Origin of the sequence: Terribacillus halophilus (genome assembly GCF_900101385.1) — a bacterium.
Classification (GTDB): Bacteria; Bacillota; Bacilli; order Bacillales; family Amphibacillaceae; genus Terribacillus; species Terribacillus halophilus.
Genome location: NZ_FMZB01000010.1, coordinates 57,672 through 115,342, shown reverse-complemented (window position 1 = coordinate 115,342; position 57,671 = coordinate 57,672). Strand labels below are relative to the sequence as shown.

The following is a 57,671-nucleotide window of genomic DNA, read 5'->3' as shown; positions in this document are numbered from 1 at the left end:
ATATAAAGTCTTCCGAATGAACACTTGATATCGCCATTACATTCTCGTTTGTTTCAGAAGTAAGCTTTAATCCCTGCTTCGTCTCTTCAAATGTACCTGCACCACGGACTTCCCAATTAGTTAAGTTTGTTTTGGCGTTAATCTCTGAAACCTCCCCACCTTTTTTTGGTAATTGCTACTTGTTCTGTTGCCAGTTATTTATCACTTCCATATTACAGTAAGCGCTTCCATATATCAACCGGTTGACATATGCTTGACGTGAAAGTCTTTAACTACGAATTTCTTGTAGCTAAACTAGGTGTTTGCCTTTTTTTGGTATGGAACTTAAAACGTATCAGTGACTTATGGTAAAAAACCAAGAGTGGCTGATTTGTTAAAGATGAAGAAGATACAAAAAGCTGACCAATAGTGATAACATGAACATAGTGAGAAAAATATCCAAGTGAAATGCTGAAATCCATACTGATTGGCATGGACATACTGATTTCTGTAACGCAGTCCATAAGGATTTCAACCTGGCTGAAGAAGATTTTAATTTGCTGGACTATAATGTTATATCTTATTAGAATCGGTGAATCTTATTCAATCTCGAGATACGATTGAGCCTTTGCGAAGGCCTTTTAGCGTAGCTGAATAATTTATACTTAGCATGGAGAAAGAGGATGAGGAAAATTGAAGCCCAAAATTGAGGATGTTGCTAGATTAGCCGGTGTATCGCCTACAACAGTTTCTCGTGTATTAAATGATCGTGGGTACATAAGCAATCAGACGAGAGATAAAGTGCACGATGCAATGACCAAACTGAATTACTTTCCAAATGATGTTGCCCGTTCACTGTTTACGAAACGTTCCAACTTGATAGGTATCATTATGCCAACAACAACCAATCCATTCTTCGGTGAGCTTACATTTCATTTGGAGAACATCTGCGCTTCTTTAGGTTATAAAGTGCTGCTTTGTAATAGTCTTAATCAAAAAGATAAAGAAAAAAAGTACTTAGATATGCTGATGCGCAATCAAGTTGATGGGATTATTGTAGGCACCCATAACCTAGGCATATTGAATTATCAGAAGCAAAATCTAGCTGTTGTATCAATAGACCGCTACTTATCTGAAACAATCCCTGTTGTAAGTTCAGATAATTACGAAGGAGGCAAGCTAGCAACAGAACTATTAATCAGAAAAGGTTGTAAACAAATAGTTCTGATTGACGGCGTGAAAGAGCTAGAAAAATCGTACAAAAGAAGAGAAGCATATATAGATACACTAGTAAGAGAAGTTAAAGTACCGATAATATATGAAATACCAGAAGTATTTAATGTACAGAAACAGCAAGAAATCATAGAAAACATATTTAGTGAACATCCTGAAGCAGATGGGATATTTGCAACAAATGATATATTTGCAGCTTCCTACATAACCGCTGCCAAGCGTCATGGCAAGAAGATCCCTGAAGATGTTAAAATTGTAGGGTATGATGGTACAGAAACGGTACGGACAGTTTTGCCGGAACTTACGACAATAAGACAGCCTATTGAATTGATTGCTAAGGAGGCAATTAATATTTTGCTAAGGGAGATCGAAGGAGAATTCACAGATTTTCCGCATGAAACAAAGCTTCCAATTAGTCTATTAGAGGGGTCCACAACATAAATTCAACGATAACTCGGCTAATATTTTTCATATTATGACAGGACGTGATTCGTTGAAGCCAATGATGACTAGAATGTCTTTAAATTTGTTCAGGTATGTTTTTATTTCTCTTCAATAACCAGTTTAAGTTTCCGCAACATTTTTTAAAGCAAAGGATTTCCATCGACGTATTTACACGAGAGTTGGTTAGCTTAAAGTATTAAAAAGACATTTTACTAATTTGAACTACACCCCAAAGTTATAGTAACACTTTAACTTTGGGGTGCTATTTATGGTGAAATGTAAATACAATCTTTTAAAATGTAATGAATAATTCTCGGATTCTTACTTCTGACTGCAGCATACGGTACGATGCAACTAACATCTTGTTTTACAATTCCTTCAATGGCTATATGGGTATATCACCAACTATATTTAGTAGGATATGCCGTCTTAAAAGTTCGCTTCACTTCTTCAATTGAAAGTGCATGAAATCCCCTTCCATTCACGAACGATGTTACAATCTATCAAAAACCTAGCATTACCTGCATTTCTTTGATGTAAACCGCCTTCCCAGTTATAGCGATATCAAACGAATCACTGTCTTTTGAAACCAGCACTGCAACCCGACCATCTTTTCCTATTTCGTGCCCCTGCTCTACTATCAGGTTAAGAGGTTCTATAACATCATTAGTTATGTATGTTGCATAATAAGCTCCCATTACCCCTGATGCAGTACCAGTCACTGCATCTTCAATGGTCCCTGAATAAGGCGAGGAGAAATGTCTGGCGTGCATATCGGCATTGGGATCATAGGTTTCCAGACAGAATGGATGTACAGAAGATGCAGGCATGTCTATCAAAATTTCCGGAAAGAGCTTATTATTTGGTCTCATTTTTTGAAAGGCTTTAAGGTGTTTTATCGGGATCAGCAAAGTCCAAGTACCAGTACTGCCATAAAGGATGGGTAAATCAGCGTGAAGATCGGTTTCTTTTAATCCTATTGCGTTCGTTAAATTTTCCTTTGACCCTGTAAATTGCTTGAATATCGGAGAAGCCTGTTTCATGGTCATGGATATTTCACCGTCAGTAGATGCGTTTATAGTAAACGGCAGAATACCAGCATTTGTTTCGATAGTGAATGTTGATTTATCTTCCAATAACCCTTTATCCTTCAAAGCGTAAATAGTTGCCATTGTTGCATGACCGCATAAATTCATTTCATGACCCGGGGTGAAAAATCGTATTCTAAGGTCAGCTACATCCGATGCAATAGGGAAAGCAGTCTCATTAAAACCGACTTTTGAAGCGACTTCTTGCATTTCCGCATCTGTCAATGCACCTCCATGCAACACTACTCCCGCAGGATTTCCCTTATTAGGTTCTTTACTAAATGCATCATAATGATAAACCGTCACCGATTTCATAGCTCTCCTTCTTTCTGATTCTCGAATATATTATTGGTAATCTACTTCTAACAAAATAAATCAACAAAGTGATAATTATTTGAATATATTTAATATTACTGTAAATATTGATTGAATAAAAGTTGGGTAAACATTTATATGCTACAGAACATTAAACATTGCAGCCATAGAATGGACTTCCATCCCCTATTAAGCTCAGCGTATAAACCTGCATCACATCTCCTTATTTTAGCAAAAATGGTTGCACACCTCTCCTCCTTCGTATATATTGTATACATAGAATATATACACTGTTATGATCTGCGTATAGAACAGAACATAAAAAGGAGAGCAATTTAGGATGAATGGCGCAGAAAAAGTCCCCAATTTTAAGCTAACAAGGTACTGGATAATTGCACTAGGTATTTTTCTTCTTGTACAAGTAATCTTCTTTCTGATCGATGGCACTTCCCTGGAACCGAGAATAAATGATAGCGACAGCTTCCTCCCCAGGATACTTAGAAGTATTTTAGATTTAAGACTATTCACGGAATGGATTACACCTTATTCGTATCCATATTTCAATCTGGCCATTACTGTTCACATTCTGGCATTACTAATTGCGGCGATCAGAGATGTTATCGCAATACTTATCTCCAAAAAATAGAATAAGAGGGATCTGCATGCAAATCATTATTTCCAACAATTCGAAGGAGCCGATTTATGAACAGATTACAAACCAAATTAAATCGTCCATTTTATCGGGTGAACTGCCGGAAGGTGCTGCCATTCCTTCCATGCGCAAACTTGCACAGGATTTACAAATCAGCGTTATCACAACGAAACGGGCTTATGAAGAATTGGAAAAGGCAGGGTTTATTTACTCCATTGTCGGCAAAGGCTCATTTGTTGCTGAACAAGATCTAGAGTTCATCAAAGAGAAAAAACTGAAAGTGATCGAAGAGCAGCTAAATGCCGTCATTACAAACAGCCGGGAAATCGGCTTATCCCTTGATGATCTGCAGCAATTAGTAAGGATTTTATATGAGGAGTGAAGCAAAAATGGAAAACGTAGTCGAATTGACTAATGTGACGAAAGAATTCAAAGATTTTTCCGTTAAAAATATTGATCTTCAAGTAAAGCGTGGCTTTGTACATGGCTTTATCGGTGCTAATGGCGCTGGTAAGTCGACGACGATAAAAATGATGATGAATCTGTTACAGCCGGATGCTGGTGAAGTGAAAGTGTTTGGCATGGACTACAAGACGCATGAGAAAGCAATCAAGGAACGAATCGGGTTTGTTTATGATGGCAATGTATTCTATGAAGGTCTTCATTTAAAGGATATAAAACGCATTGTCGCACCAGCTTATAAACATTGGGATAATGCACTATTCTCTCAATATGTGGAGCAGTTTGAACTTCCGCTTAATAAAGCGATCAAAAATTTCTCAAAAGGCATGCAAATGAAGGCATCCCTGGCGATTGCATTGTCCCATCATGCAGAATTGATCATCATGGATGAGCCGACTGCAGGTTTGGACCCTATTTTCAGACGGGAGCTGCTCGGGCTCCTGCAGGAAATCATGCTGGACGGCAGCCGCACCATCTTCTTCTCAACCCATATCACAACAGATTTGAATCGCATCGCAGATTATATAGCGTTCATTAATCGCGGGAAGTTAGTTTTTAATAATTCCATTCATGACATAACGGAAAATTATGCACTCGTTAAAGGAAGAACAGAGCTTCTGGATAGAGATACAGAGAAGGCTTTCGTGCATATAAACCGCTTATCAACAGGTTTTGAAGCTTTAACGGAAAATGTTACTGCGGTGGAAAATACTTTTGGAGACAGCGTTGTTATTGAACAGGCCACACTTGAAGATATTATGTTTCATATGAAAGGCGGTATGCAGCATGTTTAATTTAATAAGACGAGACTTTATTTTGCAAAAATGGCAACTGTTGTTATTAATATTTATCGTATTATTCTTTGTCTTAATTGACAGACAGCACCCAGCTTTCATCTTTCTGCTAGCAAGCGTTATAATTCCAATTAATACGCTTGCTAATGACGAAAAAGCAGAAACTAACATACTATTGAATTCGCTGCCATATACACGCACGGAAATTATTGCTTCCCGCTACCTAGGGTCAATCGTTTTTATAATTTTAGCAACTGGAGTGACAAGTATTTTATTGTATGTTTTCAATAAACCTTTTTCAATCACAGACATTGCAATAAGCAGCAGTTTAGCCTTATTACTATTATCTTTTTACTTACCTATGTCTTATATCATAAAACCAGGTTATAATTTCCCAGTTGCATTAATCAGCTTCTTGATATTATCCGGCATAGTTCCTCCGATGGTATCTTATTTAAGTGAAAAATTTACATCATTCACAGATTTCATTTTAAAGCTATCTGTGCCCACCTTGTATACAAGCGCCTTACTACTTGGCTTAGCTTTCTACGGAACTTCTTGGTGTATCTCTAGCCTCATTTATCGACGGAAAGCTTTTTAATCTGTATTCATGTAAACCTACTCTTTTAAAAAATAAACGTATTCAAGTCATTACTTGGATGCGTTTATTTTATCAATTACTTTTTTCCAGTTGATGTGGATCATCCATAAAAATAAAATTTAACAACCCCTCGCCAAATAACTCGTTTACTTTGACAAATCACCCTTCCATTGTCCAGACTTGTAACATAACGGTAAATACACATGCTAATTCCTAATATAATTTAGAAAAGCAGTATTTGCTATACCGCATTTAGCTTCCATTCCGATTTCTCATGGATTATCATGAAGGTAGCATATTAAAAGGGGACATCAAAATGAAAGACGAATTGAGATATATAGGGGAGAAGATACAGAAGAATAAGGACATTATAGCCGATTCTGTCCTTCTAAACCTCGATTCGAAATTGAACCAGGAACTTCTTATTTTATCTCTTCCGAAAGAACAGTTATCCGAATTCAATGCGGAGCTTGTGTTCAATATCGGTGCCATTCTTTTCGCAGAAGATAATGAAGAAGAAGTAAAGCAAAATTTTCTTTGCTGGGGAGCAAGGGCTGGAAAGACTGCTACCGAAATGAATACTTCTTTGACAGCCACTTTACAGTATGTATCCAGTTTCCGGAGTGTCATATGGGACATTTTCATGGAGGAGCTGGAGGAACGTCATTTTGCTCCTATAACGATGCTGGATGTGTCGAAAATCATCGATCCGATGCTGGAGTTAGTCAGCTTCGAGATTGGCAAGCAGTTTGAGAATCATAACACGAAGATGATGAATATCGCATACAGCGCACTGGAAGAGCTCTCTGTTCCGGTCGTTCCAATTTTTGAAGGACTGGCCGTGATACCCATTGTTGGCGATATCGATACACATCGTGCCCAGCTGATCATGGATACTGCATTATCGCAAGGAAATGCTTTGGAGCTGAATCATCTTGTGTTGGATGTTTCTGGTGTCGTGATGATTGATACGATGGTGGCGGATCAAATATACCAAATTGTTCAATCGCTTAAAATCAGCGGTATCGAAACGATCATCACTGGAATACGGCCAGAGATTGCACAGACGATGGTGTCGCTCGGCTTGGATTTTAAATCACTCTTGACTTTATCCACCTTAAAGAATGCGCTGGATTATTTAGGGTTTGGCGAATTGAATAAGACTAGCAAAAAGAGCTGATCGTTTTTCGATCAGCTCTTTTTATCATCTTTCACTAGGATTACGCAGGTATACGATCCTCTGTCTCTTCTAACAAAAAATCTGTTTTCCATCCCATTAATTTTTCCAAATAGGATACTATCGACTCTGTTTTGGGTAGATTAAAAATGACAATTAATCTGAACGGAGTGATACTTCATGCCAATCGAACCAATCGTTATCGATGCCATCATCAATGGTAAAAAACACAAAGCAGAGAAACAAGCGCCACGTGAGAATCCTGCCAACCCGGATGAAACCGTCGGATATGCGCCGCTGAATACGAGGGCAGAAACAATCCAAGCGATCGACGCAGCAGATGCGGCCTTTACAATGTGGCGGGAGACCTCCTTTGATGAGCGAATCGCCCGCATGAGGCGTGCTATCCAGAAAATCAAAGAGAAGACTCCGGAAATAGCAGTACTACTCGCCCGCGAACATGGGAAAGCTCTATATGATGCCGAAGGTGAAATTGCTGTATCAATGATGTGGATGGAATTTGCTTGCGATAATATTGCCGATGTTCTGCAAAATGAGGTCGAGGAGCATAACGGCGGCAAAACGATCATCGCCCGGGATGCAGTTGGTGTCGTCACTGCCATTTCCCCTTGGAACTACCCTATTTCCCTCTCTACTATCAAAATCGCTCCAGCACTGCTTGCGGGCAATACGATGGTACTGAAACCAAGTCCGCTTGCACCGCTTGCCGTCAGCAAGGTAACCGAGCTGATTGCCAATGAATTTCCGCCTGGTGTATTGAATTTGGTGCATGGTGAAGCCGAGGTTGGCGTGGAGCTCACCTCTAATTCAAAAGTCGCGAAGATCGCTTTTACCGGTGGGACGGAAACGGCTAAGCATATCATGAAAGCGGCAGCAGATACGATCAAGCATATGACACTGGAGCTTGGCGGTAATGATGCAGCCGTCGTGCTTGATGATTTTGATGTGAATGATGACAAGGCGATGCGTCGGATTGTTATTTCGAATTTCCTGACAGCCGGTCAGATTTGTATGATTGCCAAACGGGTCTATGTACATGAAAAGATTTTCGATAAGTTTATTGAAAAGTACCGGGAAGCTGCCGATAAATGGATCCGCGTTGGAGATCCATTCGATAAAAACGTCACGGTGGGTCCTCTCAACAATAAAAAGCAAGTGGAATTTGTGCAGCGTTTGATTGATGATAGCAAACAAAAAGGTGCTGAAGTCATCAAACTTGGAAAAGTATTGGATGAAGAATTATATCAGCGGGGTTACTTTATGCAGCCTACCCTAGTGCTCGGTGCAGATTATGATGATCCGATCGTGGAACAGGAGCAGTTCGGTCCGACAGTGCCGATTCTCCCATTCAAAGACGACAAACATGCTATCCGGCTTGCCAATAACAGCATTTATGGACTGACAAGCTCGGTATGGGGCAAGGAAGAGCATGCTCTGGAAGTGGCTAAGCATATCCAAGCGGGTACGACGATGATCAATACAGCTGCCATCCAAGGGTTGGATGTCCGTTTCCCTTTCGGCGGCGTGAAGCAATCCGGAATCGGCCGTGAATATGGAAAAGAAGGTCTTCTCTCATATGCAGAAACCCATGTCATCAATATACCGAAGACACTGGATCTGCCATATATACCTGAATGAAATAAAAGCAGTGCATCAAATGCCAGATGCACTGCTTTTTGCTCTTGTAAGCTGCAATTTTCCTTCGTATGATAAGGTTAGTTACAGCTAGAAGGAGCTTTTCACAACATGAAGAACACGATACATAAAACGATTTGGCTGGTTATTTTCCTGTTTTTGATCAGTGCATGCGGGACAGTCAGTACTGCAAATGAGCAGTCAGATTCGAACAAACAGGCAACGACAACATCCGGAACAACCGACAAAGTAGAAGTTTCCCTAATCAGGATCGTTGATGGAGACACGATTAAAGTAAACTACAATGGGCAAGAAGAAACAGTTCGCTATTTACTTGTCGATACGCCCGAGACGAAAGCACCCAATAAATGTGTCCAGCCATATGGAAAAGATGCTTCCAAACGGAATGAAGGATTGGTGACGAATGCAGATAAACTGGAACTGGAGTTCGATGTCGGGGATAGAATGGACAAGTACGGACGGCTGCTTGCTTATGTTTACGCAGATGGTGTAAGTGTCCAGCAGACATTGCTCGATGAAGGGCTGGCTCGGGTAGCTTATGTGTATCCGCCCAATACAAGATATCTGGATACTTTCGAAAAAGCAGAAGCATCAGCTAAAAATGCAGGTATTGCAGTGTGGCAGCAAGATGGATATGCAACAGAACGCGGCTTTAACGGCTGTGCCACCAGCCAAGAAACGTCAGTCGACACACCGACTGAGAGCCAAACAAATGAATCTACGAACTTTGCCAATTGCACCGAATTGAGAAAAACATATCCTGACGGTGTACCAAGCTCTCACCCAGCTTACCAACGCAAGTTTGACCGGGATAAGGATGACTATGCTTGTGAATAGGAAAGGAGCTTTCGCTTGGAAGGAACGAAACATGTACAGGTTTATGCGCAGCACCGGCATCATGATCCGGCATTTATCATCGGCAATGCAGAAGGGCTTCGTGCATTAATCCGTGCCCTGGAAACTGCCCTGGAAACAGGTTGTGGCCATGCTACTGTTTTCCCTTCGGACGGGGAAGGCTATGATGTCCTTATAAAGAAACTGGAACCATTGGAAGAAAAGCTGTTTGAAAGCTTGGAAATGCCATACACTGAACAGTATGGACCCCAAAATTCACATTGTTATTATGAACATAGATCGGATGATCCAGCTGCACCTCATCCGATTCACTCCGTTTTCCACAGATGACATACCTGTTTATTTCGTTTATAGTGGAACTCGAATAATCTAAAAGGAGAGTATATATGAGCAAAACAGCATATTGGAAAGATAACTGGTTGCACCACCGCAACGTATTGATCAACTTACTGGACCATATCGAAGATGAACATCTGGACTTTAAACCATGGGAAGATGCGATGACACTGCGGGACCTAGTACTTCACATAGCCGGATCGAATGACATGTTTGTGAACATGGTAAAAACAGAAACAATGTCGGCTCCGGATCTCCCTGAAGTACATACAATGGGCGATCTGAAGAAAGCGGTCCAGCATTTCACGGAGCAGACAATCCAAGCTTTTGATACAATCACGGATGAAGAACTGGCATTGCAAAATGAAGCAAAAATACCTGGCATGCAAGGCAAAAAAGAACTTTACCTTCAAGCCATGTATGATCATGAACTGCATCATAAAGGACAGTTATTCCTTTACGCTCGCCTAGTCGGAGCAACCGACCTGCCTTTCTTCCGCTAAAAGAACCCTTGCAGTTAATCGCTGCAAGGGTTCTTTTTAGTTTTTACAAAAAACGACATACAACTTAACACATCTTAGAAAATATGAATTAATGATTGTTATGGTGTATGTGATCATGCGTGAAGAAAAAGATAGTGTCCGCTGCCTGACAGAAGCTAACAGCACCGTATGTAAATGGTTTGATATAAAGGCAGATGCCGATTTGTTGAAAAAACAGCTGGTTGTTGAAACCGCTCCGCATATCCACTCGTTTATTATTGAAATGTAAACGTCAAAATTCAATTCAGGTAAGCAGCTGAAATGCGCTCTTCGATGGGGCCGGCTCCTTGCCTGTTTATTTTATGCGCAGCCGCTTCCTTCCGTGAACAGACAACATGCATCAATTGTTCATCCACGAAGTGTAAAGCTGCACTATCATCGACCCCGTACCCTTCCATTATCCTCCCTTGCTCGATGGCCGCCAAGTAAGCCGGCCTCCGCTTTATCTCACCATTGAAATGTGGACATATACTGCCTGATAAAATACCAAGCCCCTTAGCCGCGTACAACGATCCGTTCAATGGATCTGTAAGCCCTTCTTCAAACCAGCAGTTAGCTCCTGCGCTTAGCCCTGTTAGGATAATGCCATTTTGGTAGGCTAGAGCTATGATTGTATCCAGCTTCCATTCCTGCCATAATGCCAGCAAATTCCGCGTGCTGCCTCCTCCGACATAAAGAATATCCTGTTCCAGCACTAAAGCATGCAAATGCTGGAATGACGGCTCAAGCAAAGACAGATGACTCGGTTTGCACGAAAGCCGATGAAAAGCCTCATAAAAACGTCGGATATAATCTGGCTTATCCCACTTGCTGTTGGAATAAAACAAATGCGAGGTTCTTGTTTGCCACTTTGCGAAAGGATATATCGATCAAGTGCCAAGTTGTCCGGTTCCATTGAAAATCCTCCGCCTCCAAGTGCGATAACCTGTCTTTTCATCATTGGACTCTACTCCTTCATATGCAATAAATACAACTGGCAGCAAGGTAAAGAAAACGCCTCATTTCCTCCTATCAAAGCTCCCATTCCCCAAATGTTTGATTAATATAATCACCTGAAGTACGAGACCAGTTATCAGCAAGATAGGATCCGCCAAGACTGCCCCAATATCATCGATAAGGCGGCCAGAACCTGTGAGCCTCCTCCCCATATTTTAAAATTTAAAGCAACACATTCTCTCCCTCCTTGGTACCTGGTTTACTTCCCCGTATCCTATATCCAATGAGATGGAAAATAAAACCTTGCCTAACTAATGGTATTAGTTTATAGTGTAACTAATACCATTAGTTTGGAGTGGATCATATGCGTATTCGAAATCAAAAAAGTCTGTACCAGCTCACATTCATGCCACGTTTGTTTCCGGTGAATTGTTATTTAATTGAAGAAGAAAGCGAATTGACATTGGTGGATGCAGCGCTCCCTTCCCGAGCATCATCCATTCTTTCTGCTGCCCGTACCATCGGCAAACAGATTACCAGAATCGTGTTGACACATGCACATTCGGACCATATCGGAGCTCTGGACGGCTTAAAAGCTGCTTTACCTGATGCAAAGGTCATGCTATCAGAGATGGAGTGGGATATACTTCAACATAAAACGAAAACAGCTGATGGCCTTCCTATCAAGGGTGATTATCCAAAAAATATCAAGACGAAAGCCGATGAATTTTTGAGCGAAGGAGATCGAGTCGGTTCACTTGAAGTGATTTCATCACCAGGGCACTCACCAGGTATGCTGGCATTTTTCGATCATCGGAATGGTGCGCTCATTGCCGGAGATGCCTTTCAGCTTCGTGGTGGAATAGCAGTATCGGGGGATGTAAGATGGCAGTTCCCGTTTCCTGGCTGGGCAACATGGAATAAGGAATGCGCCATCCAATCCGCCAGAAAGCTAGCAGACTTAGAGCCCAATGTCCTTGCGATTGGACATGGTGATCTGCTGCACACGCCGACTGCGAAAATGAACCAGGCAATTTTACGTGCTGAAAAAGGAGTCGAACAACATGCCTAGAATGCAGCTCACCAAAACAGCCATTACCGATACCGCTCTTTCTTTAGCAGATCAGCATGGCTATGAAGCTGTCACCATGGCGAATATCGCCCGTTCCCTGACAATCAAGCCGCCATCCCTGTACAACCATTTCAAAAACTTGGAGGAGATCAAACAGGCAATGGCTGAAGCTGCCCAAAAGCAGCTATACGATACTTTGAAGGGAACAGAACAAACTTCACAGCCAATGCTTTCACTTGCCAAGGCATATGTGAACTTTGCAAGTTCCAACCCCGGGTTATACGCTTCTTCTCTGCCAGGCGGTAACGGAGAATATGCAAATGCCCTCGTTCGACTCGTTGCGGATGCCCTCCAAGCTTACAAGCTAGAGAATGAAAAAATGATCCATGCCATTCGCGGGTTCAGAAGCATGCTGCATGGATTTGTAGATTTAAATACTCATGCAGGATTTAAGCTTGAAGTTGACTTGGAAGCATCGCTTGAAGAAGTGGTTGGTATATTTGAACGTGGTTTGCAATCATAATAGCTAGTATATGGAGCAGTTGCATTGGCAGAGGTGCAAGTTGACGGGACACTCGCAACGGGGTTATAAAAGAGAATGGAAATATTAAATTAACATTGAAGAAAAAATGCTAGTTCGATAAGTCCGTCGTATCGTTCTTCTGTTTATTCTTTAATAAGCGCTCTGTGACGAACCCTGCTATAACACCAATAAATACTGGAATAAGAGAGCCGCCAGCTTCAAACACGACGCCTTCCGATGCATTTTCTTCATAGAAAGTCCAGCTCAGCAAAGAAATATCAAATGTGTTGCCAATTGTATATAAAAGGACCATTGCTAATAAAGAGGCGAGCAAAGGAAACCAGAATAGCTTTTTCTGCATCGTAATATCTCCTTTTATTAGTATCTTATTATCAACATTATAACAGTAAAAATAATCCAGCTCAAAGTAAAAACGGAACTCTGTATGAGAGTTCCGTTTTTACTTCTAACTGCCTTAATAATTCGAATCGCTTCCAAAGAAGTTCTTGAACGACTGGATATTCGTTGCACGGTTCATCTCAGCGATGGATGTTGTCAACGGAATACCTTTCGGGCAAACCTGCACACAGTTCTGTGAGTTACCGCAGCTGCCGATACCGCCTTCACCCATCAATGCTTCCAGGCGTTCGCCTTTATTCATCGAACCAGTTGGGTGGGCGTTGAACAAACGAACTTGGGAAATCGGTGCTGGGCCGATGAAATCAGATTTATCGTTCACATTCGGGCATGCTTCCAAGCACACGCCGCAAGTCATGCATTTGGAAAGCTCGTAAGCCCACTGTCGCTTCTTCTCCGGCATACGTGGACCAGGTCCGAGATCATACGTACCGTCAATTGGTACCCAAGCTTTTACTTTTTTGAGGCTGTCGAACATCTGGGAACGGTCGACCGCCAAGTCACGGATGATCGGGAACGTGGACATTGGCTCAAGCCGGATCGGCTGCTCCAATTTATCGATCAGTGCTGCACAGGATTGTCTTGGTGTGCCATTGATGACCATGGAGCATGCTCCGCAAACTTCTTCCAGACAGTTCATATCCCAATAGATGGGTGTCGTGTCCTTACCATCTGCATTCACCGGGTTTCTCCGTATCTCCATCAAAGCGGAGATGACGTTCATGTTCTCCCGGTATGGTACCTTAAACGTTTCTTCATAAGGAGCGCTGCTCGGATCATCCTGACGCGTCACAATCAGTGTAATCGTCTCTTGTTTCGGTTTCGTCGCTTCCATTATGCTTTTGCCTCCTTCGCTTTCGCCTGGCTGTAGTCACGTTTTCTCGGCTCGATATAGGAAGTGTCGACTTCTTCGTAATAGATATCTGGTGAGTTGGAGGATTCATCATATCTAGCCATCGTCGTTTTCAGGAATTCCTCGTCATTCCGTTCTGGGAATTCCGGTTTATAATGTGCGCCGCGGCTTTCATTACGCTGATAAGCTCCGATTGTCATCACGCGGGCCAGATGCAGCATATTCTTCAGCTGGCGTGTGAACATGACGCCTTGATTGCTCCAAAGCGATGTGTCATGGATATTGATATTGTTCCAGCGCTCTTGAAGCTCCTGGAGTTTATCATCCGTTTTCAGCAGTCTGCTGTTTTCGCGAACAACCGTCACATTATCCGTCATCCATTCGCCTAGCTCGCGGTGCAGCTTGTACGCGTTTTCCTTGCCGTCCATTTTCGTCATCTTATCGAAAGCAGCCTGCTCTTTGGCAAGCGCATCATCGAATAGCTTGCTGGAAAGATCATCTGCATGCTTGTCGAGTCCGTCGATATATTTGATTGCATTCGGCCCGGCTACCATTCCGCCGTAGATCGCCGACAGAAGGGAGTTCGCACCAAGGCGATTGGCACCGTGCTGGGAGTAATCACATTCCCCGGCAGCAAAGATGCCCGGGATGTTCGTCATCTGATCATCGCTGATCCAAAGGCCGCCCATGCTGTAATGGACTGCCGGGAAGATTTTCATTGGTACCTTGCGTGGGTCGTCACCTGCGAATTTCTCATAAATCTCAATGATTCCGCCCAGTTTGACATCTAGCTCTTTTGGATCCTTGTGAGACAGATCAAGATAGACCATGTTCTCGCCATTGATACCGAGCTTCTGGTTAACACACACATCGAAGATTTCACGCGTCGCGATATCACGCGGTACCAAGTTTCCATACGCCGGGTATTTCTCTTCCAGGAAGTACCAAGGCTCCCCATCCTTATAAGTCCAAACGCGCCCGCCTTCCCCGCGAGCGGATTCACTCATCAAGCGGAGCTTATCATCACCAGGAATGGCTGTAGGGTGGATCTGGATGAACTCCCCATTCGCATAAATTGCACCTTGCTCATATAAAGCACCGGCAGCAGAACCTGTGTTGATGATCGAGTTTGTCGACTTACCAAAGATGATACCAGGGCCTCCTGTCGCCATGATGACGGCATCTGCCCTGATGGCGCGCAATTCATGGGATTGGATGTTCTGCGTCAGGATACCGCGTCCCACGCCTTCTTCATCGATGATGGCGTGGACAAATTCCCAGCCTTCATATTTCGTCACAAGACCGGCTGTCTCATAACGCCGAACCTGCTCATCAAGCGCATACAATAGCTGCTGACCCGTTGTCGCACCAGCATAAGCTGTCCGGTGATATTGCGTACCTCCGAAACGACGGAAATCAAGCAGCCCTTCCGGTGTCCGGTTGAACATGACCCCCATCCGGTCGAGCATATGGATGATGCTTGGTGCAGCATCACACATCCCTTTGACCGGCCCTTGATTGGCAAGGAAGTCCCCGCCATAAACCGTATCGTCGAAATGCTCCCAAGTGGAGTCTCCTTCCCCCTTTGTATTGACAGCTCCATTGATGCCCCCCTGGGCACAAACGGAGTGCGAGCGTTTGACCGGAACAATCGATAACAAATCTACATGAACGCCGGCTTCTGCTGCTTTGATGGTCGCCATCAAACCTGCAAGACCCCCGCCGACAACAACTATATTTCGTTTACTCATAATCTTTAAGTCCCCTCTCTTAAAGCAGCTGTCTTATACACCCATGCCGAATGCCAGCAATGAGCGTACCCCCAAATACGTTACGCCAAGGAACACTAGCAGCGTCGCATATGTCGCGATTCGCTGGGAACGAGGTGACACGGTGATGCCCCAGGTAACCAGGAAGCTCCATAAGCCGTTCGCAAAATGGAACGTTGTGGAAATGACGCCGATCAAGTAGAACCAGAAGAAGAATGGCTGCGTCAGAATGGCCTCCATAAAATCAAAATCAATTGTTTCTTGGGTGAAGATCGTGGCGACGCGCGTCTGATAAACATGCCATGCGATGAAAATCAACGTCACGATACCTGTGATCCGCTGCAACAGGAACATCAGGTTACGGAAATATCCGTATCTCCTTGTATTGTTCTTGCCTGTCAGTACGATGTACACACCGAGAATGGCATGATACAGGATCGGTATGTAGATGACTACCCATTCAAGCACGAACCGGAATGGCAGGTTATGCATGAAACTGGCAGCCGTATTGAAGCTGCCGCTTCCGTATGCAGCGAAGTGGTTGATCACCAAGTGCTGGATAAGGAAGATTCCGATTGGAAGCACTCCCAACAACGAATGAAGCCTGCGGTAGAAAAACTCTCGATTCTCGTTCATACGTACCCCCTCAGTAGCTCTCTGAATTAACAGAATGATTGCGTTTTCATAACCGATTAAAAATAAAATCGATTGAAAACTAAATACGTTATTAACAATATTATTGTATAACTATCAAATTTAGGCGTCAAGAAAACGCTTTAAAAAATTTACTAATCTATTTTTTTATTTATTATAATCCGCACGATTCCCGGCGAATCTTGTCAGTTTCGTAAACATTGTCAATTCAGCCAAAAGACATTGGCAGTTTACCTGGTTTTCGTGTTAAAGTGAATAAAGATACTTTGTAATTGCAACAAGGCGGGAAAGGAAGACATGCATGCAAAAGAAATTGCAACAATTCGACAAGGATTATATGGAACAGCTCATCACCCATGGAGCCGGCCATGATATATTGCGTTTTGTCAGTATACCAGACTTATTAGGTGAGGATGCATCCTCCATCCTTTATGTCATGGGCAAGAAATTGGCACGGCAAGTAAACCCGTCTTCGATGGAACATATCGAGGACTTTTTCATCCAAATGGGATGGGGGAACCTGAACCTTGTCAAACAGAAACGGCATGAAATGACATTTGAACTCTCTGGAGCACCAGTCGTACATAGATGGAAAGTCGGACTCGGTCAGGAATATCGCATGGAGGCGGGTTTCCTCGCTGCAAGCATCGAACAGATCAAGGAACTTGCTTGTGAATGCGTCGATGAGAATGTGCCGAAGAAAGAATATGTCCAATTCAATATTTATTTCGCCAAGGAAGATTAAAACAGAGGCACCTACTTTAGCAGGTGCCTTTTTTACGTTGCTGTTAAGTTAGTCCAAGTGATTGGGCCGCTTCTGGACAGCTGCTCCGTTCTTCCCATACAAGTGAAACCTTTGCGAGGAGAAATGATATGTACTAGGTATAAATCCCACATCAAGTCCTCCTTATTCAAAAGAAACTAGACCCTGCTTCCAAGGTCTAGTCTTATTCTTCCTGTTCTCCTTCCGTTTCGGCAGGATTATTCAAATGATTCAAAATGACTTGTGCTGTAGGTGCCGGGATTCCAAGCTTGGCAATCTCCTCCACAGAAGCTTCCTGGATTGCTGGCACGGATTTGAAGTGACGCATGAGCAGTCGTCTGCGCTTCTCTCCCACACCTGGGATATCATCCAATTTTGATTTGATTGCGCTTTTTCCGCGCAGCTGGCGGTGGAAGCTGATCGCAAAGCGGTGGACTTCATCCTGGATACGCTGCACCAGGTAAAAGTCCTGGGCGTTTCGATCGAAATCGACTATTTCCGGCGGTGTGCCGTACAGCAATTCGCTGGTCCGGTGCTTGTCGTCTTTGGCTAGACCGCAAACCGGTATGTCCAGTCCGAGTTCGTCTTCCAGCACTTCAATGGCAGCGCTCATCTGCCCTTTCCCCCCATCAATGACAATCAAATCAGGCAGCGGCAGGTTGTCCTGCAACACCCGCTTATATCGTCTGCGAATGACTTCTCGCATTGTATCATAGTCATCAGGCCCTTTTACATCACGTATCTTGTATTTGCGATACTCTTTCTTGTCCGGACGGCCGTCTGTGAAAACGATCATCGCCGAAACCGGATCGGTACCTTGGATGTTGGAGTTATCGAACGCTTCGATGCGGTGCGGCGTTGCAATATTGAGCTTCTCTCCAAGCGATTCGACCGCTTTGATCGTGCGATCTTCATCACGTTCAATCAAGGAAAACTTCTCTTTGATTGCGATTTTTGCATTCTTTCCGGCAAGCTCCACCAGCTCTTTCTTTCGGCCGCGATATGGAATCGATACATCCGTTTCCAAAAGCTGCTGCAAGCCTTCTACATTTGTACCGATCGGCACCAGCACTTGCTTTGGCAGCAAATGGTTCTGATGCAGGTAGAAACGCCCGACAAATGTGAGGAATGTTTCTTCCGGTTCATCGAAGAACGGGAACATACTCACGTCACGTTCGATGAGTTTACCTTGGCGGATGAAAAATACTTGTACACACATCCAGCCTTTGTCGTAGGCAAATCCGAATACATCACGGTCTGTCTGATCCGTCAATGTCATCTTCTGCTGCTCCATGACAGATTCGATATGCTGGATTTGATCGCGCAGTTCCTTGGCCCGTTCGAAATCGAGCTCTTCGGCTGCTTCCTGCATCTTCTGCTGCAGATCTTTCTTGATCTGATGGTGACCGCCGTTTAGGAAAGTTGTAATATTCTGCACGATGTTTCGGTTTGTTTCCTCCGAAACAGGATACACACAAGGTCCTAGGCATTGATGCATGTGGTAATACAAACAGACACGGTCCGGCATCGTATTACACTTACGCAGCGGATACAGTCTGTCCAGCAGTTTCTTCGTCTCCCGTGCCGCAATGACGTTCGGATACGGTCCGAAGTATTTGCCTTTATCTTTTTTTACTTTTCGTGTCACCAGCAAGCGCGGCTGTTCTTCTGCTGTGATTTTCAAATAGGGATATGTTTTGTCATCCTTCAGGAGGATGTTGTATTTCGGATCATATTTTTTGATTAGATTCATTTCAAGGATGAGTGCTTCGATTTCGGAGGAGGTGACAATGTATTCGAAATCCACGATCTCTGCGACGAGCCGCTGGGTCTTGCGGTCGTGTGCCCCGGTGAAATAAGACCTGACCCGGTTGCGCAGGAGCTTGGACTTTCCAACATAAATGACCGTCCCATTTTTATCCTTCATCAAATAACAGCCAGGCTGCGGCGGCAGAACAGCGAGTTTATCAGTGATCGTCTTGTTCATTCGCTTTCCCCTTTTTCTAGTGCTTTACATAAAGGAACCCTTGCTACAAAAATGTAACAAGGGATCTTAAGTCTATCGCTTACGCGTGTTTGTTAACAAGCTCTACAAGTGCTTCTTTCGGCTGGTAACCGATCACTTGATCGACAACTTCGCCATCTTTGAATAGAAGCAATGTCGGAATGCTCATTACGCCGAATTTGCCGGCAGTTGCTTGGTTTTCATCAACGTCAAGTTTTACGATTTTAACTTTATCGCTCATTTCGCCGTCGATTTCTTCCAATACAGGTGCGATCATTTTACATGGGCCGCACCAAGTTGCCCAAAAGTCAGCAAGGACAAGTCCTTGGCTAGTTTCTGTATTAAAGTTTGCATCCGTAGCATTTACAATTGCCATGTTACATTCCTCCTAAATTAAAGCTTTCATCGAGTATAGCACTGCTGCAGTCCGGAACGCTACTAGTTTGCTTAGAAGCGTCCATTCCTAAACATTGCACTAAATACTTGCTCCTATAACATAAGATAATCCTACCGAAATAACAAGCGAAATAAATCCGACAGCCCTATTATCATTGGCGATCTCTGTATCGATTTTGTATGTCGGTGTCAGGAACTCAAAGATGAAGTAACCGATCAAAAGCATCACAAAACCGATCGAGCTCCACATGATACTCTGCAGGATGCCATCATTATGTTCATAAGAGAAGCGCAGTACATTTGCAACACCGAACATTTTACCACCTGTTGCCATCGCCACAGACAGATTGCCACGGCGGATTTCTTCCCAATTCTTATAGGAAGTTACCAGCTCGAAAATAGCCATGAACACGATGATGCACAGCACCGCTACGCTGTAACGCGCAGCTGTCAAGACAATCGTATTTTCCCAAAAAGACTCCATTACCCGAATTCCCCCGCTCATTACTGAAATTCAAGCACGGTTACACCTGTTCCGCCTTCATTCATGCCGCCGGATCGATAGTTCTTCACAGAACGGTGGCGCTTGGCGAATTCCTGCACACCTGTCCGTAATGCACCCGTTCCTTTACCATGGATGATCGATACTTGCGGATATCCAGCCAGCAGCGCATCATCCACATATTTCTCGACGCGGCGCAGTGCATCTTCATAGCGTTCTCCACGTAAATCCAGCTCTGTGCTTACATGATAGGCGGAACCTTTGACCGTTGCAACCGGCTTTTCTTTTAATACGTCCTGTCTCTTTACGAATTCGATGTCTTTTCGTTTCGCTTTTATTTTCATTATTCCAATTTGGAGCAAATATTCTTTGTCGCTGACTTTTTCGACAACGGTTCCTTTTTGTCCCAATGTAAGCAGAAGGACTTCATCACCAGGCAAGAGCTGTTTGGATTCCTTCGTTTGCGGAGCTGCTTTTTCCCCTTTTTTGGCAAGCTCCGGTGACGCATCCTCCAACCGTTTGCGGGCTTCGATGATTTCATGTTCCTTGACGCTCGCTTGATTTTTCATCGTGCGAAGGGAAGCAACGATTTCTTCTGCTTCTTCCCTGGCCCGTTCGACAGCTTTGGCTGCTTTTTCTTCCGCTTTTCGGTACAAGCGTTCACGTTTTTCATCGAATTCCTGCCATTGCTTCTCCAAGTCGCGCTTCAGAGCCTCTGCTTCTTCCAGCTGCGTGCGGGCTGTCTCATAGTCATGCTCTGCCTGTCTGCGGGACGTTTCCAAGCTAGCAATCATATTTTCGACACTCTTCGAATCGGTTCCGATCAATTCCTTGGCGCTATCGATGATCGATTCCTTCAAGCCAAGTCGGCGGGAAATCTCGAATGCATTACTGCGGCCTGGAACACCGATCAGCAAGCGATAGGTCGGTTTGAGTGTTTCTACATCGAACTCCACACTGGCATTGACGACACGATCTCGATTATAGCCATATGCTTTCAACTCTGGATAATGTGTCGTTGCAACGATAGTCGCCCCGCGTTTGATCGTTTCATCGAGGATACTCATCGCGAGTGCTGCACCTTCCTGCGGATCCGTCCCAGCTCCAAGTTCATCAAACAGCACGAGCGATTGATGATCGACTTGCTGGAGGATATCGACGATGTTTACCATATGCGAGCTAAAGGTACTCAAACTCTGCTCGATGGACTGTTCATCGCCGATATCGGCAAATACTTCCGTGAAAACGGCCATTTCCCCGCCATCCAGCGCTGGAACTTGAAGACCAGATTGAGCCATCAGTGTAAACAGGCCGATTGTTTTGATCGTAACGGTTTTACCACCTGTATTCGGACCTGTGATGACGATTGTCGAGTAATCCTCCCCAAGGTCGATATCATTCGCCACTACCTGTTCCGGATCAATAAGCGGATGTCTTGCCTGCTTCAAATGAATGATGCCTTTGTCGTTCATTTTTGGCATCGAACAGCGCATAGCTGCACCTAGTTTCGCACGTGCCGAGATGAAATCAATCTGTCCAAGAATCTCGATATTAGCCAGCAGGATTGCTTCATCTTCCGCAACTCGCATACTGATTTCCTTCAGGATTCGTTCGATTTCCGCCTTTTCCTGCGCTCTTGCTTCCTGCAGCTGGTTGTTCAAGTCAACGACAGCCTGCGGCTCCATGAATAAGGTTTGCCCCGAAGAAGACTGATCATGGACAATACCGCCGATTGCCCCCCGGTATTCCTGTTTGACCGGAAGCACATAGCGGTCATTGCGGATTGTAATGATGGAATCCGACAGCATCTTGCTTTTGGAACGAGTATACGACTCCAGTTTTTCTCGTACCCGGCTCTCATTGGTACGGATACGGGAGCGGATGCCGCGGAGGCGTTCAGACGCACCATCCATGACCCGGCCATGATCATCTATTGCATTCTTGATATGACGCTCCAAATCACTCAGCGAAACAAGCTGGTCCACGAGACTGCGGATGATCGGCAGCTCCGGTTCTTCCAGTTCTTCAATGAAATGCTTCAGGTTCTTCCCGCCATAGATCGTACTCGCAATATCAAGGCATTCATTGGCATTCAGGATACCGCCGATGACGGCCCGCTTGACACTTGCATGGATATCATAAATGCCTCCAAGCGGTATACCGCCGCGAAGCCGGACAATGGAAGCAGCTTCGTCGGTTTCGGCCTGCAGCTGTTCCACCGTTTCTAGCTCCGTTGCCGGCTGTATTCGCATGGCTCTTTTCTTACCGAGTGACGATGCCGCCTGTTCACTCAGCTTTTGTATGATTTTATCGAATTCCAATACACGGAATATTCGTTTATTCATGATTTCCCCCCACTTTTTTAGCTGTTATTTGCGCTGAAAAAGCTCCATCAACTGACTTGTAGACCAAGTATTGATGACAGTCTCCGGTTTCAGCCAGCCTTTGCGTGCCATTGCGACACCTACTTCCATGAATGACAGGGTAGCATAGCTGTGGGCATCGGTATTGACAGCAATCTTCGCGCCAAGCTCCTGGGCCTTTTTCAAATACGTCCATGATAAATCCAGACGGTTCGGATTGGCATTCAGTTCGATGACTGTCCCTGTCTCAGCCGCTTTTTCGATAAGCCATTCCGGATCGGCTGCATAACCGGCCCTTCTGCCGATCAAACGACCAGTCGGATGGGCGATGACATTGACATTCGGGTGCTCGAGTGCTGCTGTCAAACGCGCTTTGATTTGATCTGATGATTGCGAGAAACTAGAATGGATTGCACCGATGACATAATCCATCTCTTTGAGGAAGTCATCGTCAAAATCCAAACGAGCATCCGGCAGGATATCCATCTCGACACCTGCGAATATATGAAAATCAGGATATAGTGCATTCACCCGTTCAATTTCTTCCCGTTGTTTCCGCAGCCGCTTTTTATCCAATCCATTGGCCACTTTCAAATATTTGGAGTGATCCGTAATGGCAATATAGGAATAACCGAGCTCCATCGCTTGTTTGGCCATCTGTTCAATTGATTGGGCGCCGTCACTCCAAGTTGAGTGCATATGCAGATCACCTTGGATATCCGACAGCTGAACAAGTGGCATTTCCTGCTTGAAGCCTTCCAGTTCACCTTGTGCTTCCCTTACTTCCGGCGGTATGAAAGACAAACCGAAGTGTGCGAAAAATTCCTTTTCGGATTCAAACGTTGTCAATTCCCCTGTTTCCACATTCTCCACACCATATTCGCTGATGCGCTCGCCGTGTTTTTTCGCCAGCTGACGCAAAGCAACATTGTGGTCGGCAGATCCGGTGAAATGGTGCAGCGTCGTTGCGAAAGCTGCTGGTTCGATCAATCGGAAATCTACATTGATATCATAGCCTTCTTCCAATGTAACAGATACTTTTGTATCGCCTTTGGCTATTACTTCTTTCAAGTTATCGATTGTAAGCAGCTGCTCCTGTACGCTTTGTGGATCATTGGTTGCAATGATAAAGTCCAAATCCTTTACCGTTTCCTGCATCCGGCGCAGACTGCCCGCCCGGGCATACTGTTCGATATCTTCCAGTGAATCCAAGAAAGTCTCGATCCTTTCTGCAAGCGGCAGCATCATCGCAATCGGGATACGTTCTGGTCTGGACCCGACATTAGACAGACCATCTAGGATCTTTTCAGCCGATTTCTTTCCGAATCCGCTTAACGATGCGACTTTCCCTGATTCAACTGCTTCTTTCAAAGAAGTCGCATCCACCACACCGAGCTCCTGATACAACTTAGCAAGCTTTTTCCCACCAAGACCAGGCAAATCAAGCAGCGGTACCAATCCTTCCGGTACATCTTCCTGCAGTTGACGCAATGTATCAGATTCTTCATTTTGAATATATTCTTCGATGACCGCTGCAGTGCCCTTGCCTATTCCGTTCAACGATGTGAAATTTTCTATCTCATCAATTGATTGGTCATTGGCTTCCAAAGCCGCCGCAGCCTTCCGGTAAGCTGATACCTTGAATGTATTTTCCCCTTTTAGCTCAAGATAAATTGCAATTGTCTCAAGCAATTTTACGACATCTTTTTTATTGACTGCCATTATTCTCATCCTCCCAAAACAAGGTAGAAAACCCTTGCGCACGATGCCGCAAGGGTTAACATGTCATCCCATCAGTTCAGTGGGTAATTTATTTGCAACATGGTTCAGCCACAGATCCTTGATCTCACCTGAAATATATGGTGTATGCTCCACGATCCATGCCGCCAGTATCGACCTGTCCAGCGCTTCCTGCACTGGTGTGATGGGCAGCAATACCGATAGATATAGAATCACGAATGCGAGCAGATAGATTTCAATGAATCCAAGTGCACCGCCAAGCAGTTTATTGACAGAACGCAGGATCGGCAAGTCCGCTATGAAATCCAGCATCGATCCGATGATGTGCAATATGATTTTGGTCGCAAAGAAAAGAATAGCGAACGCGATTGCATTGTAGAAAACCTGATCCAGCGGTACGGCACCGAATATGTCAGACCAAGCACTGTCGGATGAGACATCGGGATATGGAATCCATAGTTCAAGCTTGGGTGCAAGCTGGTCATAATAAATAGCTGCAACAATGAATGACACGATAAAGCTTGCTAAGTGAAACAGCTGCATGATGAATCCGCGCTTCAAGCCGACGAGTACGCCGAACAGGAGCATGGCGATGATAAGTAAATCAATCATTATCCTTTCTTGCCTCTTTCCTTGTGATAGAGCCTAGCAATTGTGCATACTCTTCTTTCAGTTTCAAATAATCATTTGTTGTATTGACAGCCGTCAAAACGGCCAGTTTAGCAGTATCAAGATTCGGATTCGCTTCATGGATCTCCGACATCTTCTGATCGACAAGGCTCGCCACCATCCGCACGCGATGGGCTGGCTCCTGTCCGACAATTGTATAGGAGCGGTTATGTATCTCCACCGTTACACGTGTTTTATCAGATTGGGACACGTTCTCCCCCCTCACTTCTCTTATAATACTAGTCTTTATAGTAACATGAAGGGGTCGATTTAGGAAACTATTCTGTATAGACGGATGGCATGCTATACTAATTGTCAGATTGGAGAGATGAACGTGGGACAAATCGTATTGCAACTGCCGCTGGATACGATCCAGCAGATGAAAAAAACATACAGCAGCACGGAGAAGGCAGCGCCTCCGGGAGCAGTCTTTTCAGCGAAGACACCAAGCTGTGCGATCACTGCATATAAATCCGGAAAGGTCCTTTTCCAAGGGAAAGCGCCGGAAACAGAGGCTGGTAAATGGGGAAGCGCTAAAGCAGCCCCCCAAAAAAATACAAGTTCGAAACCGAGCGTCAATGATCACAAGTATGCGCCAGCACCCAGTTTGTTCACCGCTTCCCATATCGGCTCGGATGAAGCTGGTACTGGTGACTTTTTTGGCCCGATTACGGTGGCGAGTGTATACGTCGATCAAAGCCAGTTCGCCCTTTTGAAAGAGCTCGGTGTCAAAGATTCCAAGCTGCTGAAGGATGATAGCATCCAGCGTATCGCCAAGGACTTGATGCATGTCGAACTTCCTTATTCCCTGCTTGTGATGCGCAATGAAAAATACAATCAGCTTCAACAGCGAGGCTGGTCGCAAGGAAAGATGAAGACGATGCTGCACCACCACGCCATCCAAAAGCTGCTCGCAAAAATCGCACCGACACAGCCGGAAGGAATACTGATCGACCAGTTCCAGCTGCCCGCAACATATATCAAGCATCTTGCAACTGAAGGAGAAAGACTGCAGCAGAACGTCAGCTTCATGACAAAGGCAGAAAGCCATTCCCTTGCGGTAGCGGCTGCTTCGATCATTTCCCGGGCAAGCTTTTTGAAAGAAATGGATAAACTGTCCAAACATGCAGGATTCACTATACCAAAAGGTGCCAGTGCAAAAGTCGATCAAGCAGCAGGACGCCTCATCCGGACACATGGGCGCCAAGCATTGCCAGTGTTCACGAAGATGCATTTCGCCAATAGCGCCAAAGCGGAGAAATATGTTTAACCACGGCGGCTATTGGCTTTCTTGGTTCGCACAAGCCTGCTCGCAGGCTGTTTGCGGATCCATTTGATGTGTTTGGATAGTATTTCATCCATCCGAAGCATTTCGATCGACCCAGGCCAAGCTGCAAGCTCTTCATTCGTGTACAAAGCATGGATTTGCTAATGGCATGGTATACATATCATAGCTGTATCCAAAAAAGTGCCGCCCATTTCCTTCGGGATTAGAAGATGCTCTGTTGCCACAGAGTTCGCATCTGCCTGTTTGCTGTTGTCTCGCCATCTCTTTCCTCCTGCTTTTTACCAGTATAGACAGGAATGCTGCCTTTTAACAAAACGACCTCACCCCGATAAAATATCGGAAAAAGCCGCATTCACTCTTTTTTCAACTATCTACTTGACAGGATTCAGTGCCTCCACGAATAACTGATTTCCAATAGTTTTTCGCCTCGAGAACTGGTTTTTTCCTCGTTTAACATCATACTAACTAGTGCTACCCCGATGATGGAAGCGCATTAAGAAATATCTGTGAAAAGCCGGCAGTTGAAATGTTGTGCACCTTGCAAATGGCGGTGGATTCCTTTACTTCCCTTCATCTACCTTTGGAATTTGTCGTAATACAAACTCAACTCGATGTATTTTCTTATCCTTATTTCTTAAAAAACGAATCGTAGAATCCATTTCTCTTATGGTAAGTAAAAACTGATCATTCCCAATTGGGTTAAGTTCTATATCAGGCATACCAGCGATTGCTACATGCAGTCTGCCGTTCTCCACATAAAATTTATTTATCATACCGTCACCTGATATGAAGGTACCCTCAAATTCTTTTAAACTCTCAAGATCTAAGTCGACAACTTCCACGTTTAAGTGTGATGCATCGATGGTTTTGTTCAAATGAAGACTGGAAAATGCGCTAAACAGCAGTTTTGAAGATGGGGCTCCTGCTAGGTTTGCAAGGGATATTCCCGTTAGATTAAGTTCAGGCAAGATATTCATCTGGGCCGTTACCCCTTTAATATCTCCTCCATGATGAATAAGCTTATATCCAAAGAAATCTGGAATGATCACTAGACCGTAACCGTAATAACTCCCATGTGAACATTTAATATGCGGTGTTGTCATTAACTCTACACTTTCAGGGGACAGGATTCGTGTACGACCAACTTTTCCGGCATTCCGAATAATTTCCGTAAACTTGAGCATGTCATTCACTGTCGATTTTAAAAATCCTGCTGCACGCATTGCTGGAGCGTCCCAAGGATTATTGGACCTGAATATAATCTCTTCACCATCCTGCTCTCGCATGTCATATAAAATGGCAATATCTTCATACCCATTCAGAGTCTTGTATTGAAAACCACTGTTATGCATACCGGCAGGCTCTAAGATATTTTCTTGCACATATTGTTCATACGGCTTACCGCTGACTCGTTCGATTATTGCACCCAAAAGGGCGTACGCGTCATTAGAATAACTGAATTCAGTTCCCGGTTCCCCAAGCAGCGTAAATTCTGCCTTAGCGATGAAATCCATTACTTCAGCATATGTATCGATCGCTTGAATCGCATCCAATGGATTCTCTTGCTGTTGATCTCCCCCGAGTTTTGGGTCCTTTTCCATACTTCTCTTAATTGCGCCTATCAAAGTGGCTAATGGCGGCAAACCTGATGTATGCGTCAAAAAATGATGAATCGTCATTTGCTTTGCTTGCTCTTCATTCGGTGTCTTAAATTCCGGCAAATATTTGTTGACACAATCGTTTACCGTCAGCATTTTTTTCTCTTGTAACTGAAGTATGGCAGTAGCTGTAATAGCTTTTGTTATGGAACCTACACCAAAAACGGTATCTGCTGATAACGGTGACTTTGCCTCACTGTCACGATATCCAAACCCTTTCCCATAACACAATTGACCATCTTCGGCTAATCCAATTGCAAAACCAGGTACTTTATATTTTTTCAAAATTTCATCGCTATATCGTTCGAAGTCACGGATTCCTGTTTCTTGATTCATGAAGTAACCCCTCTCTCTTTTTATATTAGATTCAAGTTCATTGTAAGCATTTCAGATTGCTTTTACATCGTTCCTTAGATTGGAATTCCCTCAGTCTTCAGTCCTACAAAGGGACAACTGGAATAACCCTTTAGGTAATGCTTACATCGGACATTTTTGACTTAACTTCTTTGAAATAGCTAGTTTTTCAGTGGCCTCATTCCAGTTGCTTCCCTTTTACACTGCTACTAGAATAGCACCCCTGCATGCAATGCATTACTAATAAGTTATTTTATGGATTTCCTTAGAGTTGGCTTGACATTGAAAAAAGAAGAAACTTCCTATAACGTCTATAGTGAACAAACCATCATATTGCCAGAGAGGAAGTCTTGCTTGTACACACAGTTAACTACGGTTATCCTTCACTTACAAAGTTTTCAATTAAATTATCGGGCAAAAACGCATCAGAAGATGAACTGAATCCTAGATGTCGTTCCCTTGTCTCAGGACCATGTTTGCCCTTTGGGTCTTCAAAAAAGCAGAACCATGCTAACGTGTATTGTGCCAGGCTTGGAATTCCACAGGAAAGACAATTTATATCTGAGTGCCTGTTCTAGATGGGGATTGTGGAATTACTTGGACACCGGAAGGAATCAACAACCTAATCAGATCACTGAAACACAGAAGTTAAGAAGTTATCGTTGTCTCCCAATCTGTATAAATTCAACCCGTGAACAGCAGGGAATGTCGGCAAACTGCTTAAGCATACATACGTTTGAGAAAGCATCTAGCTCGTTTTACTGTGGAGAACTGAGAATAACAAAAGGAGGGACAACGATGGACATTGCTCATATTGAATCAATTTTATTACATGCTTGGTCGATAAAGACAAGCTCCAAGTGGACACAAACAAACCCGGCAAAAGGCCAATGCAGTGTCACTGCACTCGTGATACATGATTTGTTCGGCGGAGAAATTGTCAAAACTGCCGCACCGGACGGATGGCATTTCTACAACATGATAAAGGGGAACAGATTCGATTTTACCGCATCGCAATTTGAAGAAACGCTGATTTATGAAGATCTTCCTTCCAGCCGCGAAGATGCCTTTTCTGATACGAGTTTGACACAGTATGAGGAACTTAGAACGCAGGTGTCCCTATCTTTGAAGTCGTGGAACTATCACAGGTATTTACATGTTTATGCGCAGCATTCCCATCATCACGAATCTTTTATTGTAGGAAACAGGGAAGGGTTGGTTGAACTTCGGGATCTTATCGATTTGGCGTTAGCGAACAACACATCGGTCGGTGGTTTCTTTCCTTCCGATGACGAAGGCTATTCCCTATATGTAGGGTTGGTTGAAAATGAGGAATTGTTTCAATCGCTGGAAATGCCTTATACAGAACAGTTCGGGGAGAAGAACAACAATATCTATTTTGTGAATTTGAAAGAAGATCCAAAGGCCCCTTATTCCCCTATCATATTGTTTCCCAAAGTGGACGCAGATGAAGCGTGATTTCGCGTGTATTAAAAAAGGATGACAGAGTCCTAAAGACCCTGTCATCCTTTTCTATTAACTTCTTAATTCTGCATCATGCTTCGTTTTCACGTTTTCGATGATGCTGTTATAAGATGCTTCCACTTCTTCATCTGTCAGGGTGCGTGTCGGATCCTGGTAAAGCACTGTAAAGGCGATTGACTTTTTGCCTGCTTCCATGTGCTCCCCTTGATAGACATCGAAAATCTGCACCTGTTGGACAAGGTTTCCGCCAGATTCACGGATCGTTCGCTGGATGTCACCAGCGTGTACCGCTTCACTCACTACAAGCGCGATATCCCTTGTTACAGATGGATGTCGCGGAATCGTACGGAAGCTTGGTACTTCCTCGTATTGATCGATCAAATAAGCAATGTCCAAATCGAACACATACGTTTCTTTCAGATCAAAAGCTTTTTGAACTGTCGGATGCAGCTGACCTACGACGCCAACTACGCGATCGTTATGAGAAACGGTTGCCGTACGTCCTGGATGGTAGCCATCAACTTGTGCTTGCTGGAATACCGGCTCAAGATCCAGTTGTGCAAAAATGCCTTCTACGATTCCTTTTGCCACATAGAAATCAACGGGCTTTTTCTCTTGCTGCCACGGCTGTTCCATCCAAGTACCAGTCAAAGCACCAGCAAGGCGAGCTGTTTCGTTCGGCTGCTCTGTAATCTGTTCTTCTTTGGACAGAAATACGCGACCAAATTCGAAGTAGCCCAAGTTCTCTTGTTTACGAGCAACGTTGTAGGACAGTGTATCCACAAGCTCAGGAATGATGCTAAGACGCAAGTGACTATGTTCTTCACTCATCGGCATTTTCAATGCAACCGGATAAACTGCCTGCTCCTTCACATCAGGACTCACAAGCATTTCGGTACGGGCTTTGCTCGTCAATGAGTATGTGATTGTTTCCATCAGACCAGCACCTTGCAAGTACTGCTTCAGTTGGCGCTTCAAATATTGCTTCGTCGTCAGCTTACCTGCGAAGGCTTCCCCTTGTGGCAATGTGTATGGGATATTATCGTAACCGTAAATACGAGCGATTTCCTCCAGCATGTCTTCGAACAAGCTGATGTCACCGCGTCTAGTTGGTACAGAAACAATGAACTCGCTGTTATCCTGTTCAAAGCCGAATTGTAGTCTGGTAAGGATGGATGCAATTTCCTCATCGGAGATTGTTGTACCCAAACGGTTATTGACACTAGCAGTATCGATCTTGACTTGCTTTTCCTTACGATCAAGTTCGTCGAATTCCACTACTCCTTGTGCAATTTTACCGTCGGCATATTCGGCAAGAAGACGTGCTGCATAGGCTCCAGCTCGTTTCACGCGATTCGGATCGATGCCTTTTTCATATCGTGCACTCGCTTCACTTCGCAAATTATGATGCTTGCTGGAGCGGCGGATGGCACGGGCATCGAAGTATGCTGCTTCTAGCAATATCGTCTTCGTATCATCGGAAACCTCAGAATTAGCTCCGCCCATCACACCAGCAAGAGCAATCGGCTCCGTTCCATTCGTGATGACAATTTCATCACCTTTCAACGTGCGCTCCTGATCGTCTAGTGTTTGGATTCTCTCGCCTTGCTTAGCAGTACGCACAACGATTTCCTTCGTTGCCACTTTGTCATAATCGAACGCATGCAATGGCTGTCCGTAAACAAGCAGTGCATAGTTCGTGATATCAACAACGTTATTGATCGGGCGAATACCCGCTGCCATCAAGTAATTGCGCATCCAAAGTGGTGATGCACCAATTGTAACGTCTTCGATGACGAACGCGCCGTAATACGGGTTAAGCTCGCCGTCTTCCACTTTCACTGATACAAGATCAGCCGCTTTGCTGTCGCTTGTCTGATAACTTTCCTCAGGCTGTTTGACTTCCTTGTCAAGGATCGCTGCCACTTCATAGGCAACACCAAGCATGCTCATCGCATCGGCTCGGTTTGGTGTCAAACCAAGCTCAAGGATGACATCATCCAAGTTAAGCAATTCCGCTACTGGGGTACCGACTTCCGTATCCTCCGGGAAAACGAAAATGCCATCTGCAACATCCTTCGGTACGAATTTCTCATCGATGCCAAGCTCTTGCAGTGAGCAAACCATGCCATGTGATTCCACTCCACGCAGCTTTGCTTTCTTGATTTTCACGCCGCCAGGAAGACGAGCTCCCGGCAGTGCGGCTGCAATTTTTTGCCCTTGGGCGATATTCGGCGCCCCGCAAATGATTTGATAAGTCTCTGTGCCAACATTGATTTGGCAAAGATTCAATTTGTCTGCATTCGGATGCTGTTCACAGCTCTCCACGTAGCCCACGAAAACATTCGTGCTTTCTGGTGCTACACGCTCGATACTTTCTACTTCAATGCCGGAGCGCGTGATTTTTTCAGCCAAATCCTCCGGTGAAATATTATCTATGTCTACATATTGCTTTAACCAATTCAAAGATACATACATATTTTTGCCTCCCGTTATGCCTTATGGTATTGCGATAGGAATCGTACATCATTCGTATAGAAGTGACGGATATCATCGACGCCGTACTTGAGCATCGCGATACGCTCAACACCCATACCGAATGCGAAGCCGGAATATTCTTCCGGATCATAGCCGCTCATACGAAGGACGTTGGAATGCACCATGCCGGCACCTAAGATTTCGATCCAGCCAGTATGCTTACATACATTACATCCTTTTCCGTCACAAACCTTACATGTCACGTCGACCTCAACAGATGGCTCTGTGAACGGGAAGAAGCTTGGACGAAGACGAATTTCCCGGTCGGATCCAAATAGTTTGCGGGAGAATTCCAGCAGGACACCTTTCAAGTCACTCATGCGGACATGCTTATCGACCAGCAGACCTTCGATTTGGGTGAACTGATGGGAATGTGTCGCATCGTCTGTATCACGGCGGTACACGATACCTGGGCAAATCATTTTGATTGCTTTATTGCCGTCGTATTCGCGCATTGTACGAGCTTGCACCGGAGAAGTCTGCGTGCGCAAAAGCAAGTGATCTGTAACATAGAAGCTGTCCTGCATATCACGTGCAGGGTGATCCTGCGGCAAGTTCAAAGCTTCAAAGTTGAAATAATCCGTTTCTACTTCTGGGCCTTCTTTGATTTCAAATCCCATGCCAAGGAAAAGATCTTCCACTTCTTCGATGATGCTAGTCAATAGATGAGGCCCGCCTGTTTTGACAGGACGTCCTGGCAATGTGACATCGATTGCCTCTTTTTGCAGCTGTTCATTCAGTGCTGCTTCTTCCAATAAACTCTTTTTGTTATCCAATGCTGTTGCAATTGCTTCCCGGACTTTATTCGCCAATTCACCGATTACCGGACGTTCTTCCGGAGAAAGTTTCCCCATTCCGCGGAGTACTTCGGTGATCGGGCCTTTTTTTCCTAGGTACGCGACACGCACATCCTGCAAACTCTGCAGATTATCTGCTTGCTGTACTTTTTCGATGGCTTCTGCCTGCAATGCTTCGAGCTTTTCTCTCATGCTTTTGCCTCCTATGATTTTTGAGCATAAAAAAAGCCCCTCCCTCTAAAAAGGGACGAGCTTTCATTCGCGGTACCACCCTTGTTGGCATACATGTATACCCAACTTGAAGCTTGATAACGGATCTAGCAATCCGGAAACACCTTTACTTGCCACAAGACAAGGTCCCGGTGCCTGCTCCAGAGTGAAGGTTCATCCGCTGCCGCCAGCGGCATGCTCTCAGTCAAGGCACACCTTCCTGTTGCTCGCGATCCGCAGGGATTACTGACTCTTTCCACGCATCTCAATATGAATCTTGTTTCATTATAGAAAATCCCGGGACAACTTGCAACCTGCTTTTACCTATTAACCGTATGATACAGCAGGATACCTGTCGCAATACTCACATTCAAGGATTCCGCCTTCCCGAAAATCGGAATCTTTACTGCCATATCGCTTTGGGCAATCAATCGTTTGTCGATGCCGGCACCTTCATTTCCGACAAGCAAGGCTGTTTTTTCCGGCGCCGTCAAATCGCGGTAATCGACTGCCCCTTCCAAAGCAGCAGCCCACACTGTATAGCCGTTTTCTTGCAGCTCCGGTAATAATAAGGCCAAATCGGCAGTCAATACAGGCAAATGGAAGATCGATCCTTGTGTGGCACGGATCACCTTGTCATTATATCGATCAGCAGAGCCTTCCCCCACATAGACAGCATCATAACCGGCCGCATCCGCCGTGCGGATGATCGTCCCTAAATTACCAGGATCCTGAACTGCATCAAGCAGCAAGATACGATTATGCCGTTTTAATTTCTTATCCTGCATCTGTACGACGGCCGCAATTCCTTGCGGTGTCTCTGTCTCCGTGATCGATTTAAAGACATGATCCGATACACGGATAGGTTCCAGATGCTCCGCCCATTCCGGCAGCTCGGTCTCTTCCCGCAAAATGATCTGGTCGATCGTCCAGCCAGATTCGATCGCTTCCTCCACTAGATGGAAGCCTTCTATGATGAAGGTATTCGTTTTTGTCCGCTCTTTTTTTCGTTTCAATTTCTGCCATTGTTTTACCTGGGCATTTTGGGTTGATGTGATCAACGCACGTTCACTTCCTCTATCTTGACATATCCTCTATCATACATAGTTTTACAAGCAGCGGTCAAACTATAAAAAAATTGAGGAGGTGCTCATGCATGGATATAAATATTCGCAGTGCCATCTATGCCAATATCAAGAACAATAATGAAGAACAGCTGGAAGCTACGATTGCGGATTCCATTGACGGAAGAGAAGTGCTTCTTCCCGGTCTAGGCGTACTATTCGAGCTGATTTGGAAAAACGCCAGTGACCAGGAAAAGCAGGAAATGGTCGATGTACTAGCCAAGGGTGTCCAAGCCCAGGCGTAAAGCGCATGAAATAGGTCTTGTCTCCCAGGTACGTTTGAGCTACAATTGGATTAACAATATGTGACAGGAGATATGTTTTTTGGATACATCTTATCTGCTTTCCACACTTAGTCCAACGATGCTCGCCACTTACCAACAAAGAGGAGCCTTTTCATCGTCCGTAAATTCAAGCCAATCCTTCAGCGACCTGCTTATGCAGTCGATGAATACTAGTTCTCCGGTTCGATTGAACCCCTATGTAACAATGAGCACAATGACGCAAAGCGTACCAGCTTCACCATCCGTTACGGAGAGCACTGCCGACAGTTCCGGCAATAAGAAAATTGATGCTATCATATCCGAGGCAGCCGAAAGATACGGAGTCGATGAAAAGCTCATCCGCTCCGTCATCCAAGCGGAATCTAATTTCAATCCACTGGCTAAAAGCGGTGCAGGTGCACAGGGCTTGATGCAGCTGATGCCCGCCACAGCAGCTGGACTCGGTGTGACGAACAGCTTCGATCCAGAACAGAACGTGATGGCGGGTACAAAATACCTGAAACAGATGCTTGACCGCTATGATGGCAATACAAGCCTTGCCTTGGCTGCATATAATGCAGGACCAGGCAACGTCGATAAATATAATGGCATCCCGCCATTTACCGAAACGACGAAATATGTCAGCAAAATCATGGGCAGTTATCTAGCATAAAAACCAGCTTCCATTCGGAAGCTGGTTTTTTCTTTAGTTATAAGTGATATGTTCGACTGTATCTTTATCCAGTTTGCGGATGACAGCAGTCAACAGTTTCACCGTGTTATCATAATCATCTTCATGCAGCATGGCCGCGTGGGTGTGAATATAGCGCGTCGGGATACCGATCGTTATACTCGGGACTCCAACACCTGTCAGATGGATGCTGCCTGCATCTGTCGCTCCGCCTTTGATGGTGTCGTATTGATACGGGATTTCAAGTTCTTCTGCTGTCTGGATGACCAAATCACGCAAACCCTTATGGGCAATATGTGCAGCATCGTACAAGACGATCTGCGGGCCTGCACCGAGCTTGCCTGTCGCTTCCCTGTCACTGATGCCAGGAGTATCCCCGGCAATACCTGTATCAACAGCAAAAGCAATGTCCGGACCTATCTTATTGGCAGAAGTCGTGGCGCCGCGTCTCCTCACTTCTTCTTGGACAGTACCGACACCATAAACAGTCGCTTCTTTGTCTGTGTTATGCAAATCTTTAAGGACATCGATTGCAACTGCACAGCCAATACGATTATCCCAAGCTTTTGCCAAAAGCAATTTCTCGTTCTTCATCTTCGTGAATTCGAAATAAGGCACAACCGAATCCCCAGGGCGAACACCGAATGCTTCTGCTTCTTCCTTGCTGCTGGCTCCGATATCGATGAACATCTCCTCTACGGAAGCAGGTTTTTTTCGTTTTTCAAGCGACAATAGGTGTGGCGGCTTGGAGCCGATGATGCCGACCAGCTCACCATTTTTCGTATGGACGGTCACACGCTGTGCAAGCATCACCTGACTCCACCACCCGCCAAGCGTCTGGAAGTATAAAAAGCCATTGTTATCGATGCGCGTGACCGTGAAGCCGATCTCATCGAGATGACCGGCAACCATTACTTTCGGTCCGTCTGCTCTGCTGCCTTTTTGTGTCGCAATCAAGCTTCCCAGATTATCGGTCGTTACCTCATCGGAAAATGGAGAGATGTATGCACGCATCACCTTGCGGATACCTGCTTCATCACCCGGAACACCTGGTGCATCGGTCAAGCTTTTCAGCATCTTCAATTTATCATTCATTGTGCAGACCTCCCCTGGTTCAATAGCCTTGATCTTGTCTTGTATGATTCACTTCATTTTTCTGCTTATAAGCCTCTAGAATCGAGGCTTCACTAAAGCCGAGCAGCTGCCCAAGCAGGAGGAAGCTTTGGAAAAGCGCTTCGTATGTTTTTTGTACTGGTTCGGCATGAAAAGCACCGATTGCACGGTACAGCTCCAGGAATGCATCTGTCTGATCGACTCTTTTATCAGATAGCGGTGCAGATGTATAAACATGACCTCTATCCAGCCCGAGTGACAGGATGAAATGCAGCCCATCCACATATTCCTCCAAAATGACACTTTGCTCACTTGGACCTTTTTTGCTCCAAAATTTGAAACAGCGAGTTTCGTTGGCTAATTCTCCGATTTCAACCTGAAGGGCTAGTATTTTCTTGCGGAATATATCCCCGCGATCCGCTGATTCCAGCTTGTCTTCGATGTAGGCATCCAGCTCGCGCTGTTTTCTGAAAAGGTATTCGTAATCCATAGTTAAGTCTCCTTCTTGCGTTATTCCTATGTAGGGAGGGTATAGTAAAACAGATGAAACTTCTTCTTTAGCGTAATCGTATCTATACAAAAAGTAAAGGAGGCCTGCTCGCTGTGAAGATTATTTTTCTCCTGTTGCTGGCAGGTGCAGCAATTCTTTTGTTTTACACCGTCATGAAAGCAAGGAAGGACCCAGTCAGTGATCCGTCCCGTTTGGATACCGAAGAAGTAGAGTACCGTGAACAATACGATCATCATTTTACACTCAGTTACCGCGGCTATCGCATGATCGGAAAGAAATATTTACACCCCAGGGAAGATAGCATCGAAGTGACCAAGGTTGTGATGAACGCAGTCCATCCAGACCAGCTATCCGGCTTTTCCCGAAACGATCTATATAAAATGGAAGAATGTATCCTGAGCCATTTTCCTTATGCGTCCATTGAATGGAAGCAACCGGTAAAAGAGCTCGTCCTGACAGAAATATAAAAAACACTGGAGCTTGTGCAAGCACCAGTGTTTTATGCACTTTCCTTGAAAAACTCTTCCCATTTGATCGTAAATTCCTTCTTGCGCATCAGGTAAATACAGATCAGGAGGATGATCATGACGCCACCGATTGCTGCTGGCGGCAGGTAGCGCAGCCAAGTGCCCGCAAAAGAATAAGCAGCAGCAAGCGGGATGCTTGATAAAAAAGAAGCTTTCCCATAAGACCTCCAGTTGCGGTTTGTCTCCATCAAGCATACGCTCAAAATGTGAAAGTGGATGAAAGGAACTAGCCGCATCAGGGCGACCTGAGATGTTGTAAAGCTCGTATGTCTGCCGATAAGCTTCTGTTTCAGCATGAGAATCCGGTTTGCCGATCGCGGAAACCGCTGAGCAATAGCATAAAACAGCAGACTGGATGCCGTAATACCAATGACGGACAGGATGGTACCGGCTACAGCACCGAACAGTATCCCTCCTGAAATACATAGAAAAACAACAGGCAGAAATAAAGCAGGTCGCAGCAGATACAGGAAAATGAACAAAAGCGGGGCAAACAACCCGCCAGTTGCGACGACCGTCAACATTACTGAGCCAACCTGATCCATTGCTGCTCACTCCCTCTAAGATGTCCTTAATATATATGACAGGAGACGAGCCTTTATGACAAGCACATGGCATTTATCTTACAAGAAGTAGAGAATCAGGAGAACATGCACGGCGACAAGACATGGAAAGCCGATAACAAACGCGGTATGCTTCGTTTTATGTCGGAATACTTGCATCCCGGCCCAGCCTCCAAGTGCCCCGCCGATGACAGCGGTGATCCAGAGCCTCCGTTCACTGATACGCCATTCATGCATCCTCGCTCTTCGTTTATCGATTCCCATCCAGCTGAACAGCAGGATATTGACAACCAGCAGATACAGACTAAACATTGGCAACATATAGATCCCTCTCTATATAAAAAGCCGCTATCCATGGATAGCGGCTTTTCAACTTATTTCAATGCGTCTTTTGCTTTGGAAGCAAGTTGTGCGAATGCTTTTTCGTCAGAGATTGCAAGCTCAGAAAGCATTTTGCGGTTCACTTCGATACCAGCAAGTTTAAGACCGTGCATCAAACGGCTGTAAGAAAGATCGTTCATACGTGCAGCAGCGTTGATACGTGCGATCCATAGTTTACGGAAGTCACGTTTTTTCTGTCTGCGGTCACGGTATGCATACTGACCGGATTTGATTACTTGTTGTTTTGCAGTTTTGAATAGTGCGTGTTTCGCACCGTAATAACCTTTAGCTAACTTAAGAACGCGTTTACGACGCTGACGCGTTACTGTTCCACCTTTTACACGTGGCATAGTATTCCCTCCTATAGGACAAATAAGTCTTGAAATTTATTATTTAGGTAGCATTTGTTTGATGCGTTTAAGATCACCAGCAGAAACAAGTGCATCTTTGCGAAGCTTGCGTTTCTGTTTAGTGGATTTATTGGCAGCCAAGTGGCTAGTGTAACCGTGGTTACGGCTTACTTTTCCAGAACCTGTTTTTTTGAAACGTTTAGCAGACCCGCTGTGGGTTTTCATTTTTGGCATCGTATTTCCTCCTTATATCCTTCGGCTTACTGCTTCTCTACTGTCGGGGCAAGCATCATGAACATGCTGCGGCCTTCCATTTTTGCTTTCATTTCGACCGTTGCAACGTCTTTGCACTCTTCCGCCAGCTTCTCGAGAACTTGTTGGCCTAATTCTTTATGCGTAATGGCACGTCCGCGGAAACGAACAGAAGCCTTTACTTTATCGCCTTTTTCAAGAAACTTACGCGCATTGCGAAGTTTTGTATTGAAGTCGTGATCCTCGATACCAGGGCTCAAGCGAACTTCTTTCACGTTGATTATTTTCTGGTTCTTACGCGCTTCTTTTTCTTTTTTCTGTTGTTCAAAGCGGTATTTACCATAATCCATAATCCGGCACACGGGTGGTTTTGCGTTTGCAGCCACAAGCACCAAATCAAGATTTCTTGTTTGTGCGATTTCTAATGCTTCTTGACGGGATTTTACGCCAAGCTGGTCACCGTTTGAATCAATGAGTCGAACCTCACGTGCGCGAATTTTCTCATTGATATTCGTATCTTTGCTAATAATCATCCACCTCCAGGATATTTTGGGAAACTTATGATCGGGGACAAGATATCCGCCGCTTATCAGTTAAACATGGTTGTAAAAAAAGCATAAAAAAAATGCCGGTACGCATACGGCACCCACACTTGTCCTAAAACACTGTTTATCAAAACCTGCCAACTGCCAAGCGGCGTCAATCAGGTGAGAAGTGGGTACTTCTGCTTGTCTCAGATCACATATTTATTTCACTTTTACAATCTTATCATAGCTGATGTATGCTGTCAATCATATTGGAGCCCATTAATCCTGCTCAACTAATGTAACACATTCTTTTGATACTGGCAACCTCTCGTTTTAAATTATTATAGCTGGAACCTATTCCCCATCTGTGCCGTAAGTAAACTAAGAGGTGATGAAAAGATGCAAAAAAAGCTTCATATACCGAAAACCCGTGCGGAAAAAGTTTGGGACTTCTTCGGGATTGGCGGCTATCTAGCTACGATTACCTTCTTGATCGTGATTTGGCAGCAGCTCCCCGACCAAGTACCTCTCCATATGGGGCTGAGCGGACACGTCGATGACTGGGCGGCAAAAGAAAGTATGCTTCTCCTCCCGGCTATCAGTATACCTATGTTCACAATCATGCACCTATTGGGGAAGTATCCCCATATACACAATTACCCGAAACGACTGAATGACGAAAACGCAGCTGCATTTTATCAGCTGAGCCAGAAAATGGTCAATAAGCTGAAGAATATTTGTGTACTGGTCTTTTGTTTCATTGATGTGGAATTCAGTATGATCGCTTTAGGCTGGGTAGATGATGGAAATGGGTGGACAATGATCGTCATATTGCTAGCTGTCTTTTACCCTATTGTGGAAGGGATGATAAAGCAGCGTAAAATCAAGTGATATTTTCATTTTTATAAACCTGATACTTTTAGCTCTTCACCACTATCAAACAAAAAAACCTCCCACCACTGCAGCAGTGGTGAAAGGATTCCTCTCTATTACTTACGCAAAACACGATTAGCTACTTCGTCTTTAATTTCCGCAACGAAAGCCTTGAGATCTTTCGTTTCAGACTGCTTTTCTCCATAACGGCGGATGTTTACCGCTTGGTCGCTTACTTCTTGGTCGCCGACGACGATCTGGAATGGAATCTTCTGTACTTGTGCTTCGCGGATCTTATAGCCGATTTTCTCTTCGCGCTCATCCACTTGCACACGGATTCCTTCCATACGGAGGGCATCCTCCACTTGGCGCGCATATGCCAAATGGGCGTCAGGGGAAACCGGGATGATTTTTGCTTGTACTGGTGCAAGCCATGTCGGGAAGGCACCTTTGTATTCTTCGATCAAGAAGGCAACGAAACGTTCCATAGTCGATACGACACCGCGGTGAATAACAACCGGACGATGTTCTTTACCGTCTTCACCAATGTAAGTAAGGTCGAAACGTTCTGGCAAGTGGAAGTCCAATTGAACAGTGGACAGTGTCTCATCTTTACCAAGGGCAGTCTTCACCTGTACGTCAAGCTTCGGACCATAGAATGCCGCTTCGCCTTCTGCTTCAACATAATCAAGCTCAAGATCTTCCATTGTTTCTTTCAGCATGGCTTGCGCTTTATCCCACATTGCATCATTGTCTACATACTTCTCTTTATCTTCTGGATCACGGTAAGAAAGACGGAAGTGATAATCCTCGATACCGAAGTCTTTGTACACGGCTTGTACGAGGTTGACTACACGGATGAACTCGTCTTTCAATTGATCCGGGCGTGCGAAGATATGCGCATCATTCAATGTCATCGCACGAACGCGCTGCAAGCCGGCAAGGGCTCCGGACATTTCATGACGGTGCATTGTTCCTAGCTCTGCGATACGAATCGGCAGACTGCGGTAGCTGTGCAATTCATTTTTGTACACCATCATATGGTGCGGGCAGTTCATCGGACGAAGTACCAGGTCTTCATTGTCCATTTCCATTGGCGGGAACATGTCATCTTTGTAATGATCCCAGTGTCCGCTTGTTTTATAAAGATCTACACTGCCCAGTACTGGTGTATAGACGTGATCATAGCCAAGTTTTTCTTCCAAATCGACGATATAGCGCTCGATTGTACGGCGGATTGTTGCACCTTTTGGCAGCCATAGCGGCAAACCTTGACCGACTTTCTGATTGACAGTGAACAATTCCAGTTCTTTTCCTAGTTTGCGATGGTCGCGTTCTTTCGCTTCCTCCAGCATTTTCAAGTGGTGATCCAATTCACTCTTCTTCTCAAAAGCAGTACCGTAGATTCGCTGCAGCATTTGGTTGTCGCTGTTTCCTCTCCAGTAGGCACCAGAGATGCTTAGCAGCTTGAACACTTTGATTTTGCCTGTAGATGGAACGTGGATACCGCGGCATAGGTCGAAGAATTCGCCTTGCTCGTAGATAGTTACATCTTGATCTTCCGGAATGGCGTCGATCAATTCCAGTTTCAACTCATCGCCGATTTCTCGGAACATCGCTTTTGCTTCGTCACGGCTGACAACCTTGCGGACGATCGGAAGGTTAGCATCGACGATCCGCTGCATTTCTTTCTCAATTTTCGGAAGATCTTCCGGTGTGATGGAATCTTCCAGATCCATATCGTAATAGAAACCATTCTCGATTACTGGTCCAACACCGAATTGTACGTTTCCGTAAATACGTTTCACTGCCTGTGCAAGCAAATGCGCAGCAGAGTGGCGCATGATTTCCACGCCTTGTTCCTGTTTAAGCGTGACGATTTCGATTGCTCCACCGTTTGGCAGCGGCGTGCGCAAATCAAATGCAATGCCGTCGACATTGACTGCGATTGCCTGTTTCTTCAAACCTGATGAAATGGAGCCTGCGATATCTTCGCCAGTCGTTCCAGCCGGAAACTCTTTTTTTGCTCCATCTGGGAAAATGAATTCTAATACTTCTGCCATTGTTCTTTCCTCCTAAATATAAAAAGCCCGTCCCTTTGCACAGTAAATGTGTACAAAGGGACGAGCGTTCGTCTCGTGGTTCCACCCTAATTCCCGGTGATGGTCACCGGCTCAAGGATCTGTAACGCAGATCAGACGCCGCCGGTTTCCTTTCGTCCCCCGGCAGAGCTGTAAAAGGCGGTAACAGCAAAGCTTGTGCAGGAAGCTTTCAGCCCAGGCTTCCCTCTCTATGAGCGCAAACGGTATTGCTATCATGTCCTTTATTGTCGCTTCTTGATATAAAGTAAGTATAAGCGCTAAAGCGTTAAAATGCAAGGACATGCTAATACATGGAGAAAGGAAATTGATGTAAGGGAAGATACGCGGCTCTTTCCTGAAAAATATTAATGATCGTGAGTGTTTTTGGTTCAGAAGGATGATCACCATATAAATAGATCTTCTGTGGAGACATGGCAATCAGCGGTGTTATGTTTTTTTCTTGTTTTCCTAGTCCAGCAAGGAAAAGCGGCTCTTCCTCCGCTAACGCAGCAATTTCCTCGTCGGAAAAAGGAGTACCGTCGTCTTTATAAAAGGAAAAATCACGACCTTGTATGACATGTATCACGGATGAGGAGTTAATTGGCTTTTTCCCGATATATTCCCTCAGCGACTCCACATACATCTGATACTCTTCTTCCCGCTTGTATTCTTCTATCGCATCACCGACTATTTCAATCAACGCCTCTCTGTATCCATTGCTGCGAAATTGAATGACTGCATCAAAAAACACCCTGATATGCTTGGCAGCGATCTCCTGAAAAGCCTGGGTGATCTGCTGACGGGACATGCTTGGCTCTTTTGCTGTTTCTTCGTACATATCTCCCACGATTATCGTATGTGTCAATTCAGCTATACGTTTTATCGCTTCTTCATCCTTATAATAATAGACTTCCTTGGCAATTTGCTTGATCCATTCCGTCTCCCGATGATGCAGGAATGTTTCCACCAAGGCCATCGCAATCCGCCTGTGATAGCCATCATGAACTGTCGCCACATAACCCCAGCGGGCATCTTCATCCACATAAACCTGCTTTGTCCCATCCAGCATAGCCAGGCATGAACAGAATGTATCCATCTCTTTTTTTGATTTGATAAACACTTTACGCAATATCAACCACCCTCGCCACTATCAACTGTTACATTATATGGGCGCAGAATGGAAATATGAGCCTAAAAAAAGACAAGCCGGTTTTGGCTTGTCTTAAAATCAATCGTTTCTTCTATTTTTTCCGAATAACGGCACCTCGGTTGCGACTCGTTTGATCCTCTCCATGATCCTGCCAGCTTTCACACGTTCCACATCACCACGATTGGTCGTGGCAATCTGCTGCTCCAGCTGCGCTATGGAATAATTGGATGTGAAGAAGACCGGCAGCCGCTCCATCATACGATAATGAAGGATGGATCCAAGTATCTCATCCCGGAACCAAGCCGACTGCGATTCAGCACCGATATCATCCAGCATCAGTACTGGTGTCTTTTTGAACAACTCGACTTTCTCATTGACAGAGTCGTCTTTAAGGGATGCTTTCATTTCACGGACAAACTCCGGCATATAAATGAGCATGCTGGAGATGTTCCGTTCGGCCAGATAATTAGCGATGGCTCCAAGGAAATAGGTTTTACCCACACCGAATGGTCCATAAAAATACAGACCCTTCTCAGGGATGGCATCATCTGTCTGCTGAAGGAATTGCAACGTCTTCAGAATGGCCTGCTGCCGTTCCGGATCACCATGATCAAGCATTTCTGTCGTTGCCTTCAGTATATCTTTCGGCATGTACAGACTATTGATGCGCTCTTGCTGTTTCTGCCGCTCTTCGTGCTGCAGGCGGGAGTGGCATTTGTCGTAGGCAAGACGAATGGCATTCCCCTCCACTTCGAGCGTCGGCGTATAGCCATTCAGGATGTTCCGGCATTCCCCAAGCGACGGACAGTCCTGGCATTGCTTTGATTGTGTCGTATATTCGTAAAGGCGCATCAGATTCCGCTGGATATCCTGTTCGGTCAGCTGCGGATTTGCTTCCAGCACCGCTTTGACCTCAGGATCCTGCCTTACTTGCTGCTGTATGCGCTCAAAATTCTCTTTGAAATTGCTGTTTTTCTGCATCCACTTCCGCAAGGATGCTTGAATGGGTTCCATGCGTGCACTCCCTTCCTGCTATTTCTTTAGACTCGATGCTTATTTGCATTGAACTGCTTGAGCATTTCTGCTACATCAGCATCTGGCACAGCTGTACTGGCCGGTGCTTCTGCCTTGTCTTTTTTGTCGAACCATTCCGGGACAACTTCCGCACGTCCTGCCGTCTTCCTTCTTGCTGCGGGTTGGTTCGTACTGCTCGCTGTGTTCCACGGCTGGTTGCTGCTCTTGGCAAGCTCCATTGCTTCCCGGACAGTACTAACTTTTTTACGAGCCCAGTGTGCCGCGATTTTCTCCATATACGCTTTCGATAGCTTCATATCAGACTTCAAGAGCACATAATAAACGAGCACATTCATGATGCCCGGCGCCATACCTTGCTCGGCCATCACATCACGAATGATCTTCAAGTCGGCAGCAGCTGCTGTTCCGTTACCGGATATATCCTCCAACAGCTGCTTTGGAGATATCGTCTCCAGCAGCTGGATAAGCTGTTCTTGTTTGGTTGAAGCATGCAGTTCCTGCTTGGCATCTTTTGGCGGGAGCTCCATAACTTTTTTTTCAGCCGTCTTGGGCCGGGCCAAAAACAGGTCATGACAAGCCACTTTGAACTCTGCAGGAATTAACTCATGCTTATCCGAAACAGCCCAAAGCAAAGCCTTGTCCAGTTCCGGGGAAGTCAGGCTATACAGGACTGCCATTGATTCAAGCAGTTTTCGATTTCTGGGTGTAAGAATCACTTCCGGATCGAGCATCCGCTGTTTCAGTGATTGACTCAGCCAGTCGAAATCCACTACATCCGTTTCGATGGAAGGTCCCCGCTTTTGATCCGAAGCACTTGATGCTGTCACCAGCGGCTGAACAGTCCGTTTCGTCAGCTGTCCTGCCGAAAAGACAGCCTCGAACGATGCAGTGATCTCTTCGGCTTCTTCCGGCAGTTCTTCCTCTTTGATAAAGAGACTACGCATTTGCTTGAATCTGCTTTCCCCTAATTGGTGATACAAAAGCTGGGACAGCATGTCATCCTGGAAAAAGGCATCCGGTGAAAACGGTGCATACAAATCGTATGTATACACGTTTTCTTCGCCTTGCTTTTGAAACGTTCGAATAAGACCGATTGCCTCCAGCTGCAATCTTGCTTCATATAATTGGTCCATCGGTATTTCCAGCAGTGTCATCAGCATATGATGTGTTTTCGGTTCACAAGTGCCATGATGAACGACATATTCATTGACAAGCGTCTGATACAAAGACACTGCCCGTATTCCGAGCAGCGGCTGATACAAATGAGTCAATGACACCGAGTAGACTTCCGGGAGTGCCGACTTCATCCGGATCATATAACCATCAGCCGGCAGTAGCTTCCCGATATGCTGACTGTTCATACAATCTGTCCTTTCCTTCTTGCAAACTATTACTCTTTCTTATCTGTTTTGATCAAGTCCTTCAACTCTTCCAGGAAGACGCTGATATCTTTGAACTGGCGGTAAACAGATGCAAAACGTACATAAGCCACTTCATCCACTTCCGACAAATGTGCCATGACCATTTCGCCGATCTCCTTGCTCTGTACTTCGGATGTACCGCTGTTACGCAGTTCCTTCTCGACATCCGCTACGATATATTCAATCTGCTCCAATGCAACCGGGCGTTTTTCACAAGCTTTGATCAAGCCCCGCATGAGCTTTTCTTTGCTGAATTCTTCGCGCGTCCCTTCCTTTTTCACGACTATCAGCGGTGTTGCTTCAATACGTTCAAACGTGGTGAAGCGAAAGCCGCAGTCTTCACATTCCCTGCGTCGCCGGATGGAACGCCCTTCCTCGATGGGACGGGAGTCTAATACTTTTGTGCTTTTATATTGGCAGTTTGGACATCTCATGCCGATCCACCCCATTACTTCCGCAAGCCTCGACAGGCTTCGCGCATTTGCGACACTTCTGTATCGTCTTTTTCCTATTCTACCACGATTCAAGTGAAAAATCGAAGCGTTCTTCACCCCAACAAAAAAAGGTAGCCAAGGGCTACCCTTTCCATTTACGTAGTGCCAACACTGCATTATGTCCACCGAAACCAAAACCGTTCGACAGCGCAACGGACAATTCCTGCTCCACTGCTTCATTCGGTACACAAGACAAATCACAGTCCGGATCAGCATCCCGATAATTGATCGTTGGCGGTACGATGCCATCACGCAGTGCTTTCAATGTGATGATCGCCTCAACAGCTCCAGCTGCACCGAACAAATGACCTGTCATCGATTTCGTCGAGCTTATAAGCAATTCGCTTGCTTTATCCCCGAATACTTCCTTGATTGCTTTTGTTTCTACTTTATCACCTTCTGGTGTACTTGTAGCGTGGGCATTGATATAATCCACATCCCCAAGCTCTATGTCAGCCATTTGCATCGCCAGTTTCATCGCACGTGCAGGACCAAGATAGTTAGGTGCAGTAATATGATGCGCGTCTGTCGTAGAGCCATACCCCACTATTTCGCCAAGGATGGTTGCACCTCGTTTTTGCGCATGCTCAAGCTCTTCCAACACAAGAATGCCCGCTCCTTCCGACATGACGAATCCATCACGATTGGCATCGAATGGGGAACTTGCAGTCTCAGGTGTATCATTTTGCGTGCTCATTGCCCGCATTTTTGTAAAACCGGCATAAGCGAATGGCGTAATCGATGCTTCCGCTCCGCCAGCAAGAATAGCGTCTGCATAACCATGCTTGATATTAAGGAAAGCTTCCCCGATAGCATGGTTACCTGTCGCACAAGCAGATACCGGGGCAAAGCTAGGTCCACTGAATCCCGTTTTTATGGAGACGATCCCTGCCGCCATGTTGCTGATCATCATCGGCACCATGAACGGGGAAACACGCCGAGGTCCTTTTTCAATCATCGTCTGATGGTTATCTAAAATTGTATTCACTCCGCCAATACCGGAACCGATATATATGCCGACCCGCTCGGGGTTCACTGTTTCGGCTGACAGCTCCGCTTGTTCCATTGCTTGGACAGCTGCACCATAAGCAAATTGACTGTAAAGGTCATACCGTTCAATTTCCTTTTTATCAAGATATTGCTCCGGATCAAACCCACTGGCGATCCCGCCTATCTGCGAAGCTATACCAGCAAACTTTTCCGGATCAAGTTTCTTGATACCAGACTTACCGGCCTTGATATTATCCCAAAAAGTCTCCACATCCGCTCCAAGCGGTGTGACCGCTCCGTATCCAGTAACTACAACACGTCTATTCAAAAACATACCTTCTTTCTAGCAGTAACTATTAGTACCTGCTATTATATCGGAAGTCAAAATAAAAAGCGACCTTAAGCTATTCAATCCTTATGTATGTTTCCCACCTTTCCCAATCCAGATACTGCCTACGTTTGATTACATTAGAAAACCCTGCCTCAAAAGAGAGCAGGGTTGATTGTACTCATATCAATGTGATTTCGGCTGTACTGCCACAGGACCCATGCCCCGCGGAAGCTCGGCTTTCTCACATGTCTTGGCTTCAAGTGCGTCAATTATAAAATCAGTTGCTACGTTCGGGTCAATGATGTTGCCACAAGTGTAAACATCAATGCTGGCGTAGCCATGTTCCGGAAAACTATGGATTGTCAAATGCGATTCGGAGATGATGACCACCCCGCTCACACCATGCGGCGCAAATTTGTGGAAAGCAACCTCCCGTACTTCAGCTCCTGACTTCAATGCTGCATCAACGAAAATTTGCTCGATCAGCTGCATATCGTTCAGTTTCTCCGTGTTACAATCCCATAATTCCGCGATGACATGTCTTCCCATTGTATCCAATGTACTTCCCCCTTTTGAATATTTACCCAAAAAATAGATGCGTGAATTGCCACGGGGGAAAGTTAGTCCTAAGAGGTCCTAACCCTTTAAGCAGTCACTTAATGCATAAATCCTTCAGGAAAACATTTTTGAAAATATGCTTGTATGCAACAATGAATGCATGCAAAAAGTAGTATATAGTGTTTGTACCCGTTTGGCAAGCATACGTTCAAAATAAACAAAGAGGGGAAATTGACTTAGATGACTTCCGCTCGCTCTGCTTTGACAAGACCGCTGCCGACTAGCTTAGCCAAATCGACCACTCGGCAAGAATATCCCCATTCATTATCATACCAGGCAATTACTTTTATTTTTTTCCCTTCCATCACGATCGTCGATAGGCTATCGATTGTCGCTGATTGCGGCGTCGTCGTGTAATCGATGGAAACAAGCGGTTCTTCACTATAGGATAGGATACCTCGCATATCCGTTTCTGCTGCCGTACGGAATGCATCATTGACTTGTTCTGCTGTAACAGCCTCTTCCACATCCACCACCAAGTCAACAAGCGATACATTCGGAGTCGGAACACGCAACGCCATCCCATGCAGCTTGCCCTTTAGATGCGGCAATACTTCTGCAAGTGCTTTGGCAGCTCCGGTCGTCGTCGGAATGATCGATTGTGTACAGCCTCTGGCCCTACGGAGATCTTTATGGGGATTATCAATATTCTTCTGGTCATTTGTGAAAGAATGGACCGTCGTCATCAGGCCATTCTTGATCGTGAATCGCTCATCCAGTACTTTGACAACAGGTGCAAGGCAATTCGTCGTACAAGATGCATTGGAAACAACGTGATGCCCTTCGCTTTCGTAGATACGGTCATTAACACCGATTACAATCGTTGCGTCCACGTTTTTTCCCGGGGCTGTTATGACAACCTTCTTTGCGCCTGCATCCAAATGCGCAGAGGCAGCTTCCTGGGAACAGAATTTCCCGGTTGCTTCGATAACGACGTCCACCCCAAGCTCTGCCCAAGGCAGCTCATTAGGATCGCGCTCCCCTACGACGCGGATTTTTTTTCCTTCATAAACAATTGCACCTGCTTCTGCGGAAATCTCATTCTTCAAATTACCGTGTACACTGTCGTAACGCAAAAGGTGGGCCAGCGTCTCTGCCGGGTAGGAAGCATTCACTGCCACAATTTCCAAATCAGGCATTTCCATCGCTCGTCTGCAAACCAATCGTCCAATTCTGCCAAATCCATTAATCGCGATACGTGTTGTCATTCATATTGCCTCCTTAAATGTGTTACACTATATTGAAGATTTCTAAAAATAGTATAACATATTGGAAGGAAAATGCGAACACTAAAGGAGCCCTTTTTAATGGGCTCCTTCTATAATGTTCCATGATGTCAAAAGCTGCTTCAACTGCTCTTTCGTATCGTCTATGCTTCCATTATTATCAATGACTGCATCAGCCTTGGCGGCTTTGTCAGCCAATGGCATCTGGCTTGCGATCCGGTCCAATGCTGCTTGTTCCGTCAAGTTATTACGATGCATCAGCCGCTCCAACTGGACATCAAAATCGACGGAAACCACGACAACTTTATCGACTAGATGCAATTGATCACCTTCAAACAACAGCGGGATATCAAGAACAACTGCTGGATGTCCGGGTTTGAGCCGATCACGCGCAGCAGTCATCTTTTCCCTGACGACAGGATGTACAATACCGTTCAAGGCCTCCCGCTTACCTGAATCTCGAAAAATGATGCTGCCCAGCTTCGGCCGGTCCAGCGTCCCATCAGGAAGCAGGATTTCCGCTCCAAACGCATCGACTATGGCAGCCAACGCAGGCTCGCCAGGCTCGACGACTTCCCGGGCGACAACATCCGCATCGACGACCGGAATATCGTATTCCTTGAACAACGCGCTTACTGTACTTTTTCCAGATGCAATGCCTCCGGTCAGTCCGATTACAATGCCCATGGCTGGATCCTCCTTTATTGCTGACAGGCTGTGCAGAGATGTGTGCCTCTCCCGCCGACTTTGATTTTGATGATTTCCCTGCCGCAGTTCGGACATGGCGTTCCTTGCTGGCTGTACACGAGCAATTGTTTTTGGAACGTACCGATTTTTCCTTGACTGTTCACATAACTCCGAATCGTACTGCCGCCCTTTTCGACTGCATCCAGCAGTGTCTCAGCAGCAGCTTGCTGGATGCGGACTAATTCGATATCCTCAATCGACGAACCGCGGCGTTCCGGATGTACACCCGCTTTGAAAAGCGTCTCATCTACATAAATATTACCCAAGCCAGCCACCACCGACTGATCAAGCAAAATATTTTTGATCATCCGGCTGCTTCGCTGCACCTTTGCCTTGAAATAATCCAAAGTAAAAGATTCGTCGAAAGGCTCTGGTCCCACCAAGGTCAGCGGGGGTACGCCATACTCCTGTCCTTCCTTGAACAAGTGCATCGTACCGAATTTACGGACATCGTTATATCGAAGCTGTTCCCCATTCGTCAGGTGGAAGATGACATGGGTATGCTTGTCATCCGGCTCCGTTTCCGATTTGACGGAGAACTTCCCTTCCATCCGTAAGTGGGAAACAAGTACATCCCCATCCAAATAGAACATGAGGAACTTTCCTTTGCGGCCGATCGAGCGGAAAGTCTGCCCTTTCAGCCGCTCGATGAAGCTGTCTACGCCTTCATCGAATTTTATGATTTTAGGCCAGTGTACAGTGATATCTTCAATCGTCTTATCGACGACAAGCTGTTCCAGTGTCCTCCTGGCTGTTTCTACCTCTGGTAATTCTGGCATTCCTTGTCCTTCTTTCCGTGCTTATTTCGCGTCGTACCATGTTTTGCCGTATGCATATTCCACTTTAAGCGGCACATCCAGCTCCACTGCATGTTCCATGACATCCGGCACGATTTGCTTCAGTTTCTCGATTTCCGATTCCGGAGCTTCCAAAATCAATTCATCATGCACTTGCAGGAGAAGTTTCGCTTCCAGCTTTTCTTTCTCCAAACGTGCTGCCAAATCAATCATCGCTTTCTTGATGATGTCTGCCGCACTGCCCTGGATCGGTGTATTCATTGCTGTACGCTCGGCAAAGCTGCGCACATTGAAATTCCGGCTGGTCAGATCCGGCAAATAGCGTCTGCGGTTCATGATGGTTGTAACAAATCCTTTTTGTTTGGCATCCTGCACGATATCTTCCATATACGTTTTCACACCTGGGAAGCTCTGGAGATAACGATCGATGAACTGCTGGGCTTCCTTGCGCGTGATACCTAGACTTTGGGATAATCCATAATCGCTGATACCATATACGATTCCAAAATTGACTGCCTTGGCCTGGCGACGCATATTGCTCGTGATATCCTTCTCTTCGACGTGGAAAACATCCATCGCTGTCCGGCTATGAATATCCATATCGGCATTGAATGCCTCAATCAATTTTTCATCTTTCGCAATATGTGCCAGCACGCGCAGTTCGATCTGGGAATAATCGGCGGCAAAAATGACAGACTTCTCCTTTGATGGAACAAAAGCTTGTCTGATTTTCCGCCCTTCTTCCAGTCTGATCGGGATATTCTGCAAATTCGGCTCCGTCGAGCTCAATCGTCCAGTTTGTGTCAATGCTTGATTGAAGCGGGTATGGATTTTATTTGTTTCCTGATCCACAACCTTAAGCAGCCCTTCGATATAAGTGGATTGAAGCTTGCCTAGTTGACGGTACAACAGCAGCTGCTGAATGATCTCATGCTGATCAGCAAGCTGTTCCAATACATCTGCTGATGTAGAGTATCCTGTTTTCGTCTTTTTGATGACCGGCAACCCGAGCTTCTCAAACAGGATCGGTCCAAGCTGCTTCGGTGAATTCAAATTGAATTCCTCACCAGCCAGTTCATATACCTTTTGTTCGATCTCAGCGAGTCTGCCGCCCAGCTCTTCTTTCATCTCCTTGATACGATCCACATCCACCTGTACCCCGAGATATTCCATTTCGCCAAGAATGGCAGCAAGCGGCATCTCCAGGTTACGGAACAGGTCAAGCTGTTCGTAACCTGAAAGCTTTTCCTCTGCCTCCGGCTTGAGTTTGTAGATGACCATCGCTTTCCTGCCAAGATGCTCACTGAAAGCATTCAGATCCGGCACCTTCATCTTCGCACCTTTTCCGTATACTTCTTCATCATATAAAACATCATTTTCGCCGAGACGATGTCCGATTGCCGGGATATCATGATGATTTTCGGATGGATTGATCAAGTAAGACGCCAGGAGTAAATCAAAATTGGCATTCGCCAGTGTTATGCCGTGATGCAGCAATGCCACAACTGATCGCTTCACATCAAAAACCCATTTCGCTTTGGTGCCATCCTGCGCCCAAGCTTTAAATACATCGGATTCATACGCGACATCCGAAGGAATGAAATAGGCACCGTTCGCATTGGCAAGACCGAAGCCTTCGATTTTCGCAGTATGATAGTTATCCGTCAGCATTTCGACGACAAGCGCATCCTCACCTGTGAATAGATCCTCCGTAACCTCTTCCACAATCGTCACATCAAGCGGTGACAGCTCTTCTGATACTTCCTCCGGTACGCCTTCCTCACCAATCCTGCCCAGCAGCGACTGGAAGCCCAAATCTTTGAAAATCGCACTGACAGATGCACTTTGATAGCCATCGTAGTTGATTTCGCCAAGGTTCACCTCGATTGGTGCCTTTGTTTCTATTGTTGCCAGCTCCCGACTCATGAACGCCGATTCTTTGTTGTCTGTAAGCTTTTGCTTGATGCTCTTCCCTGATACATCATCCAGCTGCTCATAAAGGCTATCAAGTGTTTGGAACTGTTTCAGCAGTTTAACTGCTGTTTTTTGCCCGACGCCAGGAACACCAGGTATATTATCGGAGCTGTCACCCATGAGGGCTTTCATGTCGACAATCTGTTCAGGCGTTACTTCCATGTTCTCAAGCAGGAATTCCGGCGTATAGGAATCGATTTCGCTTATGCCTTTTCGCGTAAGCTGTATCGTCGTCTTCTCACTAACAAGCTGCAGCAAATCCTTATCTCCGGAAATGACTTTGATTTCGAAGTCATCCGCTTCTGCCTGCTTTGCCAAAGTTCCAATGATATCATCGGCTTCGTATTGGTTCAGTTGATAATGTTTGATGGAGAAAGCATCCAGTAATTCACGCAGCAGCGGGAATTGTTCCGATAACTCAGGTGGTGTTTTCTGACGGCCGCCTTTGTATTCTTTATATGTTTCATGACGAAAAGTCGTCTTTCCGGCATCGAAAGCGACCAGCATATGTGTCGGCTTTTCATTTTCCAATATTCGGAGCAGCATCGTCGTGAATCCGTAAATGGCATTTGTATGGATGCCTTTGTCATTATTTAATAATGGCAAGGCAAAAAATGCCCGATAAGCAATGCTGTTACCATCAATCAAAACCAATTTATTCGTCATACATCAAACTCCTTTATCATCGTTCCAGTTCTTTTCACTAGTTTACCATGTTTCCCCGCTGAAACAAAAAAGATCGTCCAGCTGGACGATCTTAGCCGAGTGCCTTTGGCAGCCGGATGGAAAAGGTGGTACCTTTATTCACTTCACTGCTTACCGTAATCATTCCATCATGTGCCTCGACCACATGTTTAACGATGGCAAGTCCCAGTCCGGTTCCTCCGGTATTACGACTGCGTGCCTTGTCGACACGATAAAAACGCTCGAAAATCCGATCGATTGAACTCTCTGGAATCCCGATCCCCGTATCCGAAATCTCGGCAAACACTGCATCATTCGATTGTGTCACCTTCAGCTTGACCTTGCCATTTGGCGGTGTATAGTTGACAGCGTTATTCATCAAGTTGATCACAAGCTGCTTCAGCCGGTCCTCATCACCGCGCATAATGACACTGTCGGGAAGCTCCAATTCCACATCAATCTGCTTGCTTGCAGCATGCTGCTCAATCATCGGCATGGTCGTATCAACCATTGTACTGAAATCGAGTCTTTCCACCTTCACTTGAAGTTCATCTTTTTCCAGACGCGAGAGCTCGAGCAAATCCTTCACCAAAGCCTGCAGGCGCTGACTTTCATTATTGATGATCGTAATAAAGTGCTCGGTAAGGTCTTTATCATCCAAAGCACCTTCTTCCAGCAATGTTTCAGAAAAGCCGCGTATCGATGTGAGTGGTGTTTTCAGTTCATGCGAAACATTGGCTACAAAATCCTTACGCATCTCTTCGACCCGTTTCAAATCCGTGATCTCATAAAATACAAGTACAGCACCCTTCAAATCATAGGAGTCATTAAAAATTGGTGCTGCAACGATGTCGAAGAAACGCTTTTCTTTTTCTCGCTGAAGCGTGAAAGCATCCCGTACCTTCTCTTCGTAAAGAAAGGCCTCTGAAACGACATGATGGATATTGCTCTGGGAAATCGTGTCATGGTATACATGGCCGATATAATCCTTGTCCTTCCCACCGAAAACAGATAAGAACTTCCGATTGACCAAATGCACATATCCGCGTTCATCAACGAGCATTAAACCACTTTCCATGTTGTCGATCACTGTCTCCAGCTGATCTTCCTGCATCTTCTCCAGGAGCTCCAGCTCATGCAAATTGCGCGCGATTTGATTCACCGAGCGGATCAGCCTGCCGGCATCTCCGTAAAAATTCTCATAATTCCTAGCCTTATAGTTCCCCTTCACAAGCTCCTCTGCCACTTCGGCAGTCATGGACACAGGTTTGATATAGCGTTCCTGAATCCGGTATAATACGGAAATGATGAGTGCAGCACCAATGAGCAGGACACCCCAGAGAATAAACCACTCATCGGTGATTTGCATAAGGATAAAACCGATTGCCGCAAAGATCAGCAGGATGAGCGATCCATAGACGGCAATCCCATAAGAGCTGCGACGCATTACTGCGGCTCCTCCATCTTATAGCCCAAACCGCGAATGGTCTTGATATATACAGGATGTTTGGAGTCAGGTTCGATTTTTTCACGCAGATGACTGATATGTACATCCACGATTCGTGTATCCCCGACGAAGTCATAATTCCACACGGAGCTCAGCAGCTGATCCCGTGACATGACACGCCCCTTGTTTTTCGCCAGATACAGCAAAAGTTCAAACTCCTTGCGAGTAAAACTCAAGGATTCTCCATTAATGGACGCTTCATATTGATCCGGGAAGATGGATAATCCCGAAATCTTGATTTCGCCGCTTTCCATATAATTATCGCTCTTATTGGTACGGCGCAAGATAGCCTTGATCCGCGCAACGACTTCTTTCGGGCTGAATGGCTTCGTGAGATAGTCATCCGCACCAAGTTCGAGTCCTAACACCTTGTCCAATTCCTCATCACGCGCTGTAAGCATGAGGATCGGTGTGTCAATCTGTTTCTGCCGCAGCTGCTTGCAAACTTCTGTCCCATCCAATTCCGGCAGCATCAGATCAAGGACGATCATATCGTATGTATTCTGCAATGCCTTCTGCAATCCAGTCAGGCCGTCGAAGGCTGTTTCCGTTTCAAACCCAGCTCTCTCTATATTGAATTGCAGTAAAGTTACGATGGATTCTTCATCATCAACAATAAGTACTTTTTGTGCCATGGATACTAGCCCCCTCTATGCAACATCATACCTTTTTCCAACTGTAAAGTGAACCTTGCCAATTCGCTTTCTCTGTTAAGAGTTTGTAAATATAAAAAAAACCGCGACCATCGCTGCAAATTTGCCGTCGTCTGAGGGATGGAACTCCACTTTCTGCAGCCGGCTTGTGAGCCTCCTTGCGCAAGTTTACTTTGGTGTTTCACCTATTAAAGAACAAGATAAATTCACCTGTAGTATATGCGGCCTGGCATCTATGCGGAGTATTACCCTTGTTATATTATCTTTATGGATGCATATCTTAATTTATATCAGAAAAAATCCGAACTTAGTCAAATTCTTTATATAAGAATTTGCAACATAGTTCGGATTTTTCTTTGACCGATATTACTTATTCCAGTCTCATCGGTATGTTATTGAAGAACGGTCATGACTTTGCGTACGGATTCAACCGACTTATCGAGCTGCGATTTTTCCTCGTCCGTAAGCTCTAGCTGGATAATGTCTTCCAGCCCATTGCCTCCGATGATCGTCGGCACTCCGAGAAATAGATCGTTGTAGCCATACTCCCCTTCCAAGTAAGCAATGGAAGGAATGACACGGCGCTGATCTTTCAGGATAGCTTCCACCATGACGAGTAGCGAAGCTGCCGGTGCATAATAAGCACTTCCGTTTCCAAGTAAGTTGACGATTTCACCGCCGCCTTTACGCGTGCGTTCGACAATGGCATGGAGGCGGTCTTGCGGAATCAATGTTTCAAGCGGAATGCCGCCTGCATAGGAGTAACGTATGAGCGGCACCATGTCATCGCCATGTCCTCCTAGGACGAAGCCAGTGATGTCTTTGACAGATAGGTTAAGCTCTTCGGCGACGAATGTACGGAAACGGGCCGTGTCAAGAACACCGGACTGACCGATTACGCGATTGCGCGGAAATCCGGATGTTTGGTACACCGTATATGTCATTGCATCAACCGGGTTAGTGAGTACGACAATAATGCTGTTCGGTGAATACTTCACGACTTGTTCGGTAACGGATTTCATGATTTTGCTGTTCGTATTCACAAGGTCATCCCGGCTCATACCCGGTTTGCGGGCGATACCTGCAGTGATGACGACCACATCGGAATCCGCTGTGTCGGCATAGTCTGCTGTACCCTTCACATGTGCATCGAATCCTTGCACCGGAGATGCTTCCAGCATATCCAATGCCTTGCCTTTCGTTGGATCTTCCATGTCCGGAATGTCGACTAACACGACATCCGCAAGCTCTTTCTGCGCGATCAGGAATGCTGTTGTAGCCCCTGTGAAACCACTGCCGATTACGGATACTTTTCTACGCTTGATTGCCATGATGTTTCCTCCTTTGACACATTAGTCCATATTTTTGATCAGTTCATCACCGAATTCGGACGTCTTCACTTCCGTGGCACCGTCCATCAATCGAGCGAAATCATATGTGACAACTTTGGAAGCGATCGTTTTATCCATCGCTTTCGTGATCAAATCTGCCGCATCTCTCCAACCAAGGTGCTCAAGCAGAAGCACTCCGGAAAGGATGACAGAAGATGGGTTCACTTTATCCAAGCCAGCATACTTCGGTGCTGTACCATGAGTCGCTTCAAAGATGGCGTGACCCGTTTCATAGTTGATATTCGCTCCT

The 57,671-nt window shown here is 45.3% G+C and carries 59 protein-coding genes, 2 pseudogenes and 1 other annotated feature (2 of these 62 cut by a window edge); of the genes and pseudogenes, 20 read left to right on the top strand and 41 right to left on the bottom strand.

Annotation, left to right across the window (positions count from 1 at the left end):
• On the bottom strand, positions 1 to 37 hold the start of the coding sequence (locus tag BLQ53_RS15700; protein ID WP_244499366.1) for a glycoside hydrolase family 32 protein. Its footprint begins 3,089 nt before the window's first position; 37 of the gene's 3,126 nt are visible here — the first part of the coding sequence; the start codon lies at positions 35 to 37; the stop codon falls past the left edge of the window.
• Between the two features lie 635 nt (positions 38 to 672).
• Here BLQ53_RS15700 and BLQ53_RS15695 point away from each other — a divergent pair.
• Entirely contained in the window at positions 673 to 1,653 is a 981-nt protein-coding gene (locus tag BLQ53_RS15695; protein WP_093728254.1) for a LacI family DNA-binding transcriptional regulator, read from the top strand.
• Between the two features lie 506 nt (positions 1,654 to 2,159).
• On the opposite strand, the gene BLQ53_RS15690 is transcribed toward BLQ53_RS15695, so the two are convergent.
• Entirely contained in the window at positions 2,160 to 3,059 is a 900-nt protein-coding gene (locus BLQ53_RS15690) for a PhzF family phenazine biosynthesis isomerase (RefSeq protein WP_093728253.1), read from the bottom strand.
• 340 nt (positions 3,060 to 3,399) lie between these two features.
• On the opposite strand from BLQ53_RS15690, the gene BLQ53_RS15685 reads away from it, so the two are divergent.
• The 10 genes from BLQ53_RS15685 (at position 3,400) to BLQ53_RS19005 (ending at position 10,384) form a co-directional block, all read left to right on the top strand.
• A complete protein-coding gene (locus BLQ53_RS15685) occupies positions 3,400 to 3,705 on the top strand; it encodes a YfzA family protein (protein WP_093728252.1) in 306 nt (101 codons plus the stop codon).
• 16 nt (positions 3,706 to 3,721) lie between these two features.
• A complete protein-coding gene (locus BLQ53_RS15680) occupies positions 3,722 to 4,093 on the top strand; it encodes a GntR family transcriptional regulator (RefSeq protein ID WP_093728251.1) in 372 nt (123 codons plus the stop codon).
• A 7-nt stretch (positions 4,094 to 4,100) separates the two neighbouring features.
• Entirely contained in the window at positions 4,101 to 4,967 is an 867-nt protein-coding gene (locus BLQ53_RS15675) for an ABC transporter ATP-binding protein (RefSeq protein ID WP_093728250.1), read from the top strand.
• Complete coding sequence (locus BLQ53_RS15670; protein ID WP_093728249.1) at positions 4,960 to 5,568, top strand: ABC-2 transporter permease; 609 nt, start codon at positions 4,960 to 4,962, stop codon at positions 5,566 to 5,568. The genes BLQ53_RS15675 and BLQ53_RS15670 overlap by 8 nt, the downstream gene beginning before the upstream one ends.
• A gap of 316 nt (positions 5,569 to 5,884) precedes the next feature.
• Positions 5,885 to 6,748 carry an STAS domain-containing protein gene (locus BLQ53_RS15665; protein ID WP_093728248.1) on the top strand — a complete coding sequence of 288 codons (864 nt, stop codon included), beginning with the start codon at positions 5,885 to 5,887 and terminating at the stop codon, positions 6,746 to 6,748.
• A 177-nt stretch (positions 6,749 to 6,925) separates the two neighbouring features.
• Positions 6,926 to 8,404 (top strand): aldehyde dehydrogenase family protein, encoded by a 1,479-nt coding sequence (locus BLQ53_RS15660; protein ID WP_093728247.1) that lies wholly within the window; start codon positions 6,926 to 6,928, stop codon positions 8,402 to 8,404.
• 108 nt (positions 8,405 to 8,512) lie between these two features.
• Complete coding sequence (locus BLQ53_RS15655; protein ID WP_093728246.1) at positions 8,513 to 9,259, top strand: thermonuclease family protein; 747 nt, start codon at positions 8,513 to 8,515, stop codon at positions 9,257 to 9,259.
• 15 nt (positions 9,260 to 9,274) lie between these two features.
• Positions 9,275 to 9,607: a hypothetical protein gene (locus BLQ53_RS15650; RefSeq protein ID WP_093728245.1), complete on the top strand. Its 333-nt coding sequence runs from the start codon at positions 9,275 to 9,277 to the stop codon at positions 9,605 to 9,607.
• Positions 9,608 to 9,663: 56 nt separating this feature from the next.
• A complete protein-coding gene (locus BLQ53_RS15645; RefSeq protein WP_093728244.1) occupies positions 9,664 to 10,116 on the top strand; it encodes a DinB family protein in 453 nt (150 codons plus the stop codon).
• Positions 10,117 to 10,231: 115 nt separating this feature from the next.
• A complete protein-coding gene (locus tag BLQ53_RS19005; protein ID WP_170829731.1) occupies positions 10,232 to 10,384 on the top strand; it encodes a hypothetical protein in 153 nt (50 codons plus the stop codon).
• 10 nt (positions 10,385 to 10,394) lie between these two features.
• On the opposite strand, the pseudogene BLQ53_RS15640 reads toward BLQ53_RS19005, so the two are convergent.
• A pseudogene (locus BLQ53_RS15640) lies at positions 10,395 to 11,092 on the bottom strand (Type 1 glutamine amidotransferase-like domain-containing protein).
• A 363-nt stretch (positions 11,093 to 11,455) separates the two neighbouring features.
• Between BLQ53_RS15640 and BLQ53_RS15635 the strand changes: the two are divergent.
• Both BLQ53_RS15635 and BLQ53_RS15630 read left to right on the top strand, forming a co-directional pair.
• A complete protein-coding gene (locus BLQ53_RS15635) occupies positions 11,456 to 12,163 on the top strand; it encodes an MBL fold metallo-hydrolase (protein WP_093728243.1) in 708 nt (235 codons plus the stop codon).
• Positions 12,156 to 12,686 carry a TetR/AcrR family transcriptional regulator gene (locus tag BLQ53_RS15630; protein WP_093728242.1) on the top strand — a complete coding sequence of 177 codons (531 nt, stop codon included), beginning with the start codon at positions 12,156 to 12,158 and terminating at the stop codon, positions 12,684 to 12,686. The genes BLQ53_RS15635 and BLQ53_RS15630 overlap by 8 nt, the downstream gene beginning before the upstream one ends.
• A gap of 109 nt (positions 12,687 to 12,795) precedes the next feature.
• Here BLQ53_RS15630 and BLQ53_RS15625 read toward each other — a convergent pair whose 3' ends face one another.
• The 4 genes from BLQ53_RS15625 to BLQ53_RS15610 form a co-directional block, all read right to left on the bottom strand.
• Positions 12,796 to 13,047 (bottom strand): hypothetical protein, encoded by a 252-nt coding sequence (locus BLQ53_RS15625; RefSeq protein WP_093728241.1) that lies wholly within the window; start codon positions 13,045 to 13,047, stop codon positions 12,796 to 12,798.
• A 114-nt stretch (positions 13,048 to 13,161) separates the two neighbouring features.
• On the bottom strand, positions 13,162 to 13,938 hold the full coding sequence (gene sdhB / locus BLQ53_RS15620; protein ID WP_093728240.1) for a succinate dehydrogenase iron-sulfur subunit: 777 nt from the start codon (positions 13,936 to 13,938) through the stop codon (positions 13,162 to 13,164).
• The gene (sdhA, locus tag BLQ53_RS15615) at positions 13,938 to 15,707 is read right to left on the bottom strand and encodes a succinate dehydrogenase flavoprotein subunit (RefSeq protein WP_093728239.1); all 1,770 of its coding nucleotides are present in this window, start codon (positions 15,705 to 15,707) and stop codon (positions 13,938 to 13,940) included. Before sdhA ends, sdhB begins: the two co-directional genes overlap by 1 nt.
• 33 nt (positions 15,708 to 15,740) lie before the next feature.
• A complete protein-coding gene (locus BLQ53_RS15610) occupies positions 15,741 to 16,361 on the bottom strand; it encodes a succinate dehydrogenase cytochrome b558 subunit (RefSeq protein WP_093728238.1) in 621 nt (206 codons plus the stop codon).
• Positions 16,362 to 16,680: 319 nt separating this feature from the next.
• Between BLQ53_RS15610 and BLQ53_RS15605 the strand changes: the two genes are divergently transcribed.
• The gene (locus BLQ53_RS15605) at positions 16,681 to 17,124 is read left to right on the top strand and encodes a YslB family protein (protein WP_093728237.1); all 444 of its coding nucleotides are present in this window, start codon (positions 16,681 to 16,683) and stop codon (positions 17,122 to 17,124) included.
• A 202-nt stretch (positions 17,125 to 17,326) separates the two neighbouring features.
• On the opposite strand, the gene uvrC is transcribed toward BLQ53_RS15605, so the two are convergent.
• The 7 genes from uvrC to zapA form a co-directional block, all read right to left on the bottom strand.
• Positions 17,327 to 19,129 (bottom strand): excinuclease ABC subunit UvrC, encoded by a 1,803-nt coding sequence (gene uvrC / locus BLQ53_RS15600; RefSeq protein WP_093728236.1) that lies wholly within the window; start codon positions 19,127 to 19,129, stop codon positions 17,327 to 17,329.
• Between the two features lie 79 nt (positions 19,130 to 19,208).
• On the bottom strand, positions 19,209 to 19,523 hold the full coding sequence (gene trxA / locus BLQ53_RS15595) for a thioredoxin (RefSeq protein ID WP_093728235.1): 315 nt from the start codon (positions 19,521 to 19,523) through the stop codon (positions 19,209 to 19,211).
• Positions 19,524 to 19,622: 99 nt separating this feature from the next.
• On the bottom strand, positions 19,623 to 20,027 hold the full coding sequence (locus tag BLQ53_RS15590) for a DUF350 domain-containing protein (protein WP_093728234.1): 405 nt from the start codon (positions 20,025 to 20,027) through the stop codon (positions 19,623 to 19,625).
• A 20-nt stretch (positions 20,028 to 20,047) separates the two neighbouring features.
• A complete protein-coding gene (locus BLQ53_RS15585; RefSeq protein WP_093728233.1) occupies positions 20,048 to 22,390 on the bottom strand; it encodes an endonuclease MutS2 in 2,343 nt (780 codons plus the stop codon).
• Between the two features lie 24 nt (positions 22,391 to 22,414).
• Complete coding sequence (gene polX / locus BLQ53_RS15580) at positions 22,415 to 24,130, bottom strand: DNA polymerase/3'-5' exonuclease PolX (RefSeq protein WP_093728232.1); 1,716 nt, start codon at positions 24,128 to 24,130, stop codon at positions 22,415 to 22,417.
• A gap of 63 nt (positions 24,131 to 24,193) precedes the next feature.
• Positions 24,194 to 24,760, bottom strand: coding sequence for a CvpA family protein (locus tag BLQ53_RS15575; RefSeq protein WP_093728231.1), 567 nt, complete (start codon positions 24,758 to 24,760; stop codon positions 24,194 to 24,196).
• Complete coding sequence (gene zapA / locus BLQ53_RS15570) at positions 24,753 to 25,028, bottom strand: cell division protein ZapA (protein ID WP_093728230.1); 276 nt, start codon at positions 25,026 to 25,028, stop codon at positions 24,753 to 24,755. The genes BLQ53_RS15575 and zapA overlap by 8 nt, the downstream gene beginning before the upstream one ends.
• A 123-nt stretch (positions 25,029 to 25,151) precedes the next feature.
• Between zapA and rnhC the strand changes: the two genes are divergently transcribed.
• A complete protein-coding gene (gene rnhC / locus BLQ53_RS15565; RefSeq protein WP_093728229.1) occupies positions 25,152 to 26,087 on the top strand; it encodes a ribonuclease HIII in 936 nt (311 codons plus the stop codon).
• Here rnhC and BLQ53_RS15560 read toward each other — a convergent pair.
• Together BLQ53_RS15560 and BLQ53_RS15555 are read right to left on the bottom strand one after the other, a co-directional pair.
• A pseudogene (locus BLQ53_RS15560) lies at positions 26,084 to 26,366 on the bottom strand (HNH endonuclease). The gene rnhC and the pseudogene BLQ53_RS15560 overlap by 4 nt on opposite strands.
• 299 nt (positions 26,367 to 26,665) lie before the next feature.
• Positions 26,666 to 28,099, bottom strand: coding sequence for a serine hydrolase domain-containing protein (locus BLQ53_RS15555; RefSeq protein WP_093728228.1), 1,434 nt, complete (start codon positions 28,097 to 28,099; stop codon positions 26,666 to 26,668).
• A gap of 816 nt (positions 28,100 to 28,915) precedes the next feature.
• Between BLQ53_RS15555 and BLQ53_RS19385 the strand changes: the two genes are divergently transcribed.
• On the top strand, positions 28,916 to 29,596 hold the full coding sequence (locus BLQ53_RS19385; RefSeq protein WP_342005242.1) for a YunG family protein: 681 nt from the start codon (positions 28,916 to 28,918) through the stop codon (positions 29,594 to 29,596).
• 57 nt (positions 29,597 to 29,653) lie between these two features.
• Here the strand turns inward: BLQ53_RS19385 and pheT are convergent, their stop codons facing one another.
• From pheT to BLQ53_RS15535, 3 genes are all read right to left on the bottom strand, one after another.
• Complete coding sequence (gene pheT / locus BLQ53_RS15545; RefSeq protein ID WP_093728227.1) at positions 29,654 to 32,080, bottom strand: phenylalanine--tRNA ligase subunit beta; 2,427 nt, start codon at positions 32,078 to 32,080, stop codon at positions 29,654 to 29,656.
• Positions 32,081 to 32,094: 14 nt separating this feature from the next.
• Positions 32,095 to 33,129, bottom strand: a complete 1,035-nt coding sequence (gene pheS, locus BLQ53_RS15540) for a phenylalanine--tRNA ligase subunit alpha (RefSeq protein WP_093728226.1) — start codon at positions 33,127 to 33,129, stop codon at positions 32,095 to 32,097.
• 338 nt (positions 33,130 to 33,467) lie between these two features.
• Positions 33,468 to 34,208, bottom strand: coding sequence for a TrmH family RNA methyltransferase (locus tag BLQ53_RS15535; protein WP_093728225.1), 741 nt, complete (start codon positions 34,206 to 34,208; stop codon positions 33,468 to 33,470).
• 95 nt (positions 34,209 to 34,303) lie between these two features.
• Here BLQ53_RS15535 and sspI point away from each other — a divergent pair, with 95 nt between their 5' ends.
• Positions 34,304 to 34,516 carry a small acid-soluble spore protein SspI gene (gene sspI, locus BLQ53_RS15530; RefSeq protein WP_093728224.1) on the top strand — a complete coding sequence of 71 codons (213 nt, stop codon included), beginning with the start codon at positions 34,304 to 34,306 and terminating at the stop codon, positions 34,514 to 34,516.
• A gap of 79 nt (positions 34,517 to 34,595) precedes the next feature.
• Positions 34,596 to 35,207 (top strand): lytic transglycosylase domain-containing protein, encoded by a 612-nt coding sequence (locus tag BLQ53_RS15525; protein ID WP_244499365.1) that lies wholly within the window; start codon positions 34,596 to 34,598, stop codon positions 35,205 to 35,207.
• Between the two features lie 33 nt (positions 35,208 to 35,240).
• Here the strand turns inward: BLQ53_RS15525 and BLQ53_RS15520 are convergent, their stop codons facing one another.
• Together BLQ53_RS15520 and BLQ53_RS15515 are read right to left on the bottom strand one after the other, a co-directional pair.
• Entirely contained in the window at positions 35,241 to 36,320 is a 1,080-nt protein-coding gene (locus tag BLQ53_RS15520) for a M42 family metallopeptidase (protein ID WP_093728223.1), read from the bottom strand.
• Between the two features lie 19 nt (positions 36,321 to 36,339).
• Positions 36,340 to 36,828, bottom strand: coding sequence for a dUTP diphosphatase (locus BLQ53_RS15515; RefSeq protein ID WP_093728222.1), 489 nt, complete (start codon positions 36,826 to 36,828; stop codon positions 36,340 to 36,342).
• 113 nt (positions 36,829 to 36,941) lie between these two features.
• On the opposite strand from BLQ53_RS15515, the gene BLQ53_RS15510 reads away from it, so the two are divergent.
• Positions 36,942 to 37,316 carry a hypothetical protein gene (locus BLQ53_RS15510; protein WP_093728221.1) on the top strand — a complete coding sequence of 125 codons (375 nt, stop codon included), beginning with the start codon at positions 36,942 to 36,944 and terminating at the stop codon, positions 37,314 to 37,316.
• A 32-nt stretch (positions 37,317 to 37,348) separates the two neighbouring features.
• Here the strand turns inward: BLQ53_RS15510 and BLQ53_RS15505 are convergent, their stop codons facing one another.
• From BLQ53_RS15505 to infC, 5 genes are all read right to left on the bottom strand, one after another.
• Positions 37,349 to 37,921, bottom strand: a complete 573-nt coding sequence (locus BLQ53_RS15505; protein WP_093728220.1) for a TVP38/TMEM64 family protein — start codon at positions 37,919 to 37,921, stop codon at positions 37,349 to 37,351.
• A gap of 78 nt (positions 37,922 to 37,999) precedes the next feature.
• Positions 38,000 to 38,260, bottom strand: coding sequence for a DUF1294 domain-containing protein (locus tag BLQ53_RS15500; protein WP_093728219.1), 261 nt, complete (start codon positions 38,258 to 38,260; stop codon positions 38,000 to 38,002).
• A gap of 53 nt (positions 38,261 to 38,313) precedes the next feature.
• The gene (rplT, locus tag BLQ53_RS15495) at positions 38,314 to 38,670 is read right to left on the bottom strand and encodes a 50S ribosomal protein L20 (protein ID WP_093728218.1); all 357 of its coding nucleotides are present in this window, start codon (positions 38,668 to 38,670) and stop codon (positions 38,314 to 38,316) included.
• A gap of 39 nt (positions 38,671 to 38,709) precedes the next feature.
• Positions 38,710 to 38,904, bottom strand: a complete 195-nt coding sequence (gene rpmI, locus BLQ53_RS15490) for a 50S ribosomal protein L35 (RefSeq protein ID WP_093728217.1) — start codon at positions 38,902 to 38,904, stop codon at positions 38,710 to 38,712.
• A 26-nt stretch (positions 38,905 to 38,930) separates the two neighbouring features.
• Positions 38,931 to 39,455 (bottom strand): translation initiation factor IF-3, encoded by a 525-nt coding sequence (gene infC, locus BLQ53_RS15485; RefSeq protein WP_093728216.1) that lies wholly within the window; start codon positions 39,453 to 39,455, stop codon positions 38,931 to 38,933.
• Between the two features lie 80 nt (positions 39,456 to 39,535).
• Positions 39,536 to 39,658: a sequence feature (ribosomal protein L20 leader region), on the bottom strand.
• 190 nt (positions 39,659 to 39,848) lie between these two features.
• On the opposite strand from infC, the gene BLQ53_RS15480 reads away from it, so the two are divergent.
• Positions 39,849 to 40,340 carry a DUF1648 domain-containing protein gene (locus tag BLQ53_RS15480; protein ID WP_093728215.1) on the top strand — a complete coding sequence of 164 codons (492 nt, stop codon included), beginning with the start codon at positions 39,849 to 39,851 and terminating at the stop codon, positions 40,338 to 40,340.
• A gap of 98 nt (positions 40,341 to 40,438) precedes the next feature.
• On the opposite strand, the gene thrS is transcribed toward BLQ53_RS15480, so the two are convergent.
• From thrS to icd, 15 genes are all read right to left on the bottom strand, one after another.
• Complete coding sequence (thrS, locus tag BLQ53_RS15475; protein WP_093728214.1) at positions 40,439 to 42,385, bottom strand: threonine--tRNA ligase; 1,947 nt, start codon at positions 42,383 to 42,385, stop codon at positions 40,439 to 40,441.
• A gap of 322 nt (positions 42,386 to 42,707) precedes the next feature.
• Positions 42,708 to 43,523: a sporulation protein YtxC gene (gene ytxC / locus BLQ53_RS15470; protein WP_244499368.1), complete on the bottom strand. Its 816-nt coding sequence runs from the start codon at positions 43,521 to 43,523 to the stop codon at positions 42,708 to 42,710.
• 108 nt (positions 43,524 to 43,631) lie between these two features.
• Entirely contained in the window at positions 43,632 to 44,567 is a 936-nt protein-coding gene (dnaI, locus tag BLQ53_RS15465; RefSeq protein ID WP_093728212.1) for a primosomal protein DnaI, read from the bottom strand.
• A gap of 26 nt (positions 44,568 to 44,593) precedes the next feature.
• Positions 44,594 to 45,949 carry a replication initiation and membrane attachment family protein gene (locus BLQ53_RS15460; RefSeq protein WP_093728211.1) on the bottom strand — a complete coding sequence of 452 codons (1,356 nt, stop codon included), beginning with the start codon at positions 45,947 to 45,949 and terminating at the stop codon, positions 44,594 to 44,596.
• 29 nt (positions 45,950 to 45,978) lie between these two features.
• On the bottom strand, positions 45,979 to 46,443 hold the full coding sequence (nrdR, locus tag BLQ53_RS15455) for a transcriptional regulator NrdR (RefSeq protein WP_093728210.1): 465 nt from the start codon (positions 46,441 to 46,443) through the stop codon (positions 45,979 to 45,981).
• Between the two features lie 142 nt (positions 46,444 to 46,585).
• Positions 46,586 to 47,821, bottom strand: coding sequence for a beta-ketoacyl-ACP synthase II (gene fabF, locus BLQ53_RS15450; protein ID WP_093728209.1), 1,236 nt, complete (start codon positions 47,819 to 47,821; stop codon positions 46,586 to 46,588).
• Positions 47,822 to 48,007: 186 nt separating this feature from the next.
• Positions 48,008 to 48,382, bottom strand: coding sequence for an adenosylmethionine decarboxylase (gene speD, locus BLQ53_RS15445; RefSeq protein ID WP_093728208.1), 375 nt, complete (start codon positions 48,380 to 48,382; stop codon positions 48,008 to 48,010).
• A 236-nt stretch (positions 48,383 to 48,618) separates the two neighbouring features.
• Positions 48,619 to 49,650 (bottom strand): glyceraldehyde-3-phosphate dehydrogenase, encoded by a 1,032-nt coding sequence (locus BLQ53_RS15440; protein WP_093728207.1) that lies wholly within the window; start codon positions 49,648 to 49,650, stop codon positions 48,619 to 48,621.
• 96 nt (positions 49,651 to 49,746) lie between these two features.
• The gene (coaE, locus tag BLQ53_RS15435; RefSeq protein ID WP_093728206.1) at positions 49,747 to 50,355 is read right to left on the bottom strand and encodes a dephospho-CoA kinase; all 609 of its coding nucleotides are present in this window, start codon (positions 50,353 to 50,355) and stop codon (positions 49,747 to 49,749) included.
• Positions 50,356 to 50,369: 14 nt separating this feature from the next.
• Positions 50,370 to 51,194 (bottom strand): DNA-formamidopyrimidine glycosylase, encoded by an 825-nt coding sequence (mutM, locus tag BLQ53_RS15430; RefSeq protein ID WP_093728205.1) that lies wholly within the window; start codon positions 51,192 to 51,194, stop codon positions 50,370 to 50,372.
• Between the two features lie 21 nt (positions 51,195 to 51,215).
• Complete coding sequence (polA, locus tag BLQ53_RS15425) at positions 51,216 to 53,852, bottom strand: DNA polymerase I (RefSeq protein ID WP_093728204.1); 2,637 nt, start codon at positions 53,850 to 53,852, stop codon at positions 51,216 to 51,218.
• A 91-nt stretch (positions 53,853 to 53,943) separates the two neighbouring features.
• Positions 53,944 to 55,317: a two-component system histidine kinase PnpS gene (pnpS, locus tag BLQ53_RS15420; protein WP_093728203.1), complete on the bottom strand. Its 1,374-nt coding sequence runs from the start codon at positions 55,315 to 55,317 to the stop codon at positions 53,944 to 53,946.
• Complete coding sequence (locus BLQ53_RS15415) at positions 55,317 to 56,012, bottom strand: response regulator transcription factor (RefSeq protein WP_093728202.1); 696 nt, start codon at positions 56,010 to 56,012, stop codon at positions 55,317 to 55,319. The genes pnpS and BLQ53_RS15415 overlap by 1 nt, the downstream gene beginning before the upstream one ends.
• Before the next feature lie 410 nt (positions 56,013 to 56,422).
• Positions 56,423 to 57,361, bottom strand: coding sequence for a malate dehydrogenase (gene mdh / locus BLQ53_RS15410; RefSeq protein ID WP_093728201.1), 939 nt, complete (start codon positions 57,359 to 57,361; stop codon positions 56,423 to 56,425).
• A gap of 21 nt (positions 57,362 to 57,382) precedes the next feature.
• Positions 57,383 to 57,671: the final stretch of an NADP-dependent isocitrate dehydrogenase gene (gene icd, locus BLQ53_RS15405; RefSeq protein ID WP_093728200.1), read on the bottom strand. Its footprint extends 983 nt past the window's final position; the window shows 289 of its 1,272 coding nt (coding positions 984-1,272); the start codon falls outside the window, past its right edge; the stop codon is at positions 57,383 to 57,385.

Bases quoted from the DNA above. Each gene is read 5' to 3' on its own strand.
- nrdR (WP_093728210.1), bottom strand. From the start codon at position 46,443: ATGAGATGTCCAAACTGCCAATATAAAAGCACAAAAGTATTAGACTCC.
- mutM (WP_093728205.1), bottom strand. From the start codon at position 51,194: ATGCCAGAATTACCAGAGGTAGAAACAGCCAGGAGGACACTGGAACAG.
- BLQ53_RS15415 (WP_093728202.1), bottom strand. From the start codon at position 56,012: ATGGCACAAAAAGTACTTATTGTTGATGATGAAGAATCCATCGTAACT.
- BLQ53_RS15575 (WP_093728231.1), bottom strand. From the start codon at position 24,760: ATGATTGATTTACTTATCATCGCCATGCTCCTGTTCGGCGTACTCGTC.
- dnaI (WP_093728212.1), bottom strand. From the start codon at position 44,567: ATGGAACCCATTCAAGCATCCTTGCGGAAGTGGATGCAGAAAAACAGC.
- BLQ53_RS15685 (WP_093728252.1), top strand. From the start codon at position 3,400: ATGAATGGCGCAGAAAAAGTCCCCAATTTTAAGCTAACAAGGTACTGG.
- BLQ53_RS15460 (WP_093728211.1), bottom strand. From the start codon at position 45,949: ATGAACAGTCAGCATATCGGGAAGCTACTGCCGGCTGATGGTTATATG.
- BLQ53_RS15555 (WP_093728228.1), bottom strand. From the start codon at position 28,099: ATGAATCAAGAAACAGGAATCCGTGACTTCGAACGATATAGCGATGAA.
- BLQ53_RS15610 (WP_093728238.1), bottom strand. From the start codon at position 16,361: ATGAACGAGAATCGAGAGTTTTTCTACCGCAGGCTTCATTCGTTGTTG.
- BLQ53_RS15505 (WP_093728220.1), bottom strand. From the start codon at position 37,921: ATGGATCAGGTTGGCTCAGTAATGTTGACGGTCGTCGCAACTGGCGGG.
- BLQ53_RS15635 (WP_093728243.1), top strand. From the start codon at position 11,456: ATGCGTATTCGAAATCAAAAAAGTCTGTACCAGCTCACATTCATGCCA.
- sspI (WP_093728224.1), top strand. From the start codon at position 34,304: ATGGATATAAATATTCGCAGTGCCATCTATGCCAATATCAAGAACAAT.
- BLQ53_RS15625 (WP_093728241.1), bottom strand. From the start codon at position 13,047: ATGCAGAAAAAGCTATTCTGGTTTCCTTTGCTCGCCTCTTTATTAGCA.
- BLQ53_RS15660 (WP_093728247.1), top strand. From the start codon at position 6,926: ATGCCAATCGAACCAATCGTTATCGATGCCATCATCAATGGTAAAAAA.
- pnpS (WP_093728203.1), bottom strand. From the start codon at position 55,317: ATGCGTCGCAGCTCTTATGGGATTGCCGTCTATGGATCGCTCATCCTG.
- BLQ53_RS15665 (WP_093728248.1), top strand. From the start codon at position 5,885: ATGAAAGACGAATTGAGATATATAGGGGAGAAGATACAGAAGAATAAG.
- BLQ53_RS15440 (WP_093728207.1), bottom strand. From the start codon at position 49,650: ATGACAACACGTATCGCGATTAATGGATTTGGCAGAATTGGACGATTG.
- BLQ53_RS15480 (WP_093728215.1), top strand. From the start codon at position 39,849: ATGCAAAAAAAGCTTCATATACCGAAAACCCGTGCGGAAAAAGTTTGG.
- BLQ53_RS15515 (WP_093728222.1), bottom strand. From the start codon at position 36,828: ATGGATTACGAATACCTTTTCAGAAAACAGCGCGAGCTGGATGCCTAC.
- polX (WP_093728232.1), bottom strand. From the start codon at position 24,130: ATGGCAGTCAATAAAAAAGATGTCGTAAAATTGCTTGAGACAATTGCA.
- coaE (WP_093728206.1), bottom strand. From the start codon at position 50,355: ATGGGCATTGTAATCGGACTGACCGGAGGCATTGCATCTGGAAAAAGT.
- uvrC (WP_093728236.1), bottom strand. From the start codon at position 19,129: ATGAACAAGACGATCACTGATAAACTCGCTGTTCTGCCGCCGCAGCCT.
- BLQ53_RS15675 (WP_093728250.1), top strand. From the start codon at position 4,101: ATGGAAAACGTAGTCGAATTGACTAATGTGACGAAAGAATTCAAAGAT.
- rpmI (WP_093728217.1), bottom strand. From the start codon at position 38,904: ATGCCAAAAATGAAAACCCACAGCGGGTCTGCTAAACGTTTCAAAAAA.
- sdhA (WP_093728239.1), bottom strand. From the start codon at position 15,707: ATGAGTAAACGAAATATAGTTGTTGTCGGCGGGGGTCTTGCAGGTTTG.
- BLQ53_RS15655 (WP_093728246.1), top strand. From the start codon at position 8,513: ATGAAGAACACGATACATAAAACGATTTGGCTGGTTATTTTCCTGTTT.
- mdh (WP_093728201.1), bottom strand. From the start codon at position 57,361: ATGGCAATCAAGCGTAGAAAAGTATCCGTAATCGGCAGTGGTTTCACA.
- sdhB (WP_093728240.1), bottom strand. From the start codon at position 13,938: ATGGAAGCGACGAAACCGAAACAAGAGACGATTACACTGATTGTGACG.
- BLQ53_RS15605 (WP_093728237.1), top strand. From the start codon at position 16,681: ATGCAAAAGAAATTGCAACAATTCGACAAGGATTATATGGAACAGCTC.
- pheT (WP_093728227.1), bottom strand. From the start codon at position 32,080: ATGTATGTATCTTTGAATTGGTTAAAGCAATATGTAGACATAGATAAT.
- BLQ53_RS15630 (WP_093728242.1), top strand. From the start codon at position 12,156: ATGCCTAGAATGCAGCTCACCAAAACAGCCATTACCGATACCGCTCTT.
- trxA (WP_093728235.1), bottom strand. From the start codon at position 19,523: ATGGCAATTGTAAATGCTACGGATGCAAACTTTAATACAGAAACTAGC.
- BLQ53_RS15590 (WP_093728234.1), bottom strand. From the start codon at position 20,027: ATGGAGTCTTTTTGGGAAAATACGATTGTCTTGACAGCTGCGCGTTAC.
- BLQ53_RS15680 (WP_093728251.1), top strand. From the start codon at position 3,722: ATGCAAATCATTATTTCCAACAATTCGAAGGAGCCGATTTATGAACAG.
- BLQ53_RS19385 (WP_342005242.1), top strand. From the start codon at position 28,916: ATGGACATTGCTCATATTGAATCAATTTTATTACATGCTTGGTCGATA.
- thrS (WP_093728214.1), bottom strand. From the start codon at position 42,385: ATGGCAGAAGTATTAGAATTCATTTTCCCAGATGGAGCAAAAAAAGAG.
- BLQ53_RS15670 (WP_093728249.1), top strand. From the start codon at position 4,960: ATGTTTAATTTAATAAGACGAGACTTTATTTTGCAAAAATGGCAACTG.
- BLQ53_RS15645 (WP_093728244.1), top strand. From the start codon at position 9,664: ATGAGCAAAACAGCATATTGGAAAGATAACTGGTTGCACCACCGCAAC.
- BLQ53_RS15500 (WP_093728219.1), bottom strand. From the start codon at position 38,260: ATGTTGCCAATGTTTAGTCTGTATCTGCTGGTTGTCAATATCCTGCTG.
- BLQ53_RS15585 (WP_093728233.1), bottom strand. From the start codon at position 22,390: ATGAATAAACGAATATTCCGTGTATTGGAATTCGATAAAATCATACAA.
- infC (WP_093728216.1), bottom strand. From the start codon at position 39,455: ATGATTATTAGCAAAGATACGAATATCAATGAGAAAATTCGCGCACGT.
- BLQ53_RS15690 (WP_093728253.1), bottom strand. From the start codon at position 3,059: ATGAAATCGGTGACGGTTTATCATTATGATGCATTTAGTAAAGAACCT.
- BLQ53_RS15520 (WP_093728223.1), bottom strand. From the start codon at position 36,320: ATGAATGATAAATTGAAGATGCTGAAAAGCTTGACCGATGCACCAGGT.
- pheS (WP_093728226.1), bottom strand. From the start codon at position 33,129: ATGAGAGAAAAGCTCGAAGCATTGCAGGCAGAAGCCATCGAAAAAGTA.
- polA (WP_093728204.1), bottom strand. From the start codon at position 53,852: ATGACGAATAAATTGGTTTTGATTGATGGTAACAGCATTGCTTATCGG.
- BLQ53_RS19005 (WP_170829731.1), top strand. From the start codon at position 10,232: ATGCGTGAAGAAAAAGATAGTGTCCGCTGCCTGACAGAAGCTAACAGC.
- rplT (WP_093728218.1), bottom strand. From the start codon at position 38,670: ATGCCACGTGTAAAAGGTGGAACAGTAACGCGTCAGCGTCGTAAACGC.